We start from the raw sequence: 57,671 nt of genomic DNA, 5'->3' as shown, positions 1-57,671 counted from the left end.
GAGGCGCTCGAGCTGCTCGAGATGGGCGGACGTTCGCTCCCGCACGCCGTGCTGATGATGATTCCCGAGGCGTGGGAGAACCACACCGAGATGGACGCCAAGCGGCGGGCGTTCTACGAGTTCCACTCCTGCCTGATGGAGCCGTGGGACGGTCCGGCGTGCGTGGCCTTCACCGACGGTACGCAGGTGGGGGCGGTCCTCGACCGCAACGGCCTGCGTCCGAGCCGGTACTGGGTCACCGACGACGGCCTCGTCGTCCTGGCGTCCGAGGTCGGCGTGCTCGACCTCGACCCCAAGTCGATCGTCCGCAAGGGCCGGCTGGAGCCGGGTCGGATGTTCCTCGTGGACACCGCCGAGCACCGGATCATCGAGGACGAGGAGATCAAGGGCCAGCTCGCGGCCGAGCACCCCTACGACGAATGGCTCCACGCCGGCCTGATCCGGCTGGAGAACCTTCCGCCCCGTGAGCACGTCGTCCACACGCACGCGTCGGTCACCCGTCGGCAGCAGACGTTCGGCTACACCGAGGAGGAGTTGCGGGTCATCGTCGCCCCGATGGCCCGGGTGGGTGCGGAACCCATCGGGTCGATGGGCAGCGACACCCCGGTGGCGGTGCTGTCCGGGCGGTCGCGGCTGCTCTTCGACTACTTCACGCAGCTGTTCGCCCAGGTCACCAACCCGCCGCTGGACGCGATCCGCGAGGAGCTGGTCACCTCACTCGCCGGGACGATCGGCCCGGAGCGCAACCTGCTCGAGGCAGGGCCCGCGTCGTGCCGGCAGATCGTGCTGCCGTTCCCGGTGATCGACAACGACGAGCTGGCCAAGATCGTCCACGTCAACCGCGACGGTGACTTCCCCGGCTACGCCGCGCACGTCGTCAAGGGCCTTTACCGCGTCGAGGGTGGCGGAGCGGAGTTGGCTCGCCGGCTCGAGGAGATCTGCACGGAGGTGTCGGCGGCGATCGCCGACGGCGCGCGGGTGATCGTGCTGTCGGACCGGCACTCCAACGCCGACCTGGCGCCGATTCCGTCGCTGCTCCTCACCGGAGCGGTGCACCACCACCTGATCCGGGAGAAGGCCCGGTCCAGGGTCGGTCTGGTCGTCGAGGCCGGCGACGTCCGCGAGGTGCACCATGTGGCCCTGCTGATCGGCTACGGCGCGGCGGCGGTCAACCCCTACCTCGCCATGGAAAGCGTCGAGGACCTCGTGCGGGAAGGGGACTTCCTCACCGGGATCGAGACCGAACAGGCCGTCCGCAATCTCGTCAAGGCGCTCGGCAAGGGCGTGCTCAAGGTCATGAGCAAGATGGGCGTGTCGACGGTCGCGTCCTACACGGGTGCACAGATCTTCGAGGCGATCGGCCTGGGGCAGGACGTCATCGACAGGTACTTCACCGGCACCACGTCACGCCTCGGCGGGGTGGGGCTCGACGCGATCGCCGAGGAGGTACGCCGCCGGCACGTGCAGGCGTATCCCCGGGACGGGGTCGCGCAGCCGCACCGGCGCCTGGCGATCGGGGGCGAGTACCAGTGGCGGCGTGAGGGGGAGCCGCACCTGTTCGACCCGGAGACGGTGTTCCGGTTGCAGCACTCGACCCGCAGCCAGCGGTACGACATCTTCAAGCAGTACACGAGCCGCGTCGACGAGCAGGCGCAGCGACTGATGACGTTGCGTGGACTGTTCTCGCTGCGCAGCGGGGTCCGCCCACCCGTGCCGATCGAGGAGGTCGAGTCGGTCGAGAGCATCGTCAGGCGCTTCTCGACCGGTGCCATGTCGTACGGCTCGATCTCGATGGAGGCGCACTCGACGCTCGCCATTGCGATGAACCGGATCGGCGCCCGGTCCAACACCGGCGAGGGCGGCGAGGACGCGGAGCGGCTCTACGACCCCGAACGCCGCAGTGCGATCAAGCAGGTCGCGAGCGGACGGTTCGGCGTGACGTCGGAGTACCTCACCCACTCCAGTGACCTGCAGATCAAGATGGCGCAGGGCGCGAAACCCGGCGAGGGCGGCCAGCTGCCGGGCGGCAAGATCTACCCGTGGATCGCCAAGACCCGGCACTCGACGCCGGGTGTGGGGCTGATCTCGCCGCCGCCGCACCACGACATCTACTCGATCGAGGACCTCGCGCAGCTGATCCACGACCTGAAGAACTCCAACCCGTCGGCGCGGGTGCACGTGAAGCTGGTCGCCGAGGTCGGGGTCGGTACGGTCGCGGCCGGGGTGTCCAAGGCGCATGCCGACGTGGTGCTGATCTCCGGCCATGACGGCGGCACCGGCGCGGCGCCGCTCACCTCGCTCAAGCACGCGGGTGCGCCCTGGGAGCTGGGCCTCGCCGAGACCCAGCAGACGCTGCTGCTCAACGGGCTGCGGGACCGGATCGTCGTCCAGACCGACGGGCAGCTCAAGACCGGCCGCGATGTCGTGATCGCCGCACTGCTCGGCGCGGAGGAGTACGGCTTCGCGACCGCGCCGCTCGTCGTGTCCGGCTGCATCATGATGCGGGTCTGCCACCTCGACACGTGTCCGGTCGGCGTCGCGACCCAGAACCCCGAGCTGCGCAAGCGCTTCAACGGCAAGCCGGAGTTCGTGGTCACCTTCTTCGAATACATCGCGCAGGAGGTCCGCGAATACCTTGCGGAGTTGGGGTTCCGCAGTCTCGACGAGGCGATCGGCCACGCCGAGATGCTCGACGTCGGACAGGCGGTCGAGCACTGGAAGGCCTCGGGGCTCGACCTCAGCCCGATCCTCGCCGTGCCCGACCTGCCAGGTGGCGCCGCACGCCGGTGTGTGACCAGCCAGGACCACGGCCTGGAGAAGGCGCTCGACAACCATCTCATCGAGCTCGCCCGCGACGCCCTCGACAAGGGCGAGCCGGTCCGTGCGCAGGTACCGATCCGCAACGTCAACCGCACCGTGGGCACGATGCTCGGTCACGAGCTGACGAAGATCTACGGCGGCAGGGGACTTCCCGACGACACGATCGACCTCACCTTCATCGGGTCGGCCGGCCAGTCGTTCGGTGCGTTCGTTCCGCCTGGGATCACGCTGCGGTTGGAAGGCGATGCCAACGACTACCTTGCCAAGGGGCTGTCCGGTGGGCGGATCGTCGTACGCCCGGACCGAACGGCCACGCTGGTGGCGGAGGACAACATCATCGCCGGCAACGTGATCGCCTACGGCGCCACCGGTGGCGAGCTCTTCATCCGCGGCAAGGTGGGCGAACGGTTCTGCGTCCGCAACTCCGGGGTGACGGCGGTCGTGGAGGGCGTGGGTGACCATGGTTGCGAGTACATGACCGGCGGCACCGTCGTCGTCCTCGGCGCGACCGGACGCAACTTCGCGGCCGGCATGTCCGGTGGCGTGGCGTACGTCCTGGATCTTCGAGCAGGGCGGATCAACCAGGAGATGGTCGATCTGGAGCCGCTCACCGACGATGACAAGGAGTTGTTGACAGCCTTGGTGAAGGCGCACGGCCAGGCAACCGAATCCGCGGTGGCGGAGAGGCTCCTTGCGGACTGGCCGGCGACACTCGCCCGGTTCACGAAGATCATGCCGCAGGACTACAAACGGGTGCTGCAGGCGCGCGCCCGCGCAGAGGCCGAAGGACGCGACGTCGACCAGGCGATCATGGAGGCTGCACATGGCTGACCCCAAGGGCTTCCTGACCACTCCGCGCGAGGTTGCGCACCGTCGTCCCGTAGGCGAACGCCTGCGGGACTGGAACGAGGTCTATCCCGGCAAGGGCATCGGCCACGCCCTGCTGCCGATCATCTCCGCCCAGGCCGGGCGCTGCATGGACTGCGGTATCCCGTTCTGCCACCAGGGTTGCCCGCTCGGCAACCTCATCCCCGAGTGGAACGACCTGGTCTGGCGTGACGACTGGCAGGCCGCGATCGAACGCCTGCACGCGACCAACAACTTCCCGGAGTTCACCGGCCGGCTGTGTCCCGCACCCTGCGAGACGGCCTGTGTCCTGGCCATCGACGAGGCGACGTCCGGTGGAGCCGTGACGATCAAGAACGTCGAGGTCGCGATCATCGACCGGGCGTTCGAGGAAGGGTGGGTGACCCCGCAGCCGCCGGAGTGGTTGACCGGACGCACGATCGCCGTCGTCGGCTCGGGCCCGTCCGGGCTCGCCGCCGCCCAGCAGCTCACCCGGTCCGGTCACACGGTCGCGGTGTACGAACGCGCCGACAAGATCGGTGGCCTGCTGCGCTACGGCATCCCCGAGTTCAAGATGGAAAAGCGGGTCCTCGACCGCCGGATCGACCAGATGGCCCGCGAGGGCACGATCTTCCGCGCCGGTGTCAACGTCGGCGTGGACGTGACGGGCCAGGACCTGCGTACCCGCTATGACGCGGTCGTCCTGGCGATGGGCTCGACGATCCCGCGTGACCTGCCGATGCCCGGACGCGACCTGGCCGGGATCCACCAGGCGATGGAGTACCTTCCGCAGGCCAACCGGGCCGCGCACGGTGAGGAGGTCCCCGACCAGATAACCGCCGCGGGCAAGAACGTCGTCATCATCGGCGGCGGGGACACCGGCGCCGACTGCCTCGGCACCGCTCATCGCCAGGGCGCGAAGAGCGTTGTCCAGCTGGAGATCATGCCGCGCCCGAGCGACGAGCGGCCTGTCGCCCACCCTTGGCCGACGTACCCGATGATCTTCCGCGTGTCGAGCGCACACGAGGAGGGCGGGGACCGGAAGTACGCCGTGTCGACGCAGGAGTTCGTCGGCGACGACGAGGGGCGGCTCCGGGCGTTGCGGTTGGTGCAGGTGAAGTTCGAGAACGGCCGGTTCGAACCTGTGCCCGGCACCGAGGAGGAGATCCCCGCCGAGCTCGTCCTGCTGGCGATGGGCTTCGTCGGACCGGAACGTGGCGGCTTGCTCGAACAGCTGGAGGTCGAGCTCGACGAGCGCGGCAACATCAAGCGGGACGCGTCCTACGCGAGCAGCGTCGACGGGGTATTCGTCGCCGGTGACGCCGGCCGCGGACAGTCGCTGATCGTGTGGGCGATCGCCGAGGGTCGTGCCTGCGCGGCGGGACTGGACGCCTGGTTGCGCGGAGGCGAAACCGCGTTGCCGGCCCCCATCCCGCCCACAGCCCGCCCGCTCATGGCCTGACGCCGTTCGCTCCCGTCTCCGTTGACCTGTCGGAGGTTTCTCGTCGTAGAAGACGAGAAACCTCTGACACGTCACAGGACTACCTCTAGTTGACCCTCATTCGCTCAGGCCATCTCCTGCGGCGCAGGCGTACGCCGGTTGGGGTCTTGATGGCGGTCCGGGGCAGGCCGATGATCCGCATGGGTCAGCGTAGGGGAAGAAGTGGCCACGGGGGAGGACCTCTCGATCGGGCCGGAACGGCCCCAGGGCACGGAAGCTGAGCCCTCAGAGGGAGTAGAGGCGGCGGGCGTTGTCGGCGCCCACCATCGCGCCGATCCGATCTGCGTCGGCGAGGGTGAGGGCGCCCTGCCTCCGCCAGCTGTCGAGGAGCCTCCCGAACGCCTCCCGGAACTGCGCGGCGCCCACGAGATAGAGCTCCGGCAGTCCGTACGCGTCGCTCGAGTACAGCAGCTTCCTGAACGGTGCCAGTTCGCAGAACTCACCAAGGATCGCTTCGGCACGGATCCCGGCATGGGCCACGGTGAGCCCGACATCGACGTACACGTAGGGATGTACGGCGGCCAGCCAGCCGGCCTCACGGTGGTACGGATAGCAGTGCAACAGGACGATCGGTGTCCCCGTCGGCTCAGCGGCTTCGAAAAGGCCCTGCAGCAAGGCGGGGTTCACGCTGGTGAGCCGCAGGTCCCGGTCCCCGAAGCCGGTGTGCAGCTGGACCGGCAGGCCGCGATCAAGACCGCACCAGAGAACGAACCGCAGAAGGACCGGATCGTCAAGGCGCCATTGGCGGATCGCCTCGGCCGCTCTGTGCCTTCCGTTGTTGGCGAGCCATCCACGGGCGGCATCCCGAACCTCGGCCATGCCCGGGCGGGTCGCGGGCACCGCGAATCCGTGGCGGTAGGCCAGGATCGACTTCACGGCGACCGCGTCTCGCGTGGCGTCGACAAGCGTGGCGGCGTAGGCGTCGGCGAAGTCCTCAGCTGACACTCCTGACGACGCCAGGTCCTCGGCGACCCGTTCGAGGCGTACGACTGGACGAACCTCCGCACGTGCGGCAGATGCCAACTGTGGCAGGGAAACGGAGCCCGTGGCTCCTAGCCCGGTGTCGACCAGCAGGTGTGAGAGTCCGGCCGCTTCGAGTAGCCGGCGCCGCACATCGGCCGCCGGCAGTTCGGTTCGCCGCACGAGGTACTCCTCGAGCGGCGCGCCGGGCGGCAGGCCCAGTGGTGGGGCGCACCATCGGCGGAGCGCGAGACCCAACTGCGAGTCGGCGTACGAGACGCCCGTGGGGGCGGGCTGCGTGGCCTCGGTGAGGAAGAGTTCGAACGCCTGCCGATCCGGTTGCCTGTCGACCACGACATGGCAGTGCCCGTCGACAAGGGGCAGGTCGAGCCCGGTCACGGGACCTCCTTCGTCGGCCCCAGGACCATGGTGCTGTGGGACGGATGCGTGACCTCACTTCCTTCGGCCACGCATCCGTCCCTTCTCGCCCACTCCCACGGCCTGGGCTCAGTACGCCCATCGGGTCGCGGCGACGATCTCGGCCGGTGTCGCGTCGGCGAAGAGCTCCATCTCGGCCCGGTGGACGGCGAGGAACGCATGCAGCAACGGCTCACCCAGCGCGGTGGCCAGGATCTCGTCGGCTTCCAGATGGGACATGGCTTCCAGCGCCGACTGGGGGAGCCGGGGCGGACGGTCGGCGGGAGGCACGGTGGCGGGGTCGACCCGCATCTCGGATGGCAGCCGGCGTCCGCGGTCGATCCCGGCGAGTGCCACGGCGAGGACCGTGCCGACGACGAGATATGGGTTGGCACTGCCGTCGATGCACTTGAGCTCGACGTTGGCGGCGGTGTGCTCGGAGCCGGTGGTGCCGGTGATCAGGCGGATCCCCGCCTCGCGGTTCTCCCGTCCCCAGCACTGGTAGGGCCCGGCCCAGTGTTGCGGGACCAGGCGAAGGTAGCTGGCAGCGCTGGGAGCGCCGATGGCGCACAGAGCCGGCAGCCGGTCGAGCAGCTCCGCCACCAGCGACTCTGCGCGTCCGGTCAGCCCATAGGGTCCCGAGCCGCCTGCGAACAGGTTCGCGCCGTCAGCCCAAGCCGACAGGTGCAGGTGCGACCCGTTCCCCACGCCCGCCGCCTCGACGACCGGCGCGAACGACGCGCGCCAGCCGTAGGTCTGGGAGACCGCATGGATGGTCTGCCGGACGAGCACGAGGCGGTCGGCCGCGGTGACCGGATCCGCTGCGGAGATCGACAGTTCCAGTTGACCTGGTGCGTACTCCGGGTGGAACTGTTCGACGGGCACGTCCTCGGCGGCGAGCGCGTCGAGCAGGTCGTGCGCATAGTTCGACAGCTCGATCACCCGGGTCATGCCATAAGCCGGGCCCTTGCACGCCGGCTCCACGGCACGGTCGCGTTCGTCGCCGCCATCCTCGGCGTCCCGGCCGACGAACCACTCGACCTCGAAGGCCATGCGGACGTCCAAGCCACGGCCGGCGGCCTCGTCGACCATCCGGCGGGCGAAGGAACGCTGGCAGGCGGGGTAGGTCTCACCTTCCTGCGTCCTGCGATCGACCGGAGCCCATGCCCAGCCGGGCTGAGCCGCCAGAACGGTGACCTGGTCGAGGTCCGGAAAGAGGCGAAGGTCGCCGACGGGTCCGCCGATGTGCGTACTGGTCGTGATGGAGTCCCCGACCGTGAAGACGTCGAACACCGGGGACATGCCGACGCCCCACGCGACGGCGTCGGTGAGTCTCCTGGTGGGTACGGCCTTGACGCGCGTGATGCCGGCGTTGTCGACCCAGGTCAGTGCGATCGCCGCGACGTGTCGCAGTGCGAGTTGCGAGCCGAGCTCCTTGGCGCGTGCGTCGCGGCGCCGGCGCGGGTCGCGGTCGAAGACCTGAGGCATGGTCTGATCCTTCCCACCGGAAGCCCTGGTAGAAAGATTCCCGTGCGGCTTGTCGATGTCCACGCGCGGTACGCCCGGCGTACGCCATGGGTACTCCGCGGTGTCGACGTCGAGCTCGGCCCTGGTGAGACGGTTGTCATCGAGGGACGCAACGGCTCCGGCAAGTCGACGCTGCTGCGGGTCATCGCGGGGTTGCTGCCCGTGGGTCGCGGCGAGCTGTCCGGCCGTCCCGCTGTGGTCGGATGGCTGCCGGAGCGCCTTGCGCTCGGGCGACCTTTCACCGTACGGCGCTATCTCCAGGCCATGGCGAGGGTCCAGGGCCTCACCACCGACGAGGCACGCGCACGGATCGACGAGTTGGCCGCAAGGCTGCATCTCACCGAGTTCCTCGACACGTCGTTCGCCTCGGTGTCGCAGGGCACCCGGCGCAAGGTGGGATTGACACAGGCCTTGCTCAGGCGACCCGGACTCCTCGTCATGGACGAGCCGTGGGAGGGCCTCGACACCACCAGCCAGAAGGAGGTCCCCGCGCTGGTGGCGGAGGTCACCGCGGCTGGTGGTTTCTGTGTCGTCACAGACCACCGGGGCCGGTCGGGCGACCTGGGACCGACCAGGCACTGGACGCTCGAGGCGGGCCGGGTGTCCGACACCTGTCCGGTGTCCGAGGACCGGGACGTACGGAGCGAGCCGTGACCCGGGTCGTCGCCCTTGTACGGATGCGCATCGCTGCCTACGTCGGGCTCCAGCGGGTCTGGCCACCCCTGATCGCGGCCTTGGCGCTGGTCTCGGTCGCCCACGCAGGGGGAGTGGCGCCACCCAACCAGGCGTACGCGTTCTCGGCCGCGCTGCTGCTCGGTGTCTTCGGCTGGCAGACCAAACTCGTGCTCGACACCGAGCCCGACGAACAGCGGTTGCTGGCCAAGATCGGCGTCGGCTCCCCGGGCCGTGAGCTCGCCGCCGGCCTGCTTGCTGCCCTCGTCATGGTCCTGCCGGTGGTCGTGCTCGGTGTCGTGGCGCCCCTCCTCGTGGCGCGGTCGAGATCTCCGGCGGTTGGCCGGAATGGGCGGCTTGGGCCGCATTCGGGGGGTGGCTCCATGTCCTGTCGGCGACGTGTGGGTTGGCCGTCGGCGCCCTGGCGAGCCGGCCAGTCATCGCCGGCGCGGGATGGTCGGTGATGATCGTCCTCGCGGTGCCCGTCCTCGTGCTCGTCCTCGGGTCGCGGCAGTCGCAGACCCCCCGCTGGCTCGTCCGTCAACTCTTCGCGGCGTCGCGCATCGAAGGCGCCGCTGACCTCGGATCGGCCGGCGTGATCACCGTGCACGCCCTGGGGTGGGCCGCCTTGCTACTCGCGGGTTACGCGGCCCTGCGACGAAGCCGGCTCTGACGCAGGCATAGAGTCGGCTTTGTGCGCCGCGCAAAGATTGTTTGCACCCTCGGTCCCGCTACCTCCACACCTGAGCGGATCGGCGAACTCGTGGACGCCGGGCTCGACGTTGCCCGACTCAACCTGAGTCACGGCAGCCACGCCGAGCACGAACGCATCTACCGGTTGGTCCGCGAGGCTGCCGAGGAGTCCGGCCGTGGGGTCGGGATCCTCGTCGACCTGCAGGGACCCAAGATCCGGCTCGGCAAGTTCGCCGACGGGTCGGTCAACCTCGTCTACGGTGACCGCTTCACGATCACCACGCAGGAATGCGTGGGTGACGTCACCCGCTGCGGGACGACCTACGAAGGGCTGCCGCGCGACGTCGACGCGGGAGACAGCATCCTCGTCGACGACGGCAGGCTCGCGCTCGAGGTGGAGTCCGTGACCGACACCGATGTCGTGACCCGGGTGGTCGTGGGTGGGCGGGTGTCGGACCACAAGGGGCTCAACCTGCCGGGCGTGGGGCTCTCGGTCCCTGCCCTGTCGGAGAAGGACCTCGACGACCTGCGCTGGGCGCTGCACCTGCGGGCGGACATGATCGCCCTGTCGTTCGTCCGGAACGCCCGCGACGTCGAGGACGTCCGGCGCGTGATGGCAGAGGAGAAGGTGCGGCTTCCGGTCATCGCGAAGATCGAGAAGCCCCAGGCGGTCCAGAACCTCGACGAGATCATCGATGCGTTCGACGGGTTCATGGTGGCCCGTGGCGATCTCGGCGTCGAGATGCCGCTCGAGGATGTCCCCCTGGTGCAGAAGCGGATCGTTGAACTCGCCCGCACCAACGCCAAGCCGGTGATCGTCGCCACCCAGATGCTCGAGTCCATGGTCAACGCACCCCGGCCGACCAGGGCCGAGGCTTCCGATGTCGCCAACGCAGTCCTCGACGGGACCGACGCGGTGATGTTGTCGGGGGAGACCAGTGTCGGGCTCTATCCCATCGATGCCGTACGCACGATGGCCCGGATCGTCGAGACCACCGAGGAACACGGTCTCGAACGGGTGGCAGGCATCCAGTGGGAGCCTCGTACCAAGGGCGGGGTGATCGCCAAGGCGGCCGCCGAGGTGGCCGAGCGTTTGGGTGCGAAGTTCCTCGTCGCCTTCACACAGTCCGGTGACACCGCTCGGCGGCTGGCTCGCTACCGCTCACGGGTGCCACTTCTGGCGTTCACGCCGGAGGAGGAGACCCGCCACCAGCTCGCGCTGACCTGGGGAGTCGAGACGTTCCTCGCGCCCACGGTCGCGCACACCGACGAGATGGTGAAGCAGGTCGACCGTTCACTTCTCGCTGTCGGCCGGTGCCGCCGAGGCGACAACGTGGTGATCGTCGCCGGTAGTCCGCCAGGCATCCCGGGGTCCACCAACGCACTGCGAGTCCACCGGATCGGCGACGCGGTGACCGAGGCAGCACCGGCATACCGGCTGTGAGCTGACCGTCCTGCGTCGGGTCGTGACCCCGTGTCGTCTCAACCCGCTGGTGCCGTCCCGGCCTCCGGCGAGCCTGGGTGCTGCTCGTCGAGGAAGCGGGCGAGCAACCCGCGAATGATGGTGGCCATGGCGAACCCGTGCTCCTGCGACCAGGCCCGCAGCCGTGCGTGGTCTGCCGTCGGCAGGCGTACCGGCACCATCTGGTAGTCACCACGCATCGGGTCGGACATTCCGAACAGCAGCGCCTGTCGGGCAGCCTCGGTGTCGCCTGGGCCCTGGTGGGCCGCGTGTCGCGCGGCGAGCGATCTGGCGATCTCCGCTTCCGGGCCGGGTGCCTGGGCGCCGAGGTCGCGGAGCGGCGGCGCGGCCTGCGGGATGCGTTCGAACAGCCAGCGCAGGACATCGTGGCGCTGCGCTTCGGGAAGGCTCCCGAGCGCTCTCAGGAGGAGAGTCTCCGGACCTTCGGGGGTATCTGGTTCTGCGGGGCTCAGCGGGCGAGCGGAGCCGGCGGGGTCGGAGTTGGGCCCGGTGGGCTCGTCGGTGAGTCTCTCGGCCACGACGACCTCCTCGGTGTTCTGCGGTTGGGCGGGCACTCTGGTGTTCAGCGGCCCGGAGCCGGTGCCCCGTCCTCGCCAGAGATATCGCAGAAGATATCGCTCCATGCCAGGGGGTTTCCAGTACCTACGGACTGGCCGGCTGGAGCCGCCGACGTCAGGGCTTCGGTCCGACATGGGTGTCGAGGGCGGCGACTGCCTCTCGCCGAGCCACCGAGATCTGCCGCGGGTTGGGCTGCCGCCAGGCGATCCCGAGCAGGTCTAGTGCCCACGTACAGAGGGCACGGATGTCGGCGGAGGCATTGGTGAAGAAGTAACGCGGATATTCATATCGCTTCGGGGTTCCATTCACCGTGCGTACGGTCCAGTTGGTGATGCGGCAGCCGTCGGAATGGAAAAGCCCACGCAGGAACCTGCCGGGGTATTCTTCGACGATTTCTCGCTGCCAGGACTCCAGCACAATAGGTCGAGTGTGTTTCATGCCTGGCCCGTGCTGCGGAAACAAACACGGCCAGTGTTTCCACAGGCCCATCACGGCCGAACATCCGGCGCCGGGTACGCGATAGACCTTGCCCGGAGGGCGCACGTGCCGCATCGATGCGCCTGCCTCCGCCTGCAGGCCGGGGTAGTGGTCGTCGCAGAAGATCCGAAGCGAGTAGACACCCTTGCGAAGCTGGCTGATGTATCCGTCGCCGAGGTAAAGGCCAAGGAGATGCGCATATGCATGGCGATCTGGGAGATCGGGTGGGTCCGCACATCGCGGGCAGCCGTGTTCGGCTGCTGCCAGCGCCACTTCTGGGGCTCGACTCCACTGCGTCAGCGCAGCCCGGCTTATGCCGAGCTCCTTGCTCGCCGCGTTGAGGCTGAGGCCTTTGGCGAGAAGAAGGAGTGCGCTTTCGCGAATACGCCGGTCATACATGGGCTGAATATTGCACGGACCACCGACAAGATGAGTCTTCGACCGAAGCGCCGAACGGTCAGAAGAATGAAATGAGGTGCCCCGGGTGGGATTCGAACCCACACTGGACGGTGTTTGAGACCGCTCGCTCTGCCGGTTGGCGTACCGGGGCCCAAAACAAGCTTATCGGACGGTGCCGACAATGCCCGACCGGATCCGCCGGGTACGCTGGCGGCGCTCGCATCGTGCAGCTCTGGGCAGGAGGATTGCGCCGTGACCAACCCGACCGAGCGCCAACCACGCCGGGTCGTCCTCGCAGAGGACGAGGCGCTCATCCGGCTCGACCTCGCGGAGATGCTGGGTGAAGAAGGCTACGACGTGATCGGCCAGGCGGCCGACGGCGACAGTGCCCTCGCGCTCGTCCGTGAGCTGCGGCCGGATCTCGCGATCCTCGACGTCAAGATGCCCAAGCTCGACGGCATCACCGTGGCCGAACGCATCGGCGACGAGGGCATCTGTCCGGTGATCATCCTCACGGCATTCAGCCAGCGCGATCTCGTCAACCGCGCAAGCGCCGCGGGGGCGATGGCCTACCTCGTCAAGCCGTTCACCAAGGCCGATCTCGTCCCGGCCATCGAGATCGCCGTCTCGAGGTTCACCGAGCGCGTCCAACTCGAACATGAGGTCGCCGGACTCGCCGAGCGGCTCGAGACCCGCAAACTGGTCGAGCGGGCGAAGTCCCTGCTGCAGCAGAAGTTCGATCTCAGCGAGCCCGACGCCTTCCGCTGGATCCAGAAGACGGCGATGGACAAGCGCGTCCCGATGCGCCGCGTCGCTCAACTTGTGGTGGACGAAAGTGACAACGTGATTGCGGACGGTGGCGAGTCGGGCGATACAGAGGCTCCGACTGGGTGATTTTCCCGACATGGGGGCGTCCAGAGTTACGAGACGGTAAGAGCGTCCCCGGGTCCGTTCACCGGAGTGCCCCCGTACAGCTAGTCTCTGCACACTCCGTGAAGTACGGGGGCGGCGCGACGTGCGCCGAATCATGCGGCATCGGGAGGAATCGTGGGTCGGACAGCCGACCTGGGCGCTGGTGCGATCGTGGCACCGCTCCTGATCACGGCACCTCCCTCGGAGCCTCGACAGCGGTGGCCATTCCCGCTGCGGAACACCTTTGAGACCGGCGTCCCCCCGGTGGCGGGACTTGTCGTGCCGGCTCGGTCCGCAGTAGGTTCCGGCACCGGTCGGCAGGCGCCTGTCACATGACGTGACTGCCGCGACACCATGACGTGTGGGTGGCTATGGAGGTATTCGTGTACAAAGCACGACTGGTGCGGGCCGTGGCGTTGGCAGCGGTGGTTTCGCTGAGCCTCGCTTCGTGCGCGCAGAACACAGGCGGGTCCAACAGTGAAACCGAGTCCGACAGCGCGCCGGGCCGGGTCGCAGTCAAGCCCGACGCTGCCCCGCCGATCCCCACGGGCGCTGTCCTGCCCGCCGGCGACGGGCAGGGCAAATGTGCAAAGGGCACGTCGATCGCCTACATCGGCACGATCGCCGGTGCCAGCGCGGCCCTTGGCCTCAACATCCTGCACGGCGTACGCCTTGCGGTGAAGGAGCACAACGAGGCCAACCCTGGTTGCCAGGTGAAGTTGAAGGAGTTCGACTCGGAGGGCAGTCCTGACAAGGCCCCTGGTGTCGTCACCCAGGCCATCAACGACCCGACGATCCTTGGTGTGATCGGTCTGCCGTTCTCCGGTGAGTCGAAGGCCGTCGGCAAGGCGTTCAATGATGCCGGGCTGGTGACGGTCAGCCCGTCGGCGACCAACCCCGGGCTTTCGACGAACGGTTGGAAGACGTTCTACCGAGGGCTCGGAAACGACGCGTCGCAGGCACCGGCCGTTGCGACGTTCATCTCCGACACCCTCAAGGCCAAGAAGGTCTGTGTCGTCCGTGACGACTCCGAGTACGGCATCGGGCTCGCCGACCTGACGACCGAGGCGCTGGGCAGCAAGGTCGCCTGCGAGCCGAAGATCAAGACCGGCCAGAAGGAGTTCTCCGCGGTCGTGGGCGAGATCACCTCCGCTGCCCCGGACGCGGTCTTCTTCTCGGGCTACTACCCCGAGGCGTCACCGTTCGTCCAGCAGCTGCGGGACGGCGGTTTCGAGGGGTCGGTCGTCGCGCCTGACGGTGTTCGCGATGACGAGTTCGTCAAGAACGCCGGTGACGCCGCCGAGGGCGTCTACCTCAGCTGCCCGTGCCTGCCCTCTGCGGGATTCGAGGAGTTCTCCGAGAACTTCAAGGCACTGTCGGACAGGGATCCCTCGACCTACTCGCCCGAGGGTTACGACGCGACCACGATCCTTCTGCAGGCGCTGGACCAGGGCGCCGAGGACCGCGCGGCAGTGCTCGACTTCGTGAAGAACTACGAAGGCCAGGGACTGACCAAGCAGTTCAAGTGGGACGAAACAGGTGAGCTCACCGAAACGCCGATCTGGATGTACGAGGTCAGGGACGGCGAGATTGCCCACCTGAAGGACCTGAGCAAGTAAGTCCGGCGACGGGACGGGGCGCGGCAAGCCCGAGTTGACCTCGGTGCTCCGCGCCCCACCCACGTCGCCGCCGACTTCGACCACAACGGACGGACGTCTGCGTGACACTCCACCTTGCGACCGGCCTCATCCAGGCCAGCGGCGGTTGGGTCGACTTCAACACCGACCTGCTGATCGACCGGTTCTGGGCAAACACGATCGACGGTCTCGCCTACGGCAGCATCTACGCGTTGGTGGCCATCGGGTACACGCTCGTCTACGGCGTCCTGAAGCTGATCAACTTCGCGCACTCGGAGGTCTTCATCGTCGGCGCCTTCGCGGCGTACACGACATTCGTGTTCCTCGGGTACGAACCGGGGCCGACGATCGACAGCGGGCTCGGGCCGCTGATCGTCAACCTCGCCTTGGCAGGGCTGGTGGCGATGATCTGTGCGGGCGTGATCGCGCTGGTGCTCGAGCGCGTGGCCTATCGGCCATTACGACGGCGGAACGCACCCCGGCTCGTGTTCCTCATCACCGCGATCGGCGCGTCGTTCGCCATCCAGCAGATCTTCCTCATCTGGCGGGGCGGCAACCCGGAGCCGGCGATTCGGTTGCTCGCTCCCGAGGCGGTGTTCGAGTTCGGGACCACGCGGATCACCCAGATCCAGATCATCGTCTTCGTGGCCGCTATCGCGCTGCTGGTCTTCGCCGACCAGTTCATCAACCGCACCCGGCTCGGGCGCGGCATCCGGGCCGTCGCGCAGGACCCCGACACCGCCGCGTTGATGGGCGTTAACAAAGAGCGCGTCATCATGCTGACGTTCATTCTCGGCGGGGTTCTCGCCGGCGCTGCCGCGCTCTTCTACATCATGCAGATTCCCCAGGGTGTGTTGTACAACGGTGGCTTCCTCCTGGGAATCAAGGCGTTCACGGCCGCGGTCCTCGGCGGCATCGGCAATCTCCGGGGAGCCCTCGTCGGCGGTCTCCTGCTCGGCGTGGTGGAAAACTACGGCCAGTCGTTCTTCGGTGGTGAGTGGCGAGACGTCGTGGCGTTCGTCCTGCTCATCGGCATCCTGATGGTCCGGCCCACCGGCATCCTCGGTGAGTCGCTCGGAAGGGCGCGGGTATGACCGGCCGGTGGGTCGCGACCGACCGCGTGCCGTTCGGTCAGCGGGTCCGGGACCGGTGGAACTCGCTCAGCCGGGCCCAGCACTGGGTGCTGATCATCCCGCTCCTCGTCCTGGTCTATCTGCTTCCGGTCCTCAACGTCTTCCCGTTGACGACGGAACCGTGGACCGACTACGAGCTCGCGTTGTTCAACGCGGCTCGCTTCGGGCTGATCGCGCTCGGGCTCAACATCGTGCTCGGACAGGCCGGGCTGCTGGATCTCGGTTACGTCGGATTCTTCGCCATCGGTGCGTACGTCGCGGCGATCATGACAAGCCCCGACTCGTTCCTCACCAACCCCGAATACTCGTGGATGGTCGTGGTCCCGGTGGCCATGATCATCACGATGATCTCCGGCGTCGTCATCGGCACTCCCACCTTGCGGTTACGTGGCGACTACCTCGCGATCGTCACCCTGGGCTTCGGTGAGATGGTGCGCCTCCTCGCCGACAACGTCGAACCGCTGCGGGGAAACCGGGGCTTCCAGGAGGTCGGACGCCCTCCAGGCACTTATGCCGACGGGTCGCCGATCTTCACCCAGACCGACGGCAAGCCGTGGTACTGGCTCACGGTGACGTTCATCATCGTGATCCTCCTGCTGGTCGGAAATCTCGAACGCAGCCGGGTCGGTCGTGCCTGGGTCGCGATCCGTGAGGACGAGGACGCCGCCGAACTGATGGGCGTGCCCACGTTCAAGTTCAAGGTGTGGGCGTTCGTCATGGGCGCAGCGGTCGGAGGGCTCTCCGGCGTTCTGTACGCGGGACAGATCGGGTTCGTCAACAACCAACGCTTCGACGTGGTGACGTCCATCCTCTTCGTCGCGGCCGTCGTTCTCGGCGGATCGGGCAACAAGGTCGGAGTCCTGCTGGGTGCGCTCGTGATCTCGTATGTGCCCGACCGGCTCCAGCTGGCACCGGAGTACCGCTTCCTGATGTTCGGTATCGCCCTCATCGTCCTCATGGTCTTCCGCCCGCAGGGCCTCATGGGCGCGCGACAGCGGCTGCTCGCCCGCGGCCGGCAGGCGTACGTACGGCTGGTCGGCCGTCCTGAGCAGGCCGGGACCGAAAGCGCCCTCACCGACTCCGGCAAGGGGGTGAACGCATGAGTGGTCGGCCAGAGGAAAGTGCGTCCGTCAGCGACGACCGCACCGCGGTGGACCCGGTGACGACGCCGCCCGCCGGCGAAGGGCTGTCGGTCGAGGTCCGCGAGATGACCGCGGCCGAACGCGCCGAGCACTTCGCCGAGGTGGCCGAAGCCGTCGCACCCGACCGGGAGATCGACGTCGAGGTCGGTGGGACGCTGCTCGAGCTCCGGGACGTGAGCCTGCGGTTCGGTGGCCTGGTGGCGCTCGACTCGGTGTCGTTCGCGATCAAGCGTGGCGAGATTCTCGGTCTCATCGGCCCCAACGGTGCCGGCAAGACCTCCTGCTTCAACGCCATGACCGGTGTCTACCGGCCGACTTCGGGCGAGATCCAGCTGGAGGGAAGGCCACTCGGTCGTACCAAGCGGCACCAGATAACGCGGCGGGGCATCGCCAGGACGTTCCAGAACATCCGGCTCTTCGAAGGTATGACGGCGTTGGAGAACGTCGTCGTCGGCACCGACGCGCGGCACCGCACGAGCGTGTCGGGCGCGCTGTGCAGGTTCCCCCGGCACTGGCGGGAGGAGCGGGAGGGTGTCGAACGCGCCATGGCGCTCCTGGAGTTCGTGGGGATCGCAGACCGGGCGGCTGACCGGGCGCGGAACCTGCCGTACGGCTACCAGCGCCGGCTGGAGATCGCCCGGGCACTCGCCACCGAGCCGAAGCTGCTCTGCCTCGACGAGCCGGCGGCCGGCTTCAACCCGGCGGAGAAGGACCAGTTGATGGACCTCATCCGCCGGATCCGCGACGACGGCTACACCGTCCTGCTGATCGACCACGACATGCGGGTCGTGATGGGCGTGACCGACCGGATCGTGGTGCTGGAGTTCGGCAAGAAGATCGCCGACGGTACCCCTGCCGAGGTCAGGGACGACCCGGCCGTCATCGCCGCCTATCTGGGGGTTGTCGACGATGCCACTGCTTGAGGTCGACGGGATCTCCGTCCACTACGGCCGGATCGAGGCGTTGCGCGACGTCTCCTTGACGGTGGACGAGGGCGAGATCGTCACCTTGATCGGCGCCAACGGCGCCGGCAAGACGACGACGATGAAGGCAATCTCCGGCCTGCTCCCCCTCACGCGCGGGACCGTCCGCTTCGACGGTGACGACATCTCCAGGCTCCGGGCGGACCTGCGGGTCGTCCGAGGCATCTGCCAGGCGCCGGAAGGGCGAGGGGTGTTTCCCGGCATGACGGTCCGGGAGAACCTCGAGATGGGGTGCTACACCCGTAAGGACCGCCAGGGCATCGCCGAGGACTTCGCGCGCGTGTTCGAGCTGTTCCCGCGGTTGGCCGAGCGTTCCTCCCAGGTGGGAGGAACTCTGTCCGGAGGCGAGCAGCAGATGGTCGCGATCGGCCGGGCGCTGATGGCGCGGCCTCGACTGCTGCTTCTCGACGAACCCTCGATGGGGCTGGCCCCCCAGTTCATCCAGCAGATCTTCCAGATCATCACCGAGATCAACAACCAGGGCACGACCGTCCTGCTGGTCGAACAGAATGCCCACCAGGCGTTGAGCCGCGCACATCGTGGGTACGTCCTCGAGACCGGCCTGGTGACCAGGACCAGCACCGGCACCGAACTGCTCGCCGACCCCGCGGTCAAGGAGGCCTACCTCGGCATGGCCTGAGCGGCCGCGTAGCTCGAACGGGCTAGTCCTGCCACGGTGGCCGGCAAGGCTGCCGCGGACGAGAGCAGGGCGGCCGAACTCCACCTGAAGCGGGGCGGGAGCCGGAACACTGTACGTATGGAGTGTCAGACCGAGCGGTTGCTCATCCGGGACTTCGATGCGGGCGACCGCGCGGCTGTCAGCCAGTGGCGCTCCGACCCCGAGGTCATGCGTTATCTCGACCAGCCGCTCGGTCGTGATCCGGACGCCTGGTTCGATGCGGTCCTGCGTTTCACCGCACAGGACCCGCGTGGGTCGCATGACGCCGCGATCGTTCTTCGCGCCACCGGTGTGGTGATCGGCTGGATCGGCATCGGACGCACGATCGATCCAGGCGCGGGCGATCTGGTCGTGGGATACGCACTCGGGCGCGCGTGGTGGGGCAAGGGGTACATGACCGAGGCGCTCGCCGCGGTTCTGGCGTACGGCTTCACCATCCTCGGCGCGCGGACGATCTCCGCGCAGTACTACGTCGCCAACCCGAAATCGGCGAGGGTCATGGAGAAGGCCGGTATGCAGCCCGCAGGTCAGGCGACCTCGGCCAATCCGGCGCTCGGCGCGAGCGAGCGGTACGTCGCGCGCCGGGGGACCTGGCGGCGACCTGACGACGAGGATTCGGCGACTCCCGCGTAACCGGCACCAGCCCAAGATCGTCGGTCATCACCGTGGGCCATGACGCCCGGCGGAGCCCCGTCAGCGCACCCACACCACGACGGCGGTGACGAGCGGGGCGGCGACCAGGGCGGGGAGGAGGTCGCCGACCGGCAGCTGCTTGATCCGCAGGAGGCGCAGCGCGACGCCCACCAGAAGCAGCCCTCCGGTCGCCGTGAGCGCCGAGATCTGAGCCTCGCTGAGGAACTCGCCGGCGGCGGCGCCCACCAGCGTGAGCCCGCCCTGGATGACGAGGACCGCGAGGGCGGACGCCGCGACTCCCCACCCGAACGACGTCGCGAACGCGATGGCGGCGAAGCCGTCCAGGGCCGCCTTGAGGGCGAGCTGGTCCGACCCGCGACCGAGGCCGTCGGAGATCGACCCGAGCACGGTGAGCGGGCCGACGCAGAACACCAGCGACGCCGACACGAACCCCTCGACGAACCGACGCCGCTCGGCCGAGTCCGACCCGGCGGAGAGCCGGCGCTGGAGCACGTGGCCGAGGCCTTCGAGCCTGGTCTCCAGGCGCAGGAGCGACCCCAAGACGCCGCACAGCACCAGCGAGGTGAGGATGATCAGGATCGGTGCACTGTCGCCGACCGCCGCGATCAACGCCCGGTCGCGCACCGCGAACGCCGCGAATGCCGCGATCAGCAGCGTGACAAGGCCCAGGGCGTCGGTCACCACGTCCCGCGTGCGCTGCGGCAGCCGGTGGCCGAGCAGGACACCGAGGGTCGCGCCCACCAGGACCGTGACGACGTTGAGGAGCGTCCCGAAGCCAGGAAACACGCCCGGAGACTACCCGGGCCAAACTGGGGCGACTGATCCAGGACCGGGTGGTTACCCTTGGGCGTACAGGCACCGACCCGGCCATCACCGGCGAGCCTTTCGGAAGAACGGGATTCCCCTGGTCGTGGCACCTTCGTCATGACCATCCGGACAGCACGGATGGGGATCCTCACTAGACCCGGACGGGTCCGGCCCGTCACAGCCGGCCAACGAGCGGGTCCGACCGCGCGCCCTTCACGGGTGGGCACCGGGCCAAGCGAGGTGGTACCGCGGGCGGTCACCCATCGGGGGTTTCCTCGCTCGTCCTCGCACCAGATTCCGCAGGACAGCCTGCGATGGTGAGGCGAGGACGAGGCGACGATGTATCCGCGACACCGCGACGATGCGGCAACCCCGGCCCCGGACGCGTCCGGTACGACGTTGCCGGCGACGCCGTCCTTCCCTGAGCTCGAGCGCGAGGTGCTGGAGTACTGGGAGGCGGACAAGACCTTCCAGGCGAGCATCGACCAGCGGGATCCGGGCCCGAACGGCTCCAACGAGTTCGTGTTCTACGACGGTCCGCCGTTCGCGAACGGGCTGCCGCACTACGGCCACCTGCTGACGGGCTACGTCAAGGATCTTGTGCCGCGCTACCAGACGATGCGCGGACGCCGGGTCGAACGCCGGTTCGGGTGGGACTGTCACGGTCTCCCCGCCGAGGTGGAAGCCGAGCGCGAGTTGGGCATCTCGACCAAGCGGGAGATCGTCGACCTCGGGGTCGAGCGGTTCAACGCCGCGTGCCGGACCTCGGTCCTGCGCTACACGTCGGAGTGGGAGCGCTACGTGACCCGGCAGGCGCGCTGGGTCGACTTTGCCGGCGACTACAAGACGCTCGACGCTTCGTACATGGAAAGCGTCCTGTGGGCGTTCAAGACGTTGTACGACAAAGGCCTGATCTACGAGGGTTTCCGCGTCCTGCCGTACTGCTGGCGCTGCGAGACGCCGCTGTCGAACACCGAGACCCGGATGGATGACGTCTACCGCGACCGGCACGACCCCGCCGTCACGGTCGCGTTCGAGGTGGAGACGGGGGAGCGGCTCCTGGTCTGGACGACCACTCCGTGGACGCTGCCGTCCAACCTGGCGGTCGCCGTCGGACCGGACATCGACTACGCCGTGGTGGAGTCCGACGGGGTGCGCTATGTGCTGGCGGAGTCCCGGTTGGCGGCCTACGACAACGAACTCGGCGACGCGGCACGCGTCGGCACCCTGCGCGGGTCGGAGCTCGTCGGCCGCCGTTACACGCCATTGTTCGACTTCCTGGCCGACACGCCGAACGCCTTCCAGGTGCTCGGTGCCGAGTTCGTCTCGACCGAGGACGGTACCGGTGTCGTCCACCTCGCACCGGCGTACGGCGAGGAGGACCAAGCCGCCTGCGACCTGGCCGACATCCCCACCGTGGTGACGGTCGACGACCACACGCGGTTCACCTCGGTGGTCCCGAGCTACGAAGGCCTGCAGGTGTTCGAGGCCAACCAGCCGATCGTCCGCGACCTGAAGCAGCGCGGCGTGCTGCTGCGCCACGACACCTACACCCACAGCTATCCGCACTGCTGGCGCTGTGACACGCCGCTGGTCTACAAGGCGGTGTCGAGCTGGTTCGTCGAGGTGACGCGGTTCCGCGACCGGATGATCGAGCTGAACCAGCAGATCGACTGGACGCCCGCGCACGTGAAGGACGGTTCGTTCGGCACCTGGTTGGCGGGCGCCCGCGACTGGTCGATCAGCCGCAACCGCTTCTGGGGCTCGCCGATCCCGGTGTGGAAGTCCGACGACCCTGCCTACCCACGCGTGGACGTCTACGGTTCGCTCGCCGAACTGGAGCAGGACTTTGGTGTCCGCGTGACCGACCTGCACCGGCCGTTCGTCGACGAGCTCACGCGGCCGAACCCCGACGACCCGACCGGACGCTCGACGATGCGCCGCGTGCCCGAGGTGCTGGACTGCTGGTTCGAGTCGGGGTCGATGTCGTTCGCCCAGGTGCACTACCCGTTCGAGAACGCCGACTGGTTCGAGGACCACTATCCGGGCGACTTCATCGTGGAGTACGTCCCGCAGACCCGCGGGTGGTTCTACACCCTGCACGTCCTCGCGACGGCACTCTTCGACCGGCCGGCGTTCCGGCACTGTGTCGTGCACGGGATCCTGCAGGGCGACGACGGGCGGAAGCTGTCGAAGAGCCTGCGCAACTATCCGGACGTCCACGAGGTTTTCGACCGGTACGGCGCCGACGCCATGCGGTGGGCGCTCCTGTCCTCGCCGGTGCTCCGCGGCGGCGACGCGATCGTGGCCGACTCGGCGTTCCGCGAGGCCGTACGTCAGGCGATCAACCCGTTGTGGAATGCCTATTACTTCTTCACGCTGTACGCCAACGCAGAGGGCGTCGTCGCCCGGTCGCGTACCGACTCGCCGCACGTCCTCGACCGGTACGTTCTGGCGAAGCTCCACGACACTGTCGCCGCGACGACGAGAGCGTTGGATGCGTACGACATCTCGGGTGCCTACGCCGAGGTGCGCGCGTTCCTCGACGTCCTGACCAACTGGTACGTCCGGCGGTCGCGGGAGCGCTTCTGGTCGGGTGACCGGGATGCGTTCGACATCCTCTCCACCGTGCTGGAGGTGTTGTGCCGGCTGGCGGCTCCGTTGCTGCCGATGGTGGCCGAGGAGGTCTGGCGCGGTCTCACGGGGGAGCGGTCGGTGCATCTGACGGACTGGCCGGAGGCCGACGACCTACCGGCCGACCCTGGGCTGGTCGCCTCGATGGATGCCGTACGCCACGTCTGTTCGGCGGCGCTCGCCCTGCGCAAGGCGAAAGGGCTGCGGGTCCGGCTGCCGCTCGCTTCGCTGACGGTGGCGGCGCCCGATGCCGCCGCCCTGGAGCCGTTCGCCGACCTGATCCGCTCCGAGGTCAACGTCAAGGCCGTCGTCCTCGAATCCGATGACGCGGCGCACTGTGAACGTGTCCTCTCCGTGGTGCCGCGGGCCCTGGGGCCGCGTCTCGGCAAGGACGTCCAGCGGGTGATCCGCGCCGTCAAGTCCGGTGACTGGTCGATGTCGGAGGCCGGCGTCGTCGCGGGAGGCGTGGCTCTGCGAGAGGGGGAGTACGAGCTCCGGCTGGTGCCGTCCGATCCCGAATCGTCCGCGGCGTTGCCCGGCGACGCCGGCGTGGTCGTGCTCGACACCGAGGTGACTCCCGACCTCACCGCCGAAGGGGTGGCGCGGGACGTGATCAGGGTCGTTCAGCAGGCCCGCCGGGCCGCTGGCCTCGACGTCTCCGACCGGATCCGTCTCGTGGTGGACTCACCCGACTCGGGTGTACGCACGGCGGTCGAGGCGCACCGCGACCTCGTGACGGGCGAGACGCTCGCGACGGAGCTGGAGTTCGGCGACGTACCCGGCGACGTGGAGGCCTCTGCGGTCGGCGACCAGTCCCCGGTCCGCGTCTCCGTCCACCGCGTCCTCCCGTGTTCATGATCGTGATCATGAACGGTTTCCGGTTCCATAGCCCGAATTTCCTTCATGGTCATGGAACGGGCTCCCATATCGGGAGGAGCAACCGGCCCTCCCAGTCGTAGGAACTGGGCCTCAGGCCAGGCCGAGGCAACCGAGCATCAGGCCGGGCGGAGGTGACAGGTGAGGCGGACCGTGCAGACCCGGCGGTCCGCCTCGTCGGAGATCACCACCTCGTACGTCACGATCGTGCTGCCTCGATGGACCGGTGTCGCGACGCCGTGGACGACACCGGACCGGACGGCGCGGTGATGGGTCGCGTTGAGGTCGACGCCGACCGCCACCTTGTCCGGCCAGGCGTACATCGTTGCCGCGAGCGACGCGAGCCCTTCGGCCAGTGCGCAGGAGGCGCCACCGTGGAGGAGCCCGAAGGGTTGGGTGTTGCCTTCCACCGGCATCGTCCCGGTACACCGGTCAGGGCCTGCCTCGACCACCTCGATGCCCAGCCGCTCGTGCAGAGGTGCCAGGGGGATGTCCGCGAGATCGAGCGCTTTGCCCGGATCCGTCATGCCCGCTCCTTCGTCGTCTGCTGCCACGCCTTGTCCGGCAGTGTCGGTGTCTGAGACTAGAGTCGCCTGCGTGGTTGTTGACGAAGCCTCCAACACTGATCAGCTCAGCACCGACACACCCGACGCCGGTCAGGCCGATGCTCCGCGCCTGCTGCTGCTCGACGGCCATTCCCTGGCCTACCGCGCGTGGTTCGCGTTGCCGCCGGAAAACTTCTCGACTGCGACCGGGCAGACCACGAACGCGGTCTACGGCTTCACCTCGATGCTCATCAACATGATCCGCGACGAACAGCCGACCCACATCGCGGTGGCGTTCGACGTCGGGCGCAAGACGTTCCGGGCGGAGACCTTCGCCGAATACAAGGCCAACCGGCAGAAGACTCCCGACGAGTTCCGGAGCCAGCTCTCGCTGATCAAGGATGTCCTCGAGGCGCTCCGGATCCCACACCTGGAGTCGGAGGGGTACGAAGCCGACGACATCATCGCGACGCTCGGCATCCGAGGTGTCGAGCTCGGCTATGACGTTCTCGTCTGTTCGGGCGACCGGGACACCTTCCAGCTCGTGTCGGACCGGCTCACGGTGATCTACCCGACCAGAGGTGTGTCCGAGGTGGCCCGCATCACCCCGGCGGAGGTCGAGCGGCGCTATTCCATCCCGCCCGAGCGTTATCCCGACCTGGCAGCCCTGGTCGGCGAGACCAGCGACAACCTGCCCGGAATCCCGGGGGTGGGGCCCAAGACGGCGGCGAAGTGGCTCAACCAGTACGGCTCACTCGATGACCTCGTCACCCATGTGGAGGAGGTCAAGGGCAAGGCCGGCGAGTCGTTGCGTACGCACCTGGGACAAGTGCTGCAGAACCGACAGCTCAACGAACTCGTCCGCGACCTGACCCTGCCGCTCCAGCCGGTCGACCTGGTGATGCAGCCGTGGGACAGGGACGCCGTGCACCAGGTGTTCGACGCGCTGGAGTTCCGGGTGCTGCGTGACCGTCTCTTCGCGACCCTGCAGGCACCCGAGCCGGAGGCGGAGGAGGGGTTCGACGTCGCCGGCCAGAAGCTCGAGCCCGGCCAGCTGACCGGCTGGCTAGAGGAGCACGCGACCGGCGACGTCCGCACCGGCCTGCACGTCCAGGGGAGCTGGGGACGCGGCACCGGCGATGTCGCTGGGGTGGCCCTCGCGTCCTCCGACGGTACGGCGGCCTGGGTGGAGCCGGGTGAGCTCACGCCCGAGGACGACAAGGCCCTGGCCGACTGGCTGGGCGACGCCCGCCACGAGAAGGCGCTGCACGACGCCAAGGGCCCGATGCTCGCGTTGGCCGCGCGTGGGTGGGAGCTGCGCGGCGTCACCAGCGACACCGCGCTCTCGGCCTATCTCGTCCGCCCCGACCAGCGGTCCTACGACCTGGCCGACCTGACGCTGCGCTACCTGCGGCGCGAGCTGCGCTCGGAGGAGCCCGACAGCGGCCAGCTCAGCCTCGAGGGCGTCGACGAGGGCGGCGGTGTCGCGGACACGGCGATGGTGGCCGCCCGGGCGGTGATCGACCTCGCGGCCGCGCTCGACGACGACCTCGACGAGCGCGGTGGCGCCCGACTGCTGCGCGAGGTGGAGCTGCCCCTCGTCGACGTCCTCGCGCGCGTCGAGCAGGCTGGGATCTGCGTCGACGTGGAGCGGCTGTCGGGCCTCGAGGCACATTTCGCCGGGCAGGTGAAGCAGGCCGCCGACGATGCCTACCGGGTGATCGACGAGGAGATCAACCTGGGCTCACCGAAGCAGCTGCAGGTCGTGCTGTTCGAGAAGCTCGGCATGCCCAAGACCAAGCGCACCAAGACCGGCTACACGACCGACGCCGAGGCTCTGCAACAGCTCTACGCCCAGACCGAGCACCCGTTCCTGGCCCATCTGTTGGCCCACCGGGACGCGTCGAGGCTGCGTTCGACCGTCGAGGGTCTGCTCAAGACGGTGAGCGATGACGGACGGATCCACACGACGTTCAACCAGACCATCGCGGCGACGGGGCGACTGTCGTCGATGGATCCCAACCTTCAGAACATCCCGATCCGCACCGAGGAGGGCCGCCGGATCCGGGAGGCGTTCATCGTCGGCGTCGGCTACGAGTCCCTGCTCACCGCCGACTACAGCCAGATCGAGATGCGGATCATGGCCCACCTGTCGGCAGATGATGGCCTGATCGAGGCGTTCCACTCCGGCGAGGACTTCCATGCCGCGACCGCGTCGCGAGTGTTCAGCGTGCCGGCTGCCGAGGTCACCCAGGAGATGCGGGCGAAGATCAAGGCGATGAACTACGGCCTCGCCTATGGTCTCTCCGCCTACGGCCTGTCCCAGCAGCTCCGCATCGAAACTGCCGAGGCGCGCGAGCTGATGGACGAATACTTCGAGCGCTTCGGCGGCGTACGCGACTACCTGCAGGGTGTGGTCGCCGCCGCCCGCAAGACCGGCTACACCGAGACGATGCTCGGCCGGCGCCGCTATCTCCCGGACCTCACCAGCGACAACCGCCAGCGGCGCGAGATGGCCGAACGCATGGCGCTGAACGCACCTATCCAGGGATCCGCGGCCGACATCATCAAGGTCGCGATGCTCGGCGTCGACAGGGCGCTGCGGGAGGAGAAGCTGCGGTCGCGGATGCTGCTCCAGGTCCACGACGAGCTGGTCCTGGAAGTGGCGCCCAGCGAGCGTGACCAGGTGGCAGAACTACTCCGCCGCGAGATGGGTGGCGCAGCCGAGCTGACCGTTCCGCTCGACGTGTCCGTCGGTGAGGGCCGCACCTGGCACGAAGCCGGCCACTGACCTCGCCTGCTCTGCCGACGACGTTGAGGTGCCGCCCGCGGGCAACATCTGCTCGGCCCTTGGCTGGCTCGCTGTGCCGCCCCGCCCAGGCTAGACGGAATGCCTCTGCATACCGTCTAGCCGCGGTTGACGCAGCTGAGGATCAGCGTTCCCGGGATGAGCCGGCCGCGTAGGGGACTCCAGCCGCCCCAGGTCCGCTCGTGGCCGTCCGGCCACTCCGGCTCGACGAGATCGGTGAGGACGAAGCCCGCAGAGGTCAGCGCTCGGACCCAGTCGCCCAGTGTCCGGTGATGTTCGACGTAGGTGAGAGCGCCTCGCTCGTCGGTCTCGGCGTACGGCGTTCGGTCGAAGTAGGACTGCCGCACCACCAACCCGCGCGGGCCCGGGTCGTCGGGGAACGCCCACCGGACGGGATGGCTCACGCTGAAGACCCACCGCCCACCCCGCCGCACCACCCGCGCCACCTCGCCCATGACAGCGTCGACGTCCGCGACGAACGGCAGTGCGCCGTACGCCGAGCAGGCGAGGTCGAAGCTCGCGTCCGCGAACGGCAGGGCGCCCGCGTCGCCGCACACCGCTGGCACCCCCACGCCGGTCACCTCGTCGAGTCGTCGAGAGTGCTGCAACTGGCGCCACGACAGGTCCACCCCCACCGCGACAGCGCCCTGCGTACGCAACCACCGTGCACACTGCCCGGCACCACAGCCGACTTCGAGCACGCCACGGCCGTGGACGTCACCGAGCAGCCGGGCGTCGGCTTCGTCGAGGCCTTCCGGTCCCCAGACAAAGCCGGAATCTCCCAAGAAGTCCCCGTGCTCGCTCTGGTACCCGTCGGCACTGGCGTCCCACCAACCGCGATTGGCATGGACGCTTGCTGCGGGCGCGTACGGATCACTCGCCCGATCGCCCGCCATCTCGCCCGCCGGCTCACCGGGTCCAGGCACGATGCGCCTCCTGTCACGTCAGGCTTCTAGGATGCTCGACATGACCGCCGCCCGAGCCGATGACCAGTCTGTCGACCCGTTCTTCCACGCCGACGACCTGTGCACGTTCGTCGACGCGGCCCCTTCGCCTTACCACGCATGTGCCGAGGTGGCCGACCGCCTGGAGGCTGTCGGTTTCACCGCGCTGGACGAGACGGCCCGTTGGCCCCGCGAACCCGGGCGCTTCTACACGCTCCGGGCGGGTTCCCTGGTGGCCTGGAGCACAGAGTCCGCACACGGCCCCGGCACATCGTTCCGCATCGTCGGGGCTCACACCGACAGTCCCAACCTGCGGATCAAACCGCACCCGGACACCAGCCGGGCGGGCTGGCAGCTCCTTGCCGCCGAGCCCTACGGCGGCCCGCTGCTCAACTCCTGGCTCGACCGCGACCTGGGCCTGTCTGGACGGGTGTCGGTCCGTACGCCCGAAGGGGTCGCCGAGCACCTGCTCAAGGTCGATCGACCGATCGTCCGGGTTCCCCAGCTGGCGATCCATCTCGATCGGGAGATCCGCGAGACCGGTGTCCGGCTCAACCCCCAGCAGCATCTCTTCCCCGTCTGGGGTGTCGGCACCTCTCCGGGTGACTTCGCCGGCTTCGTGGCGGAGGAGTTGAAGGTCGAGACCTCCGACGTCCTCGGCTGGGAGCTCATGACCCACGACCTGGCTCCGAGCCGTCGGATCGGGCGGGACGGCGATCTTGTGAGCGCGCCACGCCTCGACAATCTGGGCACGACCTACGCCGGCCTCCAGGCGTTGCTGCGGGCCGTCCAGGCACCGGCCGAGGGCAGCGTCCCCGTTCTCGTCCTCTTCGACCACGAGGAGGTCGGCAGCGTCTCCGACCGGGGTGCCGCCTCGACCCTGCTGCCGGCCGTGCTCGAACGGATCGTGCTCGCGGCCGGCGGCGACCGGGAGGACCTGCTCCGAGCGCTCGCCGGCTCGATCTGCGCGTCCGGTGACATGGCCCATGCGACCCACCCGAACTATCCCGAACGTCACGAGCCCCAGCACCCGATCCGGATCAACGCCGGGCCGGTGCTCAAGGTCAACGTCAATCTGCGGTACGCCACGGACGCCCGCGGCACCGGGGCGTTCGTCCACGCGTGCGAGCAGGCCGGCGTACCGCTGCAACGCTTCGTCAACCGTGCGGACCTCCCCTGCGGCTCCACGGTCGGTCCGATGACCGCGGCCGGCGTCGGCGTCACCACGGTCGACGTGGGTGCACCCCAGCTGGCGATGCACTCGGCGCGGGAGATGTGCGGCGCGGCGGATCCGGGTATGTACGTTGATGCACTCGCCGCGTTCCTGACCCCGGCGAACTGACGATGGTGGCCGACGAGACCTCGGCTCACGCCCCTGACCAGGGGGAGATCCCCAGCCCTGGTCCCGGTCGCAGCCCCAGCCCCGGTCGCAGCCCCAGCCCCGGTCGCAGCCCCAGCCCCGGTCGCAGCCCCAGCCCCGGTCGCAGCCCCAGCCCCGGTCGCAGCCCCAGCCCCGGTCACGGCCCCGGTCGCAGCCCCGGACTCACGCCGCCGCCTGGACCCCTGCTCAGCGCGGCCCGCGACCTCCTCGGTGTAGATGCCCGACCGCTCTCCGGTGGCTACAGCGGGGAGACTTTCCTGGTGGGGGCACCGGGGGAGGAGGCGGTACTCCGTCTGTACGTCCGAAACCCGGACCGGGCCGTGGTCGACGCCGCTCTCCACTCCCTCCTGCGTGACCTGATCCCGGTGCCGCGCATCCTCGAGATGCGTACGCAGGGGCCCGCTCCGGCATTCCTGCTGACGGAGCGACTACCCGGCGAACGCATGGATCTCTGGCTCGCCGAAGCGCCTCGGGCCAAGCGCCGGGCGGCGGGCGAGAGCGCCGGCCGTCTCCTCGCGCGCCTGGTCGGCATTCCGTTCCTGCGGTCCGGGCAGTTCGTGGGGGCCGATCTGGCGGTCCAGCCGTGGCCGACCAGCGGTGCTGGCCTCGAAGACTGGGTGGAGGCGCACCGCGGCCGCGGTGCTTTTGCCCAGTGGTCGGACGATGACTTGGCGGGGCTGCTCGAAGTCGCCCGGTACGCCCAGGATCTGCTCGACGCCGCGCCTGACCGGGCGTGCCTTGCCCACAGTGACGTCAACCCGAAGAACCTGCTCGTCGACCCCACGTCCGGGGAGATCACCGGGCTCGTCGACTGGGAGTACGCACACAGCGGATCGCCCTACACCGACGTCGGCAACCTGTTGAGGTTCGAGACCGACGAGGCGTTCTGCACGGCCGTCGTCGCCACCTTCGCCGCTCTGGCTCCTGCCGTCTCGCCGCAGTTCGTCGAGCTCGGCCGGGCGGTCGATCTCCTCGCCCTGGTCGACCTGGCCGCCCGGGATGGGGGAACTCCCGTCGTCGATCAGGCGTGCCGGCTTCTGCGCGAGATGAGCCGATACCGTAACCTTGCCGCTGGCCGTCCGACATGGCGCTGAAACAGCCGCATCGAAGACTCGAAAGAGCACGCCCGGAGGGAACCCAGCCGGGCTTCACTGCGTTGATCTTTGCCCGTTACGCGGGGTTGCGTTGACCCTGATCACAGGGCCCCCGTATCCTGACATGAGCGTTGTGGGCCTGTGCGACCTCGGACGGAGCAGGCTCGCGCTCTTACCTGTCGAAATCACCCGGTTCCGGCGCCAGGCAGCGACGAGGACTCTATCGGCAGTTTGATCCAAGGGTCCACGCGCGCAGGAGACGACGACCACGCCATATCGGAGCCACCATCCAGATGACGAGCAGCATCGAGGCCCCGCTGAACGACACAGCACCGGCCCAGCAGGAGACGCCGCAGGTAGCGGTGAACGACGTGGGTTCGGAGGAGGCCTTCCTCGCCGCGATCGACGAGACAATCAAGTACTTCAATGACGGTGACATTGTCGAAGGCACCGTCGTCAAAGTCGACCGGGACGAGGTCCTGCTCGACATCGGCTACAAGACCGAGGGCGTGATACCGGCTCGCGAGCTGTCGATCAAGCACGACGTCGACCCGAGCGACGTGGTGAAGGTCGGCGACCCAGTCGAGGCGCTGGTCCTGCAGAAGGAGGACAAGGAAGGCCGGCTGATCCTGTCCAAGAAGCGCGCGCAGTACGAACGCGCCTGGGGCACGATCGAGCAGATCAAGGAGGAGGACGGCGTCGTCACCGGCACCGTCATCGAGGTCGTCAAGGGCGGTCTCATCCTCGACATCGGTCTGCGCGGCTTCCTGCCGGCCTCTCTCGTCGAGATGCGGCGGGTGCGCGACCTGCAGCCCTACGTCGGGCGGGAGCTCGAAGCCAAGATCATCGAGCTGGACAAGAACCGCAACAACGTCGTCCTGTCCCGGCGCGCGTGGCTCGAGCAGACCCAGAGCGAGGTCCGGCAGAACTTCCTGCACCAGCTGCAGAAGGGCCAGATCCGCAAGGGCGTCGTGTCGAGCATCGTCAACTTCGGCGCGTTCGTCGACCTCGGCGGTGTCGACGGCCTGGTGCACGTCTCCGAGCTGTCGTGGAAGCACATCGACCACCCGAGCGAGGTCGTCGAGGTCGGTCAGGAGGTCACCGTCGAGGTGCTCGACGTCGACCTTGACCGCGAGCGGGTGTCCCTGTCGCTGAAGTCGACGCAGGAAGACCCGTGGCAGCAGTTCGCGCGGATGCACCAGATCGGCCAGATCGTGCCGGGCAAGGTCACCAAGCTGGTGCCGTTCGGCGCGTTCGTCCGGGTCGACGACGGCATCGAGGGCCTGGTCCACATCTCCGAGCTGGCCGAGCGGCACGTGGAGATCCCGGAGCAGGTCGTCCAGGTCGGCAACGACGTCATGGTCAAGATCATCGACATCGACCTGGAGCGGCGCCGGATCTCGCTGTCGCTCAAGCAGGCCAACGAGGGTGCCGAGGCGATCGGGGAGCACTTCGACCCGACGCTCTACGGCATGGCTGCCGAGTACGACGACCAGGGCAACTACAAGTACCCCGACGGCTTCGACTCCGAGACGGGTGAGTGGCTCGAAGGTTTCGAGCAGCAGCGCGACCAGTGGGAGCGGGAGTACGCGGAGGCCCACCAGCGCTGGGAAGCTCACAAAAAGCAGATCGAGGCGGCCCAGCAGGCCGAGTTGGACGAGGGCGGCGAGGAGTCGTCGGCGGCCGCACCGTCGTCCTACGCCTCCAGCGAGCCCGCCAAGCCGGCGGAGGGCACGCTCGCGTCCGACGAGGCGCTGGCAGCACTCCGGGAGAAGCTCACCGGCCAGGGCTAGGACCACCTGCTGGGACCCGCAGGGGACTCGCACGCCGAGAAGGCCCCGTCCGCGAGGACGGGGCCTTCTCAGCGTTATGAGCGTGGCGGGTCAGCGCCGGCGGCGGCTCGCCAGGCCGCCCAGGGCGAAGATCAGGTTGATGGACACGATCGCCCCCCAGATCAACAGGACCAGGGCGACACTCGTATCGGCGGCGATCGCGGTGAGTGGGATCGACATGACGATCGACACGATCGCGAGCGCGAGCGCCTGACCAGAACGCAGCGAGGCGGCCTTCGCGAGGGCCTTCTCGTGTGCACCGGCGTCGCCGACTCGCTTCGCCACTTCGTCGGCGACCCGCGCCTCGATGGCCTTGTCGATGCGTTCGACGAAGGACTCGACGATCGCGGGCTCGTACTCCGCGCCAAGGTCACGGCGGGTCTGCAGCGCGGCCTCGGCCTCGTCGCGCGGGATCTCCACGTCAGCCATGGATCTCGTTATACATCGCGATGCGTACTTCCCGCGAGGTCGCAGGCAGATGTCAGGGGTCCGACAAGGACCGCCCGACCCACCGGCCGGACCGTGCCCTGCGGCTCTGGACGATTGATGGCGAGCCGTCCGGAATTCGGTGGGAACCGCCGTATCTGCTGGGGATTTCGCCGTACCGCCCGACCTGGCAGGGCCGGATGGCCACCTGCACAGCCGGAAAGGTCTCAATGCGGAGCACCACTTTGTCGCGCCCCTGTCCGGACGCTGTCTTGTCGGCGACACTGGGGGTGTGCACGAGCTCGGATGGCAACCAGCGGGCGTTGGGCTGTTCGTTCCCGGACGCCGGGACGACGCCTTGGTTGCCGAGGTGCGCGATGTGGTCACCCGGCTCGACGGGCTGCACGATCCGGTCGTACGCAGATGCTCGCCGATGACCTCTCTCGCCCTACTCGATGCCGACCCGATCGAGGTCGTCGTGGACGGCTCGGTGTTCGAGCGTCCCTACACCGACGAGAAGGTCGCCTACGAACTCGGCGACCGCCTGCGGGACCTGCTCATCGCGCTCGCGGTGACGCTGCGGCCGCTGTATGCCTCGGTCGTCCTCGAAGCTCCGTTCCTGTCGCCGAAGGATCTGCTGGTGACGCCTGAGCCCGACTTGTTCCTGGACGCCTGGTTCGACCTGTCCAGGCTGCATGTGGGGGTTGCTCAGGCCTACTCGGGCGCCCACGTCGAACAGGTCGGCGGTGGTCTCTACGTGTCGACCAGAGCGCCCTTCAATCCGGCGAGGTTCGACGAGCCCCTGGCGGTCAGCCTGGAGCGCGCCCGGCGGGCGATGGCCCAGGTCGTGGCGCACGGCTGAGCCCAGCCGAGCTCGGCCAGGTCGACCTGTCCTGATCACGGATGTCCGGTAGTCTCCGCGGCGTGCTGCGGGTGGGGCTGACCGGTGGGATCGGGTCGGGCAAGAGTGAAGTCGCCCGGGTGTGGGCGGGGCATGGCGCCCTCGTCGTCGACGCGGATCGGTTGGCCCGCGAGGTCGTCGAGGTGGGCACGGATGGGCTGGCGAGCGTCGTTCAGGAGTTCGGCGGCGGGGTCGTCCGTCCGGACGGCTCTCTTGATCGCGCGGCTCTTGGCGAGATCGTGTTCGCCGACGCCGAGGCACGTAGGCGCCTGGAAGCGATCGTGCACCCAAGGGTGCGGGCCCGGGCGGCCGACATCGAGGCGGCCGCGGACCGCGGGACCGTCGTCGTCCACGTCATCCCGCTCCTGGTGGAGACCGGGCAGGCCGACCGCTTCGACGTGGTGGTCGTGGTCGACGTGCCCGAGGACGTCCAGGTCGAACGCCTTCGCCAGACCCGCGGGATGACCGCCGGGGACGCCCGGTCCCGGATCGCCGCCCAGGCCGGCCGGGACGAACGCCTCGCCGCCGCCGACATCGTGATCGACAACGCCGGCGACCTGGATGATCTCCGTACGAAGGCCGACAGCGTGTGGGCGGAGCTGGAGAAGCGCGCCGCGTCAGCTTGACCGTGGCGGGCCTTCCCAGCCGGTGCGGGGCGCATTGTCGGAGGGGCGGGCTACGGTGGCTTCATGCGTCCGCTCAACGACATCAGGCGCAACGTCGCCCCCTTCAAGGTCGTCTCCGACTTCGCGCCCTCCGGCGACCAGCCCCAGGCGATCGAGGACATCGCCCGCCGGATCGAGGCCGGTGAGCGGGACGTCGTGCTGCTGGGCGCGACCGGCACGGGCAAGACCGCGACCATCGCCTGGGTGGTGGAGCAGCTCCAGCGTCCGGTTCTCGTGATGGAACCCAACAAGACGTTGGCCGCGCAGTTCACCAACGAGCTGAAGCACTTCTTTCCCGACAACGCGGTCGAATACTTCGTCTCCTACTACGACTACTACCAGCCGGAGGCCTACGTCCCGCAGTCCGACACCTACATCGAGAAGGACTCCTCGATCAACGATGAGGTCGAGCGGCTGCGGCACTCCGCCACCAACTCGCTGCTGACCCGGCGTGACACGATCGTCGTCGCCTCGGTCTCGTGCATCTACGGCCTCGGTTCGGCGGATGAGTACCTCGGCCAGATGACCACCCTGAAGGTCGGCCACGAGGTCGAGCGCGACAAGCTCCTGCGCCGGCTGGTCGAGATGCAGTACTCCCGCAACGACGCTTCCGGAGCACGCGGCACCTTCCGCGTCCGGGGCGACACCCTCGAGATCTTCCCGAAGTACGAAGAGATGGCCGTCCGGGTCGAGTTCTTCGGTGACGAGGTCGAGCGACTGTCGACGCTGCACCCGGTGACGGGCGAGATCCTCTCCGAGGACCAGGAAACCATGATCATGCCGGCGTCCCACTACGTTGCGGGTGCGGAGCGGATGGCCCGCGCGATCCGCGACATCGAGGTGGAGCTGGGCGAGCGGCTGCAGGAGCTGGAGCGGCAGGGCAAGCTGCTCGAGGCACAGCGGCTGCGGATGCGTACGACCTACGACATCGAGATGATGCAGCAGATCGGAACCTGTTCCGGCATCGAGAACTACTCGCGGCACATCGACGGCCGGGCCGCCGGATCGGCACCGCACTGCCTGCTCGACTACTTCCCCGAGGACTTCGTTCTCGTCATCGACGAGTCGCACGTGACAGTGCCGCAGATCGGGAGCATGTACGAAGGCGACATGTCCCGCAAGCGCACGCTGGTCGAGCACGGCTTCCGGCTGCCCTCGGCGATGGACAACCGCCCGCTGCGCTGGGAGGAGTTCCTCGAACGCATCGGGCAGACGGTCTACCTCTCCGCCACGCCGGGGCCGTACGAGATGGCGAAGGCCGACGGTGTTGCCGAACAGATCATCCGCCCCACGGGTCTCGTCGACCCGGAGGTCGTCATCAAGAACACCAAGGGACAGATCGACGACCTCATCCACGAGATCCGGCTCCGCGAGGCGAAGTCCGAGCGTGTCCTGGTCACCACCCTCACCAAGAAGATGGCCGAGGACCTCACCGACTACCTCCTGGAGCAGGGCATCCGGGTGCGTTACCTGCACAGCGAGGTCGACACGCTGCGTCGGGTGGAGCTGCTGCGCGAGCTCCGGATGGGGGAGTACGACGTCCTGGTAGGCATCAACCTCCTCCGCGAGGGTCTCGACCTGCCGGAGGTGTCCCTGGTCGCGATCCTCGATGCCGACAAGGAGGGCTTCCTGCGTTCGGGCACGAGCCTGATCCAGACCATCGGCCGGGCAGCACGCAACGTCTCCGGCCAGGTGATCATGTACGCCGACTCGATCACCCCGTCGATGCAGAGCGCCATCGAGGAGACCAACCGGAGGCGGGCGAAGCAGGTTGCCTACAACACGGCCAACGGCGTCGATCCGACCCCGCTGCGCAAGCGGATCGCCGACATCACCGACATGCTGGCGCGCGAGGACGCCGACACCCAGAAACTCCTGGGCGGTGGCGGCCGGCAGCAGACCCGCGGCAAGGCACCGGTGCCCGAGCTGGCCAGCCCGGGGGAGGCGGGGCGCCACGCCCGCGACCTCGCCGCGATGCCGGCAGCGGATCTCGCCGACCTCATCCAGCAGCTCAACGACCAGATGCGGGTCGCGGCCGAGCAGCTGCAGTTCGAGATCGCGGCCCGGCTCCGCGACGAGATCAGCGAGCTGAAGCGCGAGTTGCGGGGAATGCACGAGGCCGGCGTGAAGTGAGATGACGCGCGACGAGCGCGGTAGCTCTCGCCCCGATGCGAGATGAGGCGGCTCGTCTCCACCGTGACGATCGCCCGCGACGACGGCTTCATCTGGGCGGGCCGGACACTGCCGGACCGGCGCACGGGCGGAACCGGACCGTGAAGACGACGGTCGGCAGACCGCTGGGAGGATTCGCATGACGGGGGCCGACGGCGATGCGATCATGGTCTCATCGCAACCCACACCTCCCATGGCAGGCACGAGCGAGCGGTAGGAGACGGACAGCCATGAGTGCACGCTCGTACGACAAGGAGAGTGCGACGGCACTCGAACTCGCCGAATGGGCCAGCCAGCGGATCGTCCGCGGCCGCCCGACCGCGGTGACGACGAAGGCGCACGACGCCGACCTCGTGACGGAAACCGACCGCGAGATCGAACGCCATGTCCGGGCGGTGATCGAGGCCCGGTTCCCCGACCATGCCGTCGTCGGCGAGGAGTACGGCGGCGAGCCCGCGGACGGCGGAGGCCCGACGTGGTACGTCGACCCGGTGGACGGCACCACCAACTACGCCAGTGGCCTGCCGTGGTGTTCGTTCAGTCTCGCGTTGGCCGACGGTGCCGGACCGGTCGTTGGTGTCGTCGCGGATCCGTTCCGGAACGAGGTCTTCAGCGCGACCCGGGGCGGACCCGCCACCTGCAACGGTGTTCCCCTTCGCTGCCGGGACGTGTCCAGCCTGGCAGGCGAGGTCGTGGTCACGGAGTGGGCGTCCTACCGCCCGTGGCCCGGCATGGACGTCATGCTCGAGCGGCTGTCCGCGCAGCACTGCACGACCCGCATCATGGGCTCCTCGGCCCTCTCCCTGGTGAGTGTCGCGGCGGGGCGGGCGGCGGCAGGGGTGATCGGTGAGTTCCACCCGATCGACGTCCTCGCCGCGGTCTTCATCGCGGCGCGGGCCGGTGCCGTCGTACGTGCGGAGGACGGCAGTGCCACGTTGTTTCCGGCCACCGGTGGCATCGCGGTCGCCGCACCAGGTGTGGCGACCGCGATGTGGAACGCGTGGGTGCCGGCTACGGCCGCACGATCTTGTTGAGAGATCGAGGTCGTTGGGCGAGCATTGACGCGTCAGCGTCGACACGGTGCCGCCCGCGGTAGGTCGCGTGCGTTCCTGCGGTGCCGCCCTCGCATTCGCAGACGAACGGTGGGTCGAGATGAGCTTTCCTGGCGTTGCGGGTCCGGCGGCGCTCCACACCTGCGGAGGTGGCACGAGCCGACGCAGCCCGCTGAAGGCGTTCGCCGCGAGCGAGGGCTGGTACGACGACACGGTCGTCCCGGCCCTCGGCTAGGGGCGGGTCGGTCCGGGTCGTGGGGCGAGCAGGCATGTCATCCGCTTCATCCGCATTGGTGGTCGGCGAGTTCCTTGGGGGACTGCGCGACGACGGGCCGGCCGAGACGCTGCCGGAGGCGACGGCATACGTCGCTGTCGACGTCGGCGACGGGCTCAGCTATCGCGTCGAGCCAGGGTCACTCGACGCGTCGGCGTACCTCACGGCCGACCTGCTGCTGGACGGAGTCCACCTCGCCGTCTTCCAGCTGACCCTGCGCGAGGGCGGGCACGGGCCGGTCTTCGTCGTGAGCTTCGGCCTGCTCAACCAGTGCGCCGCCCGGATGCGGATCCCGCTTTCGGCTGCCGACCAGAAACAGTGGCTCCTCGGCCGCGAAGGCGCCTGGCTCAAGCCCTTGTGCTGGGGCGACGCCGTTGACGTCGCCCGGGTCGACCGGATCGAGCTGACCGTGCACCGTAAGGGGCCCGGCCCGGTGCGCTGGTCGATGTCGCCGCTGTGCATGGCGCCGGACGCGCCGCCTCTGCTCGACAAGCCGTTGCTGCCTCGCGGCCCGCTGCTCGACGAACTCGGTCAGAGCACCCTGCACGACTGGCCGTCGAAGACCCGCAGTGTCGCCGAGGCGAGCGGTCGGCTCCGCCGGCAGCTGGCCGCCGCCGGGGAGGCGCGCTGGCCTGCGGGCTACTCCTCGTGGGGCGGGTGCGCGGAGGGCCGCCGCGCGGCCACCGGCTACTTTCGGGCCGAGCACGACGGGCGGCGGTGGTGGCTGGTCGACCCCGACGGGCACCTCTTCTGGTCCAGTGGGCCCAACTGCGTGCAAGGCGTCATTGACAGTACGTGTACCGGCCTCGAGGCGGCACTCGAGTGGACGCCGCACCGCGCCGGCCCTTATGCGGATGCGATTCGTACGGGCCGGAACGGCTCCCTGGTCGTCAACTATCTGGGGACGAACCTGATCCGCGCGTTCGGGGCGGGTGGCTGGTGGTCGGCATGGTCCGAGCTCGCACTCGCGACCCTGCGGCGGGCCGGGTTCAACACGGTGGCGAACTGGTCGGACTGGGAGATCGCGCGGGCCGCCGGCTTCCCGTACGTACGACCCCTCCAGCCGACGTGGCGACGGACGCCGACCGTCTACCGCGACTTCCCCGACGTCTTCCATCCGGGGTTCGCGACCGACGCGGAGACCTTTGCCGAGCAGCTGCGCGACACCGCGGACGACCCTGCGCTGATCGGCTACTTCCTCATGAACGAGCCGACCTGGGGCTTCGCGACCGAGACGCCGGCCGCCGGGATGGTACGAAGCCCCGGCAACTCGGCGACCCGACGGGAGCTCGTCGGTTGGCTCGCCGACCGGTACGGCGACGATGCCGGACTGTCCGCGAGTTGGGGAGGCAAGGAGAGCTTGACAGCGATCGGCGAGCGCCCCTGGTCGGGCGAGCTGACCACCGAGGCGGAGCAGGACCTCGCCGACTTCAGCGCAGTCATGGTGGCGAAGCTGTTCGACACGTTGAGCCGAGCCTGCCGGGCGGTCGACCCTCACCATCTGAACCTCGGCGCCCGTTACTACACGGTGCCGCCGGCCTGGGCGCTCGCGGGCATGGCGTCGTTCGACGTCTTCAGCATGAACTGCTACCGCGAGCGGGTGCCGGCGGCCGACCTCGCCAAGGTGAGCGACGCCCTCGAGCGCCCGATTCTCATCGGCGAGTGGCACTTCGGTGCCCTGGACGCAGGACTGCCGGCCAGCGGGATCGGCCATGTCCCCGACCAGGCTGCCCGGGGGCAGGCGTTCCGGCTCTATCTGGAGGACGCGGCGGCACAGCCGTGGTGCGTGGGCGCGCACTACTTCACGCTCTACGACCAGTCGGCGATGGGCCGTTTCGACGGCGAGAACTACAACATCGGCCTCGTCGACATCTGCCACCGGGAGTACGAACCCCTCGTGGCCGCGGCCCGGGAGAGCCACGCGGCGATGTATCCGGTCGCGCTTGGCCAGCGCGAGGCGTATGCGCGCGAGCCGGAGTACCTGCCGAAGCTCTTCCTCTGATCACGCCGACGACGCCTCTCACGCCGACGACGCCTCTCACGCCGACGACGCCTCACCGGGTCGCAGGGAGGCGGCCGGGTACCAGTTGGTCGCGCCGGTGGCGTCGAGGCTCGCCCGGCCGTACCAGCCGTCGGACTCGCGTACCCACCAGTCGAGCTGGGCCGGCCACCAGCGGCCGTCGACGAGGACCAGGATCGGCCTGGCCGGGTTGACCTTCCGCGAGACGGTGGCACCGGCCTCCTGCGGGGACTGGCCGGAGTTCATGGTGGCCGCCAACTCGGTCGCCTCGGGCTGGCCGAGGTCCTGCCGGCTGTGCCAACCATTGACCGCGGCGTCCCAGACGCCGTAACCCTCGGTTGTCTTGCGTACGGCGAACCGGTCGATCATGTGCTGTCCCTCTCGATCATGACCTGGGCAGGGCAGATCGAACTGACGTTCGAATGATAGCGCTTCCGGTGGGCCGCGCACCGGAAAGGGTCCGAGATGGTTGGTGCCGTGGATCCGAAAAGGGGCGAGAATCCGCGCATGAGCGAGCCTGCGGAACACACGCGCCCGGAACTCGGCGAGGTCTTCTCGAACCCGGGGGTCGCGGCGGCCTACGTACACCGCCCGCCCTACCCGCCAGAGGTCTTCGACATCCTGGAGAAACTGGTCACCGAGGAACCGCGCGCGGTGCTCGACATCGGCGCGGGAGACGGAGCCATCGCCCGTCCGCTCGCCTCGAGGGTCGGCCGGGTCGACGCCCTCGACGTCTCGGCCGCGATGATCGAGGCGGGCCGCCGGCGGCCAGGAGGAGAGCGACCCAATCTGCGCTGGATTCTCGGTGCGGTGGAGACGGCGGAGCTGGGCGGGCCGTACGCACTCGTGACTGCCGGGGCGAGCCTGCACTGGATGCGGTGGGGACCGACGTTGAACCGATTGGCCCGAGTGATGACTCCGCACGCGTACCTTGCCATCGTCGAGCACGGCCCCCGTGACGTCCCCTGGCAGGACGATCTGGTCACCGTCATCAAGCGCCATTCACGTTACCCCGACTACGATCCCCGGTTCTCCGTCGTCGGGGCTCTTCAGCAGCGGGGCCTCCTCGAGCTGAGCGGCAGCGCCGAGAGTTCCCCGACGCCGTTCCGCCAGTCGGTCAGCGACTACGTGGAGCAGTTCCACTCGACGTCGTCCCTCGCCCGGGAACACATGTCGGAGCAGGAGGCAAGGGACTTCGATCTCGCGGTCGAGCAGGTGGTCCGGCCCTGGGCGCACGACGACATGCTCGAGCTGGCGATCGTCGCCACCCTGGCCTGGGGACGTCCCCAGCCAGCCGGGATGCGGGGCGTCGCGAGTGAGGCGTGATGGGAGACAGGGCCTGGGGATGTCCCGCTAGAGAATCTGGGCGCCACCGGCGTAGCGCGCGAGCCGGTCGGGGTCGAGTGCGAGGCCGAGGCCCGGTGCGTCCGGGATCGTCAGCATGCCGGCGCCGTCGAGAGTCCATTGTCCGGTCACGATGTCGTCGATGTACGGCGAGCCGGTCCGGTACTCCACCAGATACGTGTCCGGCAGCGCCGACGCCAGCTGGAGGTCAGCGGCCAGACCGACGGCGGTGTTCCACCCGTGGGGGATCAGCCGCACGCCGTGCTCCTGCGCCGACCAGCCGATCCGCCGGGCCTCACTCAGACCTCCGCATTTCGTGGTGTCGGGCTGGACGATGTCGAACGCCCCAGCCGAGAGAAACGGCGCGAACGCCTGCCGCCGGGTGAGGACCTCGCCGCCCGAGATCGGCACGGAAGACGACCGCCGCAGGGCCACGAAATCGTCGAGCGCATCGGGTCGTAGCGCTTCCTCGAACCACGCCACCCCGTGATCGGCGAGCATGCGTGACGTCCGAAGCGCCCACGCGTAGTCGCCGTCCCAGAAAGCGTCCGACCCGCCGGCGTCGACGGCGAGGATCGCGTCGTCACCCACGGCGGCGCGGGCGGCCGACACGATCGCCTCGTCCGTGCGGGCCCCGACCCGACCGAACGGGCCCCACCCGATCTTGAACGCCCGGAACCCCTGTGCCGTGAGCTGGTCCAGTGTCTCGGTGAGCGGACCGGGTTCGGTCATGAGCAGGGAGGCGTACGGCATCACCCGATCGCGGAAGCGGCCACCCAGCAGCCGGCCGACCGGCTGACCGCACGCCTGACCCAGGATGTCCCACAACGCGACGTCGATGCCGCTGATCGCGTGGGTCAGCGTGCCGCCGCGGCCCATCCAGAACGAGTGCTGGTGCAGTTTCTCGCTGACCCGCTCGGGCTCGAGGGCGTTCTCGCCGCGGTAGAGCGGTTCGAGCACTTCGAGCGCCGCGCGTACCAGCGACTCTGAGGTGAAGACGCTGCCGACTCCGACCAGCCCCTCGTCGGTGTGGACCGCGAGCAGGGTGTGGACCACATCGTCGGGTCGCAGCTCGTGGCTCCAGCCGCCTTCGGGAGTGGCGCCACGAAGCCCAGCGACGCGTACCTCGGTGATCTTCATGGCCTCGAAGCCCGCGGATCAGCGATTGTCGTACTTGTCCGGAATCACGACGCTCAGTGCGAAGCTCACCAGGGCGGCGATGATCGCGCCCCAGAAGCCGGCCCAGAAGTCGTCGACGACGAACTCGAGGTCCAGCTCGCCGGCCAGCCAGCCCACCAGCAGGAACAGCAACGCGTTGACCACGAACGAGATCAGGCCGAGCGTCAGGATGTAGAAGCCGCAGCCGACCACCTTGATGATCGGCTTGAGGACGGCGTTGATGATGCCGAAGATGACGGCAACGGCCAGGAGCGTGCCGACCTTGCCACCGGTCGAGCTGGACGTGAGCTCGATTCCCGGGACCAGCGTGGCCGCGAACAGCGCCACCGCATTGACGAGGATGCGTACGACGATGGGGATCACCCGCCGATCCTTCCACGGTCGGCCCCGCCGTGAAAACACCCATGTGTGGTCGGTCACCTCACTCGCAAGACCGGCTCGCTTCACCGGCGCCCCCTGGAACTGACCATCTAGACTTGTGCGGTTGCCCTGGTTCCTGGGCAGCGTCTCGCACCAGTCGTCCGGGCCTTGCCCTGTAAATGGGGGCCCTGTATATGGGGGCCCTGGATAAGGGGGATGCGTCGTTGGCAGCCTTCTCTGACCCCGCCACCTCGTCGGAGCGCGCGGAGATCGAGCAGGAGCAACGCTACGTCGACCGGGTCTACGACCGGTTGGCCGTCATGGTGGCCCGCGCGACAGAGGTGGGTCGCGACGGCAGAGACCGTGGGTTGCTGGACTACACCGGCGAGATCAAGGAAGAGGACTACCGCAGCCTCTTCGAACGAGATGTGCTCGTCGACCACGCGGTCCGCCGGCTCGCCGTTCTCGACGCCCAGCGCGAGGGTCTGGTGTTCGGGCGGCTGGACCACCGCGGGGGCGAGATCCGCTACGTCGGGCGGATCGGCGTACGTGATGCCGAACACGAGCCGCTCGTCATCGACTGGCGGGCGCCTGCCGCCGCGGTCTTCTACCAGGCGACGGCGGCCGACCCGAAGGACGTCGTACGCCGACGGATCCTGCGCTGCCAGGGCCAGCGGGTCGTCGGGGTGGAGGACGACCTGCTGGACCCGGAAGCGGCTCCGTCCGATCTGCCCGTCGTGGGCGACGGCGCGCTGATGGCGGCGCTGACCGCTGCCCGTGGACGGCAGATGCGCGACATCGTGGCCACCATCCAGCACGAACAGGACGAGATCATTCGGGCGCCGTCGCCGGGCGTCACGCTGATCAGCGGAGGGCCGGGCACCGGGAAGACCGTCGTCGCGCTCCACCGGGCGGCCTACCTGCTCTACTCCGAGCGGCGCCGGATCGCGGGCGGTGGCGTGCTCGTCGTCGGGCCGTCACCGGTCTTCATGAGCTACATCGAGCGCGTACTGCCGACGTTGGGTGAGCACGAGGCGACCTTGCGTTCGCTCGGGGAGGTCGTCGACGGGATCGTTGCCACCCGGACCGATCCGTTCGACGTCGGGCTCATCAAGGGATCGCTGCGGATGCGCCGGGTGCTCGGCCGGGCGGCGCGAGGGCCGGCACCCGGTGCGCCCGAGGAGCTCCGGATCTACGTCGGCGGCCGGATTCTTCGGCTGGACGCCGAGGAGTTAGCCGAGGTCCGGCGTACCGTCCTGCAGCGCGGCGCGCGCCGCAACCGGGCCCGCGGCGACGCCGTTCGCGGTCTGGTCGCAGCCCTGTGGCGCAAGGCGTCCGCCGACAGTACGACGGCCAACGGGCGAGGTGCGCGGTCGGACTTCGAGGAGTCCGTCACCGATCTCGACGCGTTCGAGGAGTTCGTGGACGCCTGGTGGCCGGTGCTCACGCCGGTGCAGGTGCTCCGCCAGCTCGCCGACCCTGAGAGGCTGCGCCAGGCCGCCAAGGGCGTGCTCCGCCCAGCCGAGGTCGACGCGCTGGCCGCCACGTGGGCCGGCGGCGCCGACGCGGGCAAGGACGGATTCTCCGTCGAGGACGTCCCCCTGCTCGACGAACTCCACGCCCTGCTGGGTGAGCCTCCGCGTCGGCCGGCACCGCGGGATCCGTTCGAGATCGACGGTGTACGCGAGGTCACGACCGCCGCTGACCGCGACTACGCCGCGCGGGCGCGGGCCGAGCGGGCGACACAGTACGACGGATACGCGCACGTCCTGGTCGACGAGGCACAGGACCTCTCGCCCATGCAGTGGCGGATGCTCGGGCGGCGCGGCCGGCATGCCAGCTGGACGGTCGTCGGTGACCCGGCGCAGAGCTCATGGCCGGACATCGACGAGGCCGAGGCTTCCCGTGACACGGCTCTCGGCAGGCGGACACGGCGGACGTTCCATCTCAGCACCAACTACCGGAACTCCCAGGAGATCTTCGACCTCGCCGCGAGTGTGATCCGGCCCGAGATCCCCGACCGGCCGCTCCCACGGGCGGTCCGCGCCACCGGCCACGCCCCCGACCATGTGGTCGCGACGGAAGCTGGCCTGCCCGACGCGCTGCGCCGGACCATCCTGGACCTGCTCGCCAGCGTGCAGGGCACTGTCGGCGTCATCGCCCCACAAGCCATGGCTGAGACGGTGTCCACCTGGGTGTCCACCTGGGTGGACGACGCGAACACGGCGAACGGAGCGAACGGTGCGAACGGTGCGACAGGCGGCGAGCGGACACAGACCGGGTACGAGGGCGATCGGGTCGTCGTGACGACCGGTATCGCCAGCAAGGGTCTCGAGTTCGATGCCGTCGCCCTGCTGGAGCCGGCGGAGATCGCGGCGGAGACCCCGGTCGGGACACGGACTCTTTACGTCGCGCTCACCCGGGCGACGCAGCGCCTGGCTACGGTCGGTACTGACGCCGGGTGGCCCGCCCACCACGCCGCCCGGCAGCCAGATTCGCCGCATCCGCCGGAGCGGCACCAGGGCCTGGCACCGGCCGGTTGACGCGGCCGACACCAGTCTCACAGGAACGACGGGTTTCGACACGAAGGCCGCCGTCCGGCGGAAATGTGCGGATCGGGGCCAGTGTGGCCCGCGGGTAATAGGGTTTCGGCAGGCCCACCGTGGTGGATGGTGGGCCGGAGGGGGCGGCAGTGGCGGAGCCGGTCGAGACGCGTGACGGGGCTCGCGTGTTCACCCTGCCCAATCTCCTGAGCTTCGCCCGGCTCGCCGGGGTCCCGTTGTTCCTCTGGCTGGTGCTCGGACCCAAGGCCGACGGCTGGGCGATCATCGTGCTCGGCCTGTCCGGTTTCAGCGACTGGCTCGACGGCCAGCTCGCCCGGCGGCTCGGCCAGGTCAGCGCACTCGGCAAACTGCTCGACCCGTTCGCCGACCGGCTCTACATCCTGGCAGTCCTGGTGGGTCTCGCCCTTCGCGAGGTCATCCCGATCTGGCTCGCCGTCCTCATCCCGTTGCGTGACGTCCTGCTCTTCGGGCTGATCCTGTTGCTGCGCCAGCGCGGTCACGGGACGCTTCCCGTGCACTTCCTCGGCAAGGCCGCGACCTTCTGTCTGCTGTATGCGTTCCCCCTGCTGTTCCTCGGTGACGGCGGGGGTGCCTTCGCCGCGGTGGCCAAGGTCGCGGGGTGGGCGTTCGCGATCTGGGGCACCGGACTTTACTGGTGGGCAGGGGTCCTTTACGGCTTCCAGGCGTCTCAGCTGCTTCGCCGATCCCCGCCGGTCCAACCGGTATCGGCCGAAGATCAGCTCCACGGGTAGGGGCCGGGAGGGGAGGGGATGTGAGAGCCGTCGTCATGGCAGGCGGCGAGGGTACCCGCCTGCGACCCATGACCACCAGCATGCCCAAACCTCTGCTCCCCGTCGTCAACCGGCCGATCATGGAGCACGTCCTGCGGCTGCTCAAGCGGCACCAGTTGACCGAGACGGTGGTCACGGTCCACTTCCTCGGCTCGATGGTCCGGGCATACTTCGGTGACGGCGAGGACCTCGGCATGGACCTCACCTACGCCACCGAGGAGAAGCCGCTCGGCACCGCCGGCAGCGTCAAGAACGCCGCTGCCGCCTTGTCCGACGACACGTTCGTCGTCATCTCCGGTGACGCGCTCACCGACATCGACCTGACCGCGCTGGTGGACCATCACCGGCGCTCAGGCGCCCTCGCCACCGTGTGCCTCACCCGGGTCCCCGACCCGCTGGAGTTCGGCATCACGATCCTCGACGACGACGGCCGGATCGAGCGCTTCCTGGAGAAGCCGACCTGGGGCCAGGTCTTCTCCGACACCATCAACACCGGCATCTATGTCATGGAGCCGGAGATGCTGAGCCACGTCGGTGCGGCCGAGAACGTCGACTGGTCAAGCGAGGTGTTCCCGCGCCTACTCGAGGCGGGTGCGCCGCTCTACGGTTACGTCGCCGACGGCTACTGGGAGGACGTCGGCACCCATCGCAGCTATCTCAAGGCCAACTACGACGTCCTCGACGGGCAGATCGCGATCGACATCGACGGGTTCGAGGTCTCCAAGGGGGTCTGGGTCGGCGAGGGCGCCGACGTCGACCCCGACGCGACCCTCAAGGGCCCGTTGTACGTCGGGGCCTACGCGAAGGTCGAAGGCGGTGCCGAGTTGCGTGACCACACCGTCGTCGGCGACAACGTCGTCATCCGTAGCGGCGCGTTCCTGCACCGAGCCGTGGTGCACGACAACGCCTACATCGGCGCGCACTCCAACCTCCGCGGTTGCGTGGTCGGCAAGAACACCGATGTGATGCGCGGGGCCCGGATCGACGACAGTGCGGTCGTGGGCGACGACTGCGTCATCGAGGAGGAGGCCGTCCTCCATCCCGACATCAAGGTCTATCCGAGCAAGACGATCGAGGCCGGCGCGGTCGTCAACCAGAGCGTGATCTGGGAGTCGCAGGGCCGCCAGGCACTCTTCGGCCCGCGCGGGGTGAGCGGGATCGTCAACGTCGAGATCACCCCTGAGCTGGTGGTCCGGTTGGCGAGCGCCTACGCGACGACGCTGCGCAAGGGAGCGACCGTGCTCACCGCGCGGGACACCTCGCGGTCGGCCAGAGCGCTCAAGCGGGCGGCGATCGCGGCGTTCACCTCGAGCGCCCTGAACGTCTGCGACCTCGAGGTCTCGCCCAACCCGGTCGCCCGGCTGGAGACGTCCAGGAGCAACGCCGGCGGTGGGCTGCTCATTCGTACGACTCCCAGCCGTCCCGACTCGGTGGACCTGATCTTCATGGACGAGACGGGCGCGGACCTCTCACTCGCCGCGCGGCGGAAGGTCGAGCGCGTGCTCGGCCGGCAGGAGTTCCGCCGGGCGTTTCCCGGCGAGATCGGTGACCTCACGTTTCCGTCGCGGGTGGCGGAGACCTACGTCCATGACCTGCTGGCCAACATCGACGCGTCGGGCGTCGCCGGGACGGGTCTCAAGGTCGTGGTGGACGCCGGCCGCGGCACTGCCGGCCTGTTGCTGCCGAGCCTGCTCGGGAAGCTCGCGGTCGAAGCGTTCACGGTCAACTCCGGTGTGGACGAGCGCAGCCCGACCGAAACGGCCGAGCAGCGCACTCGCGCGATCGCCAACCTGGCGGAGGTGGTGGCGTCGTCGCGGGCTGCGTTCGGTGTGCGGTTCAGTCCGCTGGGAGAGCGGATCTCACTCGTCGACGAGACCGGCAACGTCATCGCCGACGAGCGGGCGCTGCTCGTCTTCGTCGACCTGATCGCGGCTGAGGCGTCGGAAGGACATGTCGCGCTACCGGTGACGACGACCCGGGTGGCCGAGCAGGTCGCCGCTTTCCACAACGTCGGGATCCGCTGGACCACGACCGCACCGGACGCGTTGGCCACGGCCGCGGCCGCTGACGGTCTGCTCCTGGCCGGCGACGGTCGGGGCGGGTTCATCGTCCCGGAGTTCTCCAACGCGGTCGACGGCTTCGCCGCGTTCGTACGCCTGCTCGGAGTGGTGGCACGCACCCGGCTTCCGCTGTCGGAGATCAACGCCCGCATCCCGCGGGCCCACGTCGTCCAACTCGCGGTCCCGACGCCGTGGGCGAGCAAGGGTGCGGTGATGCGAGCCGCGATCGAGGCCGCCGACGGGCGTCCGCTCGACACGACTGACGGCGTACGCGTGCTGGAACCCGACGGCTCGTGGGCACTCGTCCTCCCGGATCCGACCGAGGCGGTGACGCGGGTGTGGGCAGAGGGGCGGAGTACGGAGGCCGCGACAACCCTCGCGCACCGGTGGGCGGACCTGGTGACCCGAGCCGGCCGCTAGCGCGCTCGGGATATGGGCAGGCCAGCCGATGTCGAGGCAGACAGAACAGCTGGATCCGTGGCCGAACGGTCGTGGTCGACCTGTCAGCCGCCGATGATCGTTTTTTGTGATCACCGCGCGGGACACACACCCAGCACGTCATGACACCATGGTCCGCATGGCCTCAGGGGAGCGGGAGGCGCCGACGGTGCGTCTCGAGGGTACGCCTGCGGCGCCTGGCCGCCCGGCGGCGCCACCAGGCGCCTGGCCGCGCGCGGGCACGATCCTCAAGCGTGACGACTCGATGTCGCTCATGCGCGAGCTCGTCACGCATGCCCTCGACGACGGCTACGCGGCGGCCGCCGCGCGCCGCGGTCCCAGTCGTTCCCGTTCCCGCCGCGGCCTGGGCGCGACGCTGGTGGCGCTAGCATTGCTCGGCCTGCTCCTCACCGTGGCAGCGGTCCAGACCAGACAGTCCGCTCCGGCGGTGGCGCAGGAGAAGGCGGAACTCTTGGAGCGGATCCGGGCCGAGACCGCCCGCAACGACGACATGCGCACCCACGCCGGCGCACTGCAGGAGGAGGTCACCGTCCTTCAGAACGACGTCCTGGCGAGCACGGCGAGTGGCCAGAACCTGCGCGAACGCCTCGCCGCGCTCGACGTGCTGGCGGGAACAGGTCGGGTCGAGGGTCCGGGGCTCCGCCTGGTCATCGACGACGCGCCCGTCGACGAGGTCTCCGGGGCGAGCAGTGCAGAAGGACGGATTCTCGACATCGACCTGCAGCAGGTCGTGAACGGTCTGTGGTCGGCCGGCGCCGAGGCGATCGCCATCAACGGCCAACGGCTCACCGCGTTGACCGCGATCCGCGGCGCCGACAAGTCGATCACCGTCGACTACCGACCGCTTGCCCGTCCGTACGTCGTCGAGGCGATCGGCGATCCCGACACCCTGGAGGCGCAGTTCGCCGAAAGTCCGGGTGGCAAGTGGCTGTTCAACCTCAAGGCAGTGCACCATATAGCACTTGGAACGGCGGCGGTTGACGAGCTCCTACTGCCCGCCGACTCCGGTAACAAACTCCGATACGCGCGGACGGAAGGCGCCCAGTGATCGCGACGATCGGCCTCTTCGTCGGAATCATCGTGGGGCTGTTGCTCCAACCGGCAGTGCCTTTGTGGCTGCAGCCGTACCTCCCGATCGCGGTCGTGGCTGCCCTCGACGCGGTCTTCGGTGGACTGCGCGCGCTCGTGGACGGCATCTTCGACGACCGGGTCTTCGTCGTGTCGTTCATCGGCAACGTGCTGGTCGCCGCCGTGATCGTCTACCTGGGGGACCAGCTTGGCGTCGGCGCACAGCTGTCGACCGGTGTCGTCGTCGTCCTGGGCATCAGGATCTTCTCCAACATGGCGGCGATCCGTCGGCGCCTGTTCAAGGCCTGATGGGTGGTACGAAGGCGATGGCCGAGCAGAAGCCCAAGGCGTCTGGTGGCAAGAAGCCGCGTAATCCCGCATGGCGACGGCTCAACAGCGCGTTCCGCCTCTACATCTCCCGCGCCCAGTTGGCCGGGGCGCTGTTGCTGGCGATCCTCGGCTTCGCCGCCACCATTCAGGTGCAGGCGTTGCGCACCGACGACGAGTTCTCCGGTGCCAACAGGCCACAGCTGATCCAGATGCTCGATGGTCTGCAGCAGCGCACCCGCCGGCTGGAGGCGGAGATCAGCGAGCTCGAGTCGGCGCGGGCGGAGCTGCTGTCGGGTGCCGACCGGACCCGCGCGGCGGTCAACCAGGCCCAGGCGCGCGCCGAAACCCTTGGCATCCTCGCCGGCACTCTCCCGGCGAGCGGCCCAGGTATCCGGCTCACGATCTCCGACACCCGATCGGCCGTGACGGCGTCGTTGGTTCTCAACACGATCGAGGAGCTGCGCGATGCGGGAGCCGAGTCGATCGAGGTGAACGATCGTGTCCGACTCGTCGCCGGCAGTTACGTCCTCGACGGCCAGGGCGGCATCCTGGTCGACGGCACGCTCATCCCACCTCCGTACACGATCGATGCGATCGGGGAGACGAGGACACTCGCGACCGCGATGCGCATCCCCGGCGGTGTCGTCGACGAGGTGGGCCAGAAGGGCGGGCTGGTCACCGTCCTGGAACAGTCGAACATCCAGATCGACTCCTTGCACCGTCCGGTGACGCCTCGCTACGCTCGGCCGGCCCCGGAGGAGACAGCGAAGTCCGGCGACTAGCCTGTCTCCTCAGACGGGGTGTGCTGGCGCGGCGTGCGGTGGTGCTGCCCAGGAAATGTCGACAGCGAGGAGACAGTGGTGTTCCCGGACGACGTCACGTACACGAGCGAGCACGAGTGGGTACGCGATCCCGGAGACACCGAGGGTTCGGTCCGGATCGGCATCACCCACTACGCCCAGGACGCGCTGGGCGACATCGTCTACGTCAGCCTGCCACCGGTGGGTGAACAGGTGCGGCGCGGTGCGGTGGTCGGTGAGCTCGAGTCGACCAAGAGCGTAAGTGAGCTGTACGCACCACTGAGTGGCACGGTCGTCGCCCGCAACGACGCGCTCGACGAGCGCCCCGAGCTTGTCAACGCCGAGCCGTACGCCGCGGGATGGATGATCGAGCTACAGCCGAGCGATCCGGACGAACTCGGATCGCTCCTCGACGCCGCGGCGTACAAGGCGCAGGTCGAGCAGACCTGATCACGCGTTCCACACTGTCCGAGTAGCCGCTCATTCGCCGTTTCGCCCGGTTGGGTCGCGGATGGACGCAATCGCTGCGGGCTGCCCACCTCGACCATTGGTCAAGAGTTAGGGTGTGTGCGGTGGACGAGTTCAACTCAGACGACGAGAGAGTTCCGCCACGGGAGGGTCGATGCCTTTCTGCACTCAGTGCGGGCATGAGAACGCCGAGAACAGCAGGTTCTGCTCGCAGTGCGGCAGAGCGCTGGGGGGAGAACGACCTGTCGAGCAGACCGCGACGATCTCACTCGGCCTCGAGCCCGAATACGACCGGGCGGAGGCCGAGCTCCGTCCGCAGGAGCAGGCCGCCGTCGACGCCCTGCCCTACGACTGCGCGTTGCTCATCGTGCAGCGCGGTCCGAGCGCCGGGAGCCGGTTCCTGCTCGACGCCGACGTGGTGACCGTGGGTCGGCATCCCGAGAGCGACATCTTCCTCGACGACGTCACCGTCTCCCGTCGGCATGCCGAGTTCCGCCGCCGGCCGCAAGGTTTTGTCGTACGCGATGTGGGCAGCCTGAACGGCACCTACGTGAATCGCGATCGCATCGATGAGGTCCTGCTCATCGGTGGCGACGAGGTGCAGATCGGCAAGTTCCGCCTGGTCTACTTCGCCAGCCAGCGCGGTTTCGGCATGACGGGCGCACCCGAACGGACCGGTGCTGGTTGGGACGGGGGGCCGGAGGGGGAAAGACGGTGAGCGACGCTCTCCTTCGGGGGGTCCAAGAGCTGTACCCGCAAGGATTCCTTCGGTGAGTGGCGCGGCGTCCGCGCGGTCCCACAGCTTTTCCATTGGTGAGGTACTCGCGAGGCTGCGCGCTGAGTTTCCCGACGTCACGATCTCGAAGATCCGTTTTCTCGAGGCCGAAGGTCTGGTGGAACCGCAGCGAGCTCCGTCGGGTTACCGCAAGTTCGGCCATGACGACATCGAGCGGCTGCGCTTCGTGCTGACCGCGCAACGCGACCACTATCTCCCGTTGCGGGTGATCAAGGACCACCTCGACGCACTCGACCGGGGCTTCGAACCGCCGCAGCTTCCGGGTCGGGCACTTCCGTCCGCGCCGTCTCCGAGAGTGCTGCTCGGCGGTGCGGACCAGGTGGGCGCGGAGGCGTTCGGGGCCAATGGTTCCGACGTGCGGTTGTCACGCAAGGAGCTCGTCGAGGACGCGGGGATCGACTCGGACCTGCTGGACCAGCTCGAGTCGTATGGCCTCGTCTCGGCCCGGCATGGCAGGGACCACTACGACGAGGATGCACTCGAGATCGCGAAGACCGCAGGTGAGCTCGCGGGGTTCGGGCTCGAGCCGCGCCACCTTCGTGCTTTTCGTACGGCCGCCGACCGTGAGGTGGGACTGATCGAGCAGGTGGTGGCTCCGCTGGCGCGGCAGCGCGGCATGGACTCGCGGGCGCGTACGGAGGACCGGATCCGGGAATTGGCGGCGCTGGCGGTACGCCTGCACGCGCTCCTGGTGAAGACCGGGCTCGGGCGGTGAAGTGCGTCGGTCGACTGGCCACCAACCGACCGGGGTAGTGTGGACGAGTGCGCGAGCTCGACGTCGTTGGTGTCCGGGTGGAGATGCCTTCGAACCAGCCGATTGTCCTGCTCCGGGAGGTCGACGGCGAACGGTTCTTGCCGATCTGGGTGGGGCCCGCTGAGGCGAGTGCCATCGCTCACGCCCAGCAGGGGATCGTCCCGGCGCGGCCGCTGACCCATGACTTGTTCCGCGATGTGCTGATCGCGACCGGCCAGGAACTGACCGAGGTCCGGATCACCGACCTCCGCGACGGTGTCTTCTACGGCATCCTCGCCTTCGCGAGCGGTGTCGAGGTCAGTGCGAGGCCATCGGACTCGATCGCCCTGGCACTCCGCCTGAACGTCAAGATCGTCTGCTCGGACGAGGTTCTGACCGAGGCCGGCATCGCCATCCCGGACGAGCAGGAGGCCGAGGTCCAGAAGTTTCGTGAGTTCCTCGACCAGGTGACACCGGAGGACTTCGACACCCCAGGCTGAGGTCCCCTTTCGGTCTCGACCTCAGGTTGAGGTTTCAGGGCGACACGCCGGCCGTCGCGTTGACCCGTCACGACGCGCGGGCCTACCGTGACGAGGAAAACTTCGTGGATGTCATTCGGCTTCCATGAGGGGCGCTTCTCGCAGGAGGCGCCAGCATGCGGCTCTGCCGCATGACCAGCGGTCTCGTCCGGGTCGGGGTCGGGTAGGACTGGAGAGGGTGTCGCGCTCACCGCGACCCCAACAATGTGGGAGGCGGCCGTGACAGGCACGGGTGACCAGGCGGGAGGCGGTGCCACCGGCGCCGCCATGGGCGAGAGTCCCGAGCGGACCGAAGCCCGCCGTACGGCTGGTGCGCAGGGTCTGCTGTTCGGACCTGCTGACGGCGTTCCGGATCCGCCCCAGGACGGCCTGGGCTACCGCGGTGCCACCGCCTGTGCCGCGGCTGGCATCACCTATCGACAGCTCGACTACTGGGCGCGCACCGGTCTGGTGGAGCCCACCGTCCGTCCGGCGTCCGGCTCGGGCACCCAGCGGCTCTACTCTTTCCGCGACGTCCTGATGCTCAAGGTGATCAAGCGCCTGCTCGACGCCGGCGTCTCGTTGCAGCAGATCCGCACCGCGGTCATGCACCTGCGCGAGCGGGGCGCCCAGGATCTGGCGGAGATCACGCTCATGAGCGACGGTGCGAGCGTCTACGAGTGCACCTCGCCCGACGAGGTGATCGACCTGCTCCAGGGTGGCCAGGGCGTGTTCGGCATCGCTCTCGGGCGGGTGTCCCGTGAGGTCGAGGGCACCCTCGCGGAGTTCCCGGGTGAGCGGCCCGATGCCCCCGAGGACCACGAGCACCCAGGTGACGAGCTCGCGTTGCGCCGCCGCGCCCGGCTCACGGGCTGACGTTCGCGGAGGCGTTCGGATCGGGAGTTCCCGGTGCAAAAGGTTCGTCCGGACGCTGTTCCGGTGGCCGTTTCGGCGGGAAATGACCACGCCCGGTAGGTCTGTGGTCGCCTGTACGGTGCCGATGCCTCGCCCAGGAATCAGATGCCAGCTCAGCGTGGTCATTTGCCGCGAAGCCGGCAGCTGCTGGCGGGGTTGACCAAACTCCAGCCCGGACGCTGGTACCGTGGGTCGAGCTGACAACCCCGCGTGGGAGAGTCTCCACGACCGGATGAACCGGCCGAAGTAGGGCGGTTACTCCTCGTAGGTCGTGGAGCGCCGAAGGGGCAACCCCCCGGAACCTCTCAGGCTCACGGACCATGCGGGCGAGGCGACTCTGGAGCGCCACGGTGGCGTGACAGAGGGGGACTCGACCTGACAGGCCACCTGCCTCGACCGGGGAGCTCCCATGAACGCCTCGATCTCGTCCAGCATCGGCTCCCAGCGGATCAGCGCTCCGCCGCCTGCCGCGAACTTCGCCGATCGCCACATTGGCCCGTCCGGCGAGGACCGGGCCAAGATGCTCGCGGCCTGCGGGTTCGGCTCGCTCGACGAGCTCACGTCGGCGGCGGTGCCGCGGTCGATCCGGACCAGGCGCCCCCTCGACCTTCCGCCGGCCGCGACCGAAACGCAGACGTTGGCGGAGCTGCGGGCGCTCGCGGCCATGAACCGTCCGATGACCCAGATGATCGGGTTGGGTTACTCCGACACGGTGACGCCGCCGGTCATCCGCCGGAACATCCTCGAGAGCCCCGCCTGGTACACCGCCTACACGCCGTACCAGCCGGAGATCAGCCAGGGTCGGCTCGAGGCGCTCGTCAACTTCCAGACCGTGGTGGGTGACCTCACCGGTCTCCCGGTCGCGGGCGCGTCGCTGCTCGACGAGGCGACGGCGGCGGCCGAGGCGATGATGCTGCTGCGCAGGACCAACCGGAAGAGTTCCAGCGACCGGTTCCTCGTCGACGCCGGGTGCCTGCCGCAAACGATCGCGGTGGTGCGTACGCGGGCCGAGGCGCTCGGTCTCGCCCTGGAGGTCGCAGACATCACGACCGGCCTGCCAGAGGGCGACTTCTTCGGCGTACTCCTGCAGTATCCGGGCGTCGACGGGACGGTGCGGGACCTGACCGAGGTGGTGCGTGCCACGCACGAGCGGGATGCGCAGGTGGTGGTGGCTGCCGACCTGCTGGCGCTGACGCTGCTCCGGCCGCCCGGGGAGATGGGTGCCGACGTCGTGGTGGGGAGTGCCCAGCGGTTCGGCGTTCCGCTGATGTACGGCGGTCCGCACGCGGGCTACATGGCTGTACGCAAGGGGCTGGAACGCTCCCTGCCCGGGCGCCTCGTCGGGGTGTCCGTCGACGCCGCCGGTCGACCGGCCTACCGGTTGGCGTTGCAGACGCGGGAGCAGCACATCCGGCGGGAGAAGGCGACGAGCAACATCTGCACGGCACAGGTCCTCCTCGCCGTGATCGCCGGGATGTACGCCGTCTACCACGGAGCCGACGGGCTCCGGGGTATCGCGGCGCGGGTCCACCGCCTGGCGGCGGTCCTCGCGCAGGGTCTCCGGCAGGGCGGCGTCGACGTCGTCACCGAGCACTTCTTCGACACCGTGCGGGTCCGCGTGCCGGGCAGGGCGGCCGAGGTGGTCGCCGGCGCACGGGAGCGCGGCGTCAACCTCCGATTGACAGACGACGACCACGTGGGGATCGCCTGCGACGAGGTGACTGGTCCGGAGCAGCTCGCCGCTGTGTGGGCTGCGTTCGGCGTGGGTCCGTACGACGTGGACGAGATCGCCGCGGCGACGCCCGACGCCGTTCCGGTCGAGCTGCTGCGTACGACTCCCTACCTCACTCACCCGGTGTTCGCGCAGCACCACTCCGAGACGGCGATGCTGCGCTACCTGCGCGGCCTCGCTGATGACGACTTCGCAGTCGACCGGGGGATGATTCCGCTCGGGTCCTGCACGATGAAGCTCAATCCGACAGCGGCGATGGAGCCGATCAGCTGGCCGGAGTTCGCGGGCATTCATCCGTTCGCGCCGATCGAGGACGCACAGGGTTACCTCGCGCTGATCCGCCAGCTGGAGTCGTGGCTGGCCGACGTGACCGGCTACGCCGCGGTGTCGCTGCAGCCGAACGCCGGGTCGCAGGGCGAGTTCGCTGGGCTGCTCGCGATCCGTGCGTACCACCGCGCCCAGTCTCAGGCGGATCGCGACATCTGCCTCATCCCGTCGTCCGCGCACGGGACCAACGCGGCGTCGGCCGTGATGGCCGGCATGCGGGTGGTGGTGGTCGGGGCGGCCGACGACGGGACCGTCGACCTCGAGGACCTCCGCGCCAAGGTCGACGAGCACCGGGATCGGCTCGCCGCCATCATGGTGACGTATCCGTCGACGCATGGTGTCTTCGAGGAGGACATCCGCGAGCTGTGCGACATCGTGCACGAGGGTGGCGGCCAGGTCTACGTCGACGGCGCCAACCTCAACGCCCTGCTCGGTCTGGCGCGGATCGGGGAGTTCGGTGGGGACGTCTCACATCTCAACCTGCACAAGACGTTCTGCATCCCTCATGGCGGCGGCGGTCCGGGCGTGGGTCCCGTGGCCGTCCGCGAGCACCTCGCGCCGTACCTTCCCAACCACCCGTTGCTCGCCCAGGCGGGACCGGCGACAGGTGTGGGGCCGGTGTCGGCGACGCCGTTCGGGTCGGCAGGCATCCTGCCGATCTCGTGGGCGTACATGCGGATGATGGGTGGGCCGGGGCTGCGTCTCGCCACCGAGTCGGCTGTGCTCGCCGCCAACTACGTCGCCACCCGGCTGGCGCCGCACTACCGCGTGCTCTACACCGGCCGCGACGGGCTGGTGGCGCACGAGTGCATCATCGACGTACGCCCGATCACGAAGCAGGTCGGCATCACCGTCGACGACGTGGCGAAGCGGCTCATCGACTACGGCTTCCACGCGCCGACGATGAGCTTCCCGGTGGCGGGCACCCTGATGGTGGAGCCCACCGAGTCCGAGGACCTGGCCGAGCTGGACCGGTTCTGTGACGCGATGATCGCCATCAAGGGGGAGATCGACCGGGTGGCGGCCGGCGAATGGCCGGGTGACGACAACCCGGTGCGAAACTCGCCGCACACGATCGAGATGTTGGCGGGGGAGTGGGACCATCCGTACTCCCGGGAGGAGGCGGCCTATCCGGTGGCGCCCCTTCGGCGACGGAAGTACTGGTCGCCGGTCCGCCGGATCGACCAGGCCTACGGTGACCGCAACCTGGTCTGCGTCTGCCCGCCGCCCGACGCCTTCGCAGAGTAGATCTCAGGCACCGCGCACATCTGACGTTTCAGCGCGGAGTTGTGGGGGGGGGGG

At 68.8% G+C, this 57,671-nt stretch carries 48 protein-coding genes, 1 tRNA gene and 1 riboswitch (1 of these 50 running past the window's edge); of the genes, 37 read left to right on the top strand and 12 right to left on the bottom strand.

What is annotated here, in order from left to right; translation table 11 throughout:
- Positions 1 to 3,651, top strand: the 3' portion of a protein-coding gene (gene gltB / locus ABN028_RS25985) for a glutamate synthase large subunit (RefSeq protein ID WP_349328031.1). It extends 903 nt beyond the left edge of the window; the window shows 3,651 of its 4,554 coding nt (coding positions 904–4,554); the start codon falls outside the window, past its left edge; its stop codon occupies positions 3,649 to 3,651.
- Complete coding sequence (locus ABN028_RS25980) at positions 3,644 to 5,128, top strand: glutamate synthase subunit beta (RefSeq protein ID WP_349328032.1); 1,485 nt, start codon at positions 3,644 to 3,646, stop codon at positions 5,126 to 5,128. Before gltB ends, ABN028_RS25980 begins: the two co-directional genes overlap by 8 nt.
- Before the next feature lie 264 nt (positions 5,129 to 5,392).
- On the opposite strand, the gene ABN028_RS25975 is transcribed toward ABN028_RS25980, so the two are convergent.
- Both ABN028_RS25975 and ABN028_RS25970 read right to left on the bottom strand, forming a co-directional pair.
- Positions 5,393 to 6,526, bottom strand: a complete 1,134-nt coding sequence (locus ABN028_RS25975; protein WP_349698426.1) for an amidohydrolase family protein — start codon at positions 6,524 to 6,526, stop codon at positions 5,393 to 5,395.
- Between the two features lie 108 nt (positions 6,527 to 6,634).
- Positions 6,635 to 8,032: a type I glutamate--ammonia ligase gene (locus tag ABN028_RS25970; protein ID WP_349698425.1), complete on the bottom strand. Its 1,398-nt coding sequence runs from the start codon at positions 8,030 to 8,032 to the stop codon at positions 6,635 to 6,637.
- A gap of 42 nt (positions 8,033 to 8,074) precedes the next feature.
- On the opposite strand from ABN028_RS25970, the gene ABN028_RS25965 reads away from it, so the two are divergent.
- From ABN028_RS25965 to pyk, 4 genes are read left to right on the top strand one after another with little or no spacing between them, the layout of a single operon-like run.
- Positions 8,075 to 8,725 carry an ABC transporter ATP-binding protein gene (locus tag ABN028_RS25965; protein ID WP_349698424.1) on the top strand — a complete coding sequence of 217 codons (651 nt, stop codon included), beginning with the start codon at positions 8,075 to 8,077 and terminating at the stop codon, positions 8,723 to 8,725.
- Positions 8,722 to 9,207: a hypothetical protein gene (locus ABN028_RS25960; RefSeq protein ID WP_349698423.1), complete on the top strand. Its 486-nt coding sequence runs from the start codon at positions 8,722 to 8,724 to the stop codon at positions 9,205 to 9,207. The genes ABN028_RS25965 and ABN028_RS25960 overlap by 4 nt, the downstream gene beginning before the upstream one ends.
- A complete protein-coding gene (locus ABN028_RS25955) occupies positions 9,207 to 9,416 on the top strand; it encodes a hypothetical protein (RefSeq protein WP_349698422.1) in 210 nt (69 codons plus the stop codon). The genes ABN028_RS25960 and ABN028_RS25955 overlap by 1 nt, the downstream gene beginning before the upstream one ends.
- Positions 9,417 to 9,437: 21 nt before the next feature.
- A complete protein-coding gene (gene pyk, locus ABN028_RS25950; protein ID WP_349328037.1) occupies positions 9,438 to 10,880 on the top strand; it encodes a pyruvate kinase in 1,443 nt (480 codons plus the stop codon).
- Positions 10,881 to 10,918: 38 nt separating this feature from the next.
- Here pyk and ABN028_RS25945 read toward each other — a convergent pair whose 3' ends face one another.
- From ABN028_RS25945 to ABN028_RS25935, 3 genes are all read right to left on the bottom strand, one after another.
- Positions 10,919 to 11,437 carry a hypothetical protein gene (locus ABN028_RS25945; protein ID WP_349698421.1) on the bottom strand — a complete coding sequence of 173 codons (519 nt, stop codon included), beginning with the start codon at positions 11,435 to 11,437 and terminating at the stop codon, positions 10,919 to 10,921.
- 154 nt (positions 11,438 to 11,591) lie between these two features.
- Positions 11,592 to 12,353 carry a transcriptional regulator gene (locus ABN028_RS25940; protein ID WP_349698420.1) on the bottom strand — a complete coding sequence of 254 codons (762 nt, stop codon included), beginning with the start codon at positions 12,351 to 12,353 and terminating at the stop codon, positions 11,592 to 11,594.
- A gap of 77 nt (positions 12,354 to 12,430) precedes the next feature.
- Positions 12,431 to 12,504, bottom strand: a tRNA-Leu gene (locus ABN028_RS25935).
- A 101-nt stretch (positions 12,505 to 12,605) separates the two neighbouring features.
- Between ABN028_RS25935 and ABN028_RS25930 the strand changes: the two genes are divergently transcribed.
- The 7 genes from ABN028_RS25930 (at position 12,606) to ABN028_RS25900 (ending at position 19,472) form a co-directional block, all read left to right on the top strand.
- Positions 12,606 to 13,247 (top strand): ANTAR domain-containing response regulator, encoded by a 642-nt coding sequence (locus tag ABN028_RS25930; protein WP_349698419.1) that lies wholly within the window; start codon positions 12,606 to 12,608, stop codon positions 13,245 to 13,247.
- A 401-nt stretch (positions 13,248 to 13,648) separates the two neighbouring features.
- The gene (locus ABN028_RS25925; RefSeq protein WP_349698418.1) at positions 13,649 to 14,884 is read left to right on the top strand and encodes a branched-chain amino acid ABC transporter substrate-binding protein; all 1,236 of its coding nucleotides are present in this window, start codon (positions 13,649 to 13,651) and stop codon (positions 14,882 to 14,884) included.
- 101 nt (positions 14,885 to 14,985) lie between these two features.
- Positions 14,986 to 15,996 (top strand): branched-chain amino acid ABC transporter permease, encoded by a 1,011-nt coding sequence (locus ABN028_RS25920; RefSeq protein WP_349689165.1) that lies wholly within the window; start codon positions 14,986 to 14,988, stop codon positions 15,994 to 15,996.
- Positions 15,993 to 17,138: a branched-chain amino acid ABC transporter permease gene (locus ABN028_RS25915; RefSeq protein WP_349328043.1), complete on the top strand. Its 1,146-nt coding sequence runs from the start codon at positions 15,993 to 15,995 to the stop codon at positions 17,136 to 17,138. The genes ABN028_RS25920 and ABN028_RS25915 overlap by 4 nt, the downstream gene beginning before the upstream one ends.
- Entirely contained in the window at positions 17,135 to 18,100 is a 966-nt protein-coding gene (locus ABN028_RS25910; protein WP_349328044.1) for an ABC transporter ATP-binding protein, read from the top strand. The genes ABN028_RS25915 and ABN028_RS25910 overlap by 4 nt, the downstream gene beginning before the upstream one ends.
- Entirely contained in the window at positions 18,087 to 18,800 is a 714-nt protein-coding gene (locus tag ABN028_RS25905; protein ID WP_349328045.1) for an ABC transporter ATP-binding protein, read from the top strand. Before ABN028_RS25910 ends, ABN028_RS25905 begins: the two co-directional genes overlap by 14 nt.
- Before the next feature lie 117 nt (positions 18,801 to 18,917).
- A complete protein-coding gene (locus ABN028_RS25900) occupies positions 18,918 to 19,472 on the top strand; it encodes a GNAT family N-acetyltransferase (RefSeq protein ID WP_349328046.1) in 555 nt (184 codons plus the stop codon).
- A 60-nt stretch (positions 19,473 to 19,532) separates the two neighbouring features.
- Here the strand turns inward: ABN028_RS25900 and ABN028_RS25895 are convergent, their stop codons facing one another.
- The gene (locus ABN028_RS25895) at positions 19,533 to 20,279 is read right to left on the bottom strand and encodes a DUF554 domain-containing protein (protein WP_349698417.1); all 747 of its coding nucleotides are present in this window, start codon (positions 20,277 to 20,279) and stop codon (positions 19,533 to 19,535) included.
- A gap of 360 nt (positions 20,280 to 20,639) precedes the next feature.
- On the opposite strand from ABN028_RS25895, the gene ileS reads away from it, so the two are divergent.
- Positions 20,640 to 23,792, top strand: coding sequence for an isoleucine--tRNA ligase (gene ileS / locus ABN028_RS25890; RefSeq protein ID WP_349698416.1), 3,153 nt, complete (start codon positions 20,640 to 20,642; stop codon positions 23,790 to 23,792).
- 137 nt (positions 23,793 to 23,929) lie between these two features.
- Here the strand turns inward: ileS and ABN028_RS25885 are convergent, their stop codons facing one another.
- Complete coding sequence (locus tag ABN028_RS25885) at positions 23,930 to 24,337, bottom strand: PaaI family thioesterase (protein ID WP_349698415.1); 408 nt, start codon at positions 24,335 to 24,337, stop codon at positions 23,930 to 23,932.
- Between the two features lie 70 nt (positions 24,338 to 24,407).
- Between ABN028_RS25885 and polA the strand changes: the two genes are divergently transcribed.
- On the top strand, positions 24,408 to 27,146 hold the full coding sequence (gene polA / locus ABN028_RS25880; protein ID WP_502879215.1) for a DNA polymerase I: 2,739 nt from the start codon (positions 24,408 to 24,410) through the stop codon (positions 27,144 to 27,146).
- A 116-nt stretch (positions 27,147 to 27,262) separates the two neighbouring features.
- On the opposite strand, the gene ABN028_RS25875 is transcribed toward polA, so the two are convergent.
- Positions 27,263 to 28,090 carry a class I SAM-dependent methyltransferase gene (locus tag ABN028_RS25875; RefSeq protein WP_349698414.1) on the bottom strand — a complete coding sequence of 276 codons (828 nt, stop codon included), beginning with the start codon at positions 28,088 to 28,090 and terminating at the stop codon, positions 27,263 to 27,265.
- A 40-nt stretch (positions 28,091 to 28,130) separates the two neighbouring features.
- Between ABN028_RS25875 and ABN028_RS25870 the strand changes: the two genes are divergently transcribed.
- From ABN028_RS25870 to rpsA, 3 genes are all read left to right on the top strand, one after another.
- Positions 28,131 to 29,450, top strand: a complete 1,320-nt coding sequence (locus tag ABN028_RS25870; protein ID WP_349328051.1) for a M18 family aminopeptidase — start codon at positions 28,131 to 28,133, stop codon at positions 29,448 to 29,450.
- Positions 29,451 to 29,452: 2 nt separating this feature from the next.
- Positions 29,453 to 30,583: a phosphotransferase family protein gene (locus tag ABN028_RS25865; RefSeq protein ID WP_349698413.1), complete on the top strand. Its 1,131-nt coding sequence runs from the start codon at positions 29,453 to 29,455 to the stop codon at positions 30,581 to 30,583.
- 293 nt (positions 30,584 to 30,876) lie between these two features.
- On the top strand, positions 30,877 to 32,376 hold the full coding sequence (gene rpsA / locus ABN028_RS25860) for a 30S ribosomal protein S1 (protein WP_349328053.1): 1,500 nt from the start codon (positions 30,877 to 30,879) through the stop codon (positions 32,374 to 32,376).
- A gap of 90 nt (positions 32,377 to 32,466) precedes the next feature.
- On the opposite strand, the gene ABN028_RS25855 is transcribed toward rpsA, so the two are convergent.
- The gene (locus ABN028_RS25855; RefSeq protein ID WP_349328054.1) at positions 32,467 to 32,844 is read right to left on the bottom strand and encodes a hypothetical protein; all 378 of its coding nucleotides are present in this window, start codon (positions 32,842 to 32,844) and stop codon (positions 32,467 to 32,469) included.
- 289 nt (positions 32,845 to 33,133) lie between these two features.
- Between ABN028_RS25855 and ABN028_RS25850 the strand changes: the two genes are divergently transcribed.
- From ABN028_RS25850 to ABN028_RS25825, 6 genes are all read left to right on the top strand, one after another.
- Complete coding sequence (locus ABN028_RS25850) at positions 33,134 to 33,703, top strand: hypothetical protein (protein ID WP_349328055.1); 570 nt, start codon at positions 33,134 to 33,136, stop codon at positions 33,701 to 33,703.
- 41 nt (positions 33,704 to 33,744) lie between these two features.
- On the top strand, positions 33,745 to 34,368 hold the full coding sequence (coaE, locus tag ABN028_RS25845; protein WP_349698412.1) for a dephospho-CoA kinase: 624 nt from the start codon (positions 33,745 to 33,747) through the stop codon (positions 34,366 to 34,368).
- Positions 34,369 to 34,431: 63 nt separating this feature from the next.
- Positions 34,432 to 36,540 (top strand): excinuclease ABC subunit UvrB, encoded by a 2,109-nt coding sequence (gene uvrB, locus ABN028_RS25840; protein WP_349698411.1) that lies wholly within the window; start codon positions 34,432 to 34,434, stop codon positions 36,538 to 36,540.
- A 269-nt stretch (positions 36,541 to 36,809) separates the two neighbouring features.
- On the top strand, positions 36,810 to 37,613 hold the full coding sequence (locus tag ABN028_RS25835; RefSeq protein WP_349328058.1) for an inositol monophosphatase family protein: 804 nt from the start codon (positions 36,810 to 36,812) through the stop codon (positions 37,611 to 37,613).
- 118 nt (positions 37,614 to 37,731) lie between these two features.
- On the top strand, positions 37,732 to 37,866 hold the full coding sequence (locus tag ABN028_RS25830) for a hypothetical protein (protein WP_349698410.1): 135 nt from the start codon (positions 37,732 to 37,734) through the stop codon (positions 37,864 to 37,866).
- Between the two features lie 34 nt (positions 37,867 to 37,900).
- The gene (locus ABN028_RS25825; protein ID WP_349698409.1) at positions 37,901 to 39,907 is read left to right on the top strand and encodes a hypothetical protein; all 2,007 of its coding nucleotides are present in this window, start codon (positions 37,901 to 37,903) and stop codon (positions 39,905 to 39,907) included.
- Between the two features lie 36 nt (positions 39,908 to 39,943).
- Here the strand turns inward: ABN028_RS25825 and ABN028_RS25820 are convergent, their stop codons facing one another.
- Positions 39,944 to 40,294: a hypothetical protein gene (locus tag ABN028_RS25820; RefSeq protein ID WP_349698408.1), complete on the bottom strand. Its 351-nt coding sequence runs from the start codon at positions 40,292 to 40,294 to the stop codon at positions 39,944 to 39,946.
- A 138-nt stretch (positions 40,295 to 40,432) separates the two neighbouring features.
- On the opposite strand from ABN028_RS25820, the gene ABN028_RS25815 reads away from it, so the two are divergent.
- Entirely contained in the window at positions 40,433 to 41,251 is an 819-nt protein-coding gene (locus ABN028_RS25815) for a class I SAM-dependent methyltransferase (RefSeq protein WP_349328062.1), read from the top strand.
- 27 nt (positions 41,252 to 41,278) lie between these two features.
- On the opposite strand, the gene ABN028_RS25810 is transcribed toward ABN028_RS25815, so the two are convergent.
- Both ABN028_RS25810 and ABN028_RS25805 read right to left on the bottom strand, forming a co-directional pair.
- Positions 41,279 to 42,409, bottom strand: coding sequence for a mandelate racemase/muconate lactonizing enzyme family protein (locus ABN028_RS25810; RefSeq protein WP_349698407.1), 1,131 nt, complete (start codon positions 42,407 to 42,409; stop codon positions 41,279 to 41,281).
- 18 nt (positions 42,410 to 42,427) lie between these two features.
- Positions 42,428 to 42,811 (bottom strand): phage holin family protein, encoded by a 384-nt coding sequence (locus ABN028_RS25805; RefSeq protein WP_349328064.1) that lies wholly within the window; start codon positions 42,809 to 42,811, stop codon positions 42,428 to 42,430.
- Between the two features lie 221 nt (positions 42,812 to 43,032).
- Here ABN028_RS25805 and ABN028_RS25800 point away from each other — a divergent pair, with 221 nt between their 5' ends.
- The 12 genes from ABN028_RS25800 (at position 43,033) to gcvP (ending at position 57,617) form a co-directional block, all read left to right on the top strand.
- Complete coding sequence (locus tag ABN028_RS25800) at positions 43,033 to 45,351, top strand: HelD family protein (RefSeq protein ID WP_349328065.1); 2,319 nt, start codon at positions 43,033 to 43,035, stop codon at positions 45,349 to 45,351.
- 149 nt (positions 45,352 to 45,500) lie between these two features.
- Positions 45,501 to 46,124, top strand: a complete 624-nt coding sequence (clsA, locus tag ABN028_RS25795) for a cardiolipin synthase ClsA (RefSeq protein ID WP_349328066.1) — start codon at positions 45,501 to 45,503, stop codon at positions 46,122 to 46,124.
- 35 nt (positions 46,125 to 46,159) lie between these two features.
- Positions 46,160 to 48,643 carry a sugar phosphate nucleotidyltransferase gene (locus ABN028_RS25790; RefSeq protein WP_349698457.1) on the top strand — a complete coding sequence of 828 codons (2,484 nt, stop codon included), beginning with the start codon at positions 46,160 to 46,162 and terminating at the stop codon, positions 48,641 to 48,643.
- A 157-nt stretch (positions 48,644 to 48,800) separates the two neighbouring features.
- On the top strand, positions 48,801 to 49,730 hold the full coding sequence (locus ABN028_RS25785) for a DUF881 domain-containing protein (RefSeq protein WP_349698406.1): 930 nt from the start codon (positions 48,801 to 48,803) through the stop codon (positions 49,728 to 49,730).
- Positions 49,727 to 50,059 (top strand): small basic family protein, encoded by a 333-nt coding sequence (locus tag ABN028_RS25780; protein ID WP_349328068.1) that lies wholly within the window; start codon positions 49,727 to 49,729, stop codon positions 50,057 to 50,059. The genes ABN028_RS25785 and ABN028_RS25780 overlap by 4 nt, the downstream gene beginning before the upstream one ends.
- 17 nt (positions 50,060 to 50,076) lie before the next feature.
- A complete protein-coding gene (locus tag ABN028_RS25775; protein WP_349698405.1) occupies positions 50,077 to 50,862 on the top strand; it encodes a DUF881 domain-containing protein in 786 nt (261 codons plus the stop codon).
- A gap of 78 nt (positions 50,863 to 50,940) precedes the next feature.
- Positions 50,941 to 51,330, top strand: a complete 390-nt coding sequence (gene gcvH / locus ABN028_RS25770; protein WP_349328070.1) for a glycine cleavage system protein GcvH — start codon at positions 50,941 to 50,943, stop codon at positions 51,328 to 51,330.
- A gap of 172 nt (positions 51,331 to 51,502) precedes the next feature.
- On the top strand, positions 51,503 to 52,066 hold the full coding sequence (locus ABN028_RS25765) for a zinc-ribbon and FHA domain-containing protein (protein ID WP_349328071.1): 564 nt from the start codon (positions 51,503 to 51,505) through the stop codon (positions 52,064 to 52,066).
- A 52-nt stretch (positions 52,067 to 52,118) separates the two neighbouring features.
- The gene (gene ftsR, locus ABN028_RS25760) at positions 52,119 to 52,859 is read left to right on the top strand and encodes a transcriptional regulator FtsR (RefSeq protein WP_349328072.1); all 741 of its coding nucleotides are present in this window, start codon (positions 52,119 to 52,121) and stop codon (positions 52,857 to 52,859) included.
- A 47-nt stretch (positions 52,860 to 52,906) separates the two neighbouring features.
- Positions 52,907 to 53,377: a bifunctional nuclease family protein gene (locus tag ABN028_RS25755; protein ID WP_349328073.1), complete on the top strand. Its 471-nt coding sequence runs from the start codon at positions 52,907 to 52,909 to the stop codon at positions 53,375 to 53,377.
- A gap of 306 nt (positions 53,378 to 53,683) precedes the next feature.
- Positions 53,684 to 54,271, top strand: coding sequence for a MerR family transcriptional regulator (locus ABN028_RS25750; RefSeq protein ID WP_349328124.1), 588 nt, complete (start codon positions 53,684 to 53,686; stop codon positions 54,269 to 54,271).
- Positions 54,272 to 54,511: 240 nt separating this feature from the next.
- Positions 54,512 to 54,641, top strand: a riboswitch (glycine riboswitch).
- A 78-nt stretch (positions 54,642 to 54,719) separates the two neighbouring features.
- Positions 54,720 to 57,617, top strand: a complete 2,898-nt coding sequence (gene gcvP, locus ABN028_RS25745; protein ID WP_349698404.1) for an aminomethyl-transferring glycine dehydrogenase — start codon at positions 54,720 to 54,722, stop codon at positions 57,615 to 57,617.
- Positions 57,618 to 57,671 lie beyond the last annotated feature (54 nt).

Origin of the sequence: Actinopolymorpha sp. B17G11, assembly GCF_040196095.1 — a bacterium.
Lineage (GTDB): Bacteria > Actinomycetota > Actinomycetes > Propionibacteriales > Actinopolymorphaceae > Thermasporomyces.
The sequence above is the reverse complement of the archived record's forward strand: the minus strand, read 5'-3'. Positions and strand labels throughout refer to the sequence as shown.

Excerpts from the sequence above, each read along its gene's own strand:
- ABN028_RS25910 (WP_349328044.1), top strand. The coding sequence starts at position 17,135 with ATGAGTGGTCGGCCAGAGGAAAGTGCGTCCGTCAGCGACGACCGCACC.
- ABN028_RS25750 (WP_349328124.1), top strand. The coding sequence starts at position 53,684 with ATGGGCGAGAGTCCCGAGCGGACCGAAGCCCGCCGTACGGCTGGTGCG.
- ABN028_RS25955 (WP_349698422.1), top strand. The coding sequence starts at position 9,207 with ATGATCGTCCTCGCGGTGCCCGTCCTCGTGCTCGTCCTCGGGTCGCGG.
- uvrB (WP_349698411.1), top strand. The coding sequence starts at position 34,432 with ATGCGTCCGCTCAACGACATCAGGCGCAACGTCGCCCCCTTCAAGGTC.
- ABN028_RS25765 (WP_349328071.1), top strand. The coding sequence starts at position 51,503 with ATGCCTTTCTGCACTCAGTGCGGGCATGAGAACGCCGAGAACAGCAGG.
- gcvP (WP_349698404.1), top strand. The coding sequence starts at position 54,720 with ATGAACGCCTCGATCTCGTCCAGCATCGGCTCCCAGCGGATCAGCGCT.
- ABN028_RS25830 (WP_349698410.1), top strand. The coding sequence starts at position 37,732 with ATGAGCTTTCCTGGCGTTGCGGGTCCGGCGGCGCTCCACACCTGCGGA.
- ABN028_RS25970 (WP_349698425.1), bottom strand. The coding sequence starts at position 8,032 with ATGCCTCAGGTCTTCGACCGCGACCCGCGCCGGCGCCGCGACGCACGC.
- ABN028_RS25885 (WP_349698415.1), bottom strand. The coding sequence starts at position 24,337 with ATGACGGATCCGGGCAAAGCGCTCGATCTCGCGGACATCCCCCTGGCA.
- ABN028_RS25870 (WP_349328051.1), top strand. The coding sequence starts at position 28,131 with ATGACCGCCGCCCGAGCCGATGACCAGTCTGTCGACCCGTTCTTCCAC.
- ABN028_RS25905 (WP_349328045.1), top strand. The coding sequence starts at position 18,087 with ATGCCACTGCTTGAGGTCGACGGGATCTCCGTCCACTACGGCCGGATC.
- ABN028_RS25915 (WP_349328043.1), top strand. The coding sequence starts at position 15,993 with ATGACCGGCCGGTGGGTCGCGACCGACCGCGTGCCGTTCGGTCAGCGG.
- ABN028_RS25820 (WP_349698408.1), bottom strand. The coding sequence starts at position 40,294 with ATGATCGACCGGTTCGCCGTACGCAAGACAACCGAGGGTTACGGCGTC.
- ABN028_RS25825 (WP_349698409.1), top strand. The coding sequence starts at position 37,901 with ATGTCATCCGCTTCATCCGCATTGGTGGTCGGCGAGTTCCTTGGGGGA.
- ABN028_RS25865 (WP_349698413.1), top strand. The coding sequence starts at position 29,453 with ATGGTGGCCGACGAGACCTCGGCTCACGCCCCTGACCAGGGGGAGATC.
- ABN028_RS25790 (WP_349698457.1), top strand. The coding sequence starts at position 46,160 with ATGGCAGGCGGCGAGGGTACCCGCCTGCGACCCATGACCACCAGCATG.
- coaE (WP_349698412.1), top strand. The coding sequence starts at position 33,745 with ATGTCCGGTAGTCTCCGCGGCGTGCTGCGGGTGGGGCTGACCGGTGGG.
- ABN028_RS25900 (WP_349328046.1), top strand. The coding sequence starts at position 18,918 with ATGGAGTGTCAGACCGAGCGGTTGCTCATCCGGGACTTCGATGCGGGC.
- ABN028_RS25980 (WP_349328032.1), top strand. The coding sequence starts at position 3,644 with ATGGCTGACCCCAAGGGCTTCCTGACCACTCCGCGCGAGGTTGCGCAC.
- ileS (WP_349698416.1), top strand. The coding sequence starts at position 20,640 with ATGTATCCGCGACACCGCGACGATGCGGCAACCCCGGCCCCGGACGCG.
- rpsA (WP_349328053.1), top strand. The coding sequence starts at position 30,877 with ATGACGAGCAGCATCGAGGCCCCGCTGAACGACACAGCACCGGCCCAG.
- ABN028_RS25815 (WP_349328062.1), top strand. The coding sequence starts at position 40,433 with ATGAGCGAGCCTGCGGAACACACGCGCCCGGAACTCGGCGAGGTCTTC.
- ABN028_RS25785 (WP_349698406.1), top strand. The coding sequence starts at position 48,801 with ATGGCCTCAGGGGAGCGGGAGGCGCCGACGGTGCGTCTCGAGGGTACG.
- ABN028_RS25940 (WP_349698420.1), bottom strand. The coding sequence starts at position 12,353 with ATGTATGACCGGCGTATTCGCGAAAGCGCACTCCTTCTTCTCGCCAAA.
- ABN028_RS25775 (WP_349698405.1), top strand. The coding sequence starts at position 50,077 with ATGGCCGAGCAGAAGCCCAAGGCGTCTGGTGGCAAGAAGCCGCGTAAT.
- ABN028_RS25835 (WP_349328058.1), top strand. The coding sequence starts at position 36,810 with ATGAGTGCACGCTCGTACGACAAGGAGAGTGCGACGGCACTCGAACTC.
- ABN028_RS25855 (WP_349328054.1), bottom strand. The coding sequence starts at position 32,844 with ATGGCTGACGTGGAGATCCCGCGCGACGAGGCCGAGGCCGCGCTGCAG.
- ABN028_RS25810 (WP_349698407.1), bottom strand. The coding sequence starts at position 42,409 with ATGAAGATCACCGAGGTACGCGTCGCTGGGCTTCGTGGCGCCACTCCC.